Annotated in this window: 54 protein-coding genes (2 of these 54 only partly in view); 23 read left to right on the top strand and 31 right to left on the bottom strand. The window is 65.1% G+C overall.

Annotated elements, in window-relative coordinates:
- The 3 genes in view from R3P93_RS00550 to R3P93_RS00540 are tightly spaced (at most 25 nt apart) and all read right to left on the bottom strand, a layout consistent with a single transcriptional unit that may run on beyond the window.
- Positions 1 to 86: the start of a peroxiredoxin gene (locus tag R3P93_RS00550; protein ID WP_068051633.1), read on the bottom strand. The gene continues 439 nt to the left of window position 1, outside the view; 86 of the gene's 525 nt are visible here — the first part of the coding sequence; the start codon lies at positions 84 to 86; its stop codon lies beyond the left edge, outside the window.
- Positions 87 to 102: 16 nt separating this feature from the next.
- Positions 103 to 870 (bottom strand): tyrosine-protein phosphatase, encoded by a 768-nt coding sequence (locus tag R3P93_RS00545; protein ID WP_317532189.1) that lies wholly within the window; start codon positions 868 to 870, stop codon positions 103 to 105.
- Positions 871 to 895: 25 nt separating this feature from the next.
- Positions 896 to 1,468 (bottom strand): antibiotic biosynthesis monooxygenase, encoded by a 573-nt coding sequence (locus R3P93_RS00540; RefSeq protein ID WP_068051636.1) that lies wholly within the window; start codon positions 1,466 to 1,468, stop codon positions 896 to 898.
- A gap of 170 nt (positions 1,469 to 1,638) precedes the next feature.
- Between R3P93_RS00540 and R3P93_RS00535 the strand changes: the two genes are divergently transcribed.
- Together R3P93_RS00535 and R3P93_RS00530 are read left to right on the top strand one after the other, a co-directional pair.
- Positions 1,639 to 2,136 (top strand): Lrp/AsnC family transcriptional regulator, encoded by a 498-nt coding sequence (locus R3P93_RS00535; RefSeq protein WP_094639065.1) that lies wholly within the window; start codon positions 1,639 to 1,641, stop codon positions 2,134 to 2,136.
- A complete protein-coding gene (locus tag R3P93_RS00530; RefSeq protein ID WP_317532188.1) occupies positions 2,133 to 3,278 on the top strand; it encodes an NAD(P)/FAD-dependent oxidoreductase in 1,146 nt (381 codons plus the stop codon). Before R3P93_RS00535 ends, R3P93_RS00530 begins: the two co-directional genes overlap by 4 nt.
- A 39-nt stretch (positions 3,279 to 3,317) precedes the next feature.
- Here R3P93_RS00530 and R3P93_RS00525 read toward each other — a convergent pair whose 3' ends face one another.
- On the bottom strand, positions 3,318 to 3,965 hold the full coding sequence (locus tag R3P93_RS00525; protein WP_317532187.1) for a TetR/AcrR family transcriptional regulator: 648 nt from the start codon (positions 3,963 to 3,965) through the stop codon (positions 3,318 to 3,320).
- A gap of 130 nt (positions 3,966 to 4,095) precedes the next feature.
- Here R3P93_RS00525 and R3P93_RS00520 point away from each other — a divergent pair, with 130 nt between their 5' ends.
- Positions 4,096 to 5,577: an MDR family MFS transporter gene (locus R3P93_RS00520; protein ID WP_317532186.1), complete on the top strand. Its 1,482-nt coding sequence runs from the start codon at positions 4,096 to 4,098 to the stop codon at positions 5,575 to 5,577.
- A 1-nt stretch (position 5,578) separates the two neighbouring features.
- Here the strand turns inward: R3P93_RS00520 and R3P93_RS00515 are convergent, their stop codons facing one another.
- Genes R3P93_RS00515 through pdhA form a run of 4 tightly spaced genes read right to left on the bottom strand, consistent with a single transcriptional unit; the run spans position 5,579 to position 11,207 of the window.
- Entirely contained in the window at positions 5,579 to 7,726 is a 2,148-nt protein-coding gene (locus R3P93_RS00515) for a thiamine pyrophosphate-dependent enzyme (RefSeq protein ID WP_317532185.1), read from the bottom strand.
- A gap of 52 nt (positions 7,727 to 7,778) precedes the next feature.
- A complete protein-coding gene (locus R3P93_RS00510; RefSeq protein WP_317532184.1) occupies positions 7,779 to 9,068 on the bottom strand; it encodes a dihydrolipoamide acetyltransferase family protein in 1,290 nt (429 codons plus the stop codon).
- Positions 9,069 to 9,117: 49 nt separating this feature from the next.
- Positions 9,118 to 10,128, bottom strand: coding sequence for an alpha-ketoacid dehydrogenase subunit beta (locus tag R3P93_RS00505; protein WP_317532183.1), 1,011 nt, complete (start codon positions 10,126 to 10,128; stop codon positions 9,118 to 9,120).
- The gene (pdhA, locus tag R3P93_RS00500) at positions 10,125 to 11,207 is read right to left on the bottom strand and encodes a pyruvate dehydrogenase (acetyl-transferring) E1 component subunit alpha (RefSeq protein WP_068050389.1); all 1,083 of its coding nucleotides are present in this window, start codon (positions 11,205 to 11,207) and stop codon (positions 10,125 to 10,127) included. The genes R3P93_RS00505 and pdhA overlap by 4 nt, the downstream gene beginning before the upstream one ends.
- Before the next feature lie 134 nt (positions 11,208 to 11,341).
- On the opposite strand from pdhA, the gene R3P93_RS00495 reads away from it, so the two are divergent.
- Positions 11,342 to 11,821, top strand: coding sequence for an Lrp/AsnC family transcriptional regulator (locus R3P93_RS00495; protein WP_068050387.1), 480 nt, complete (start codon positions 11,342 to 11,344; stop codon positions 11,819 to 11,821).
- A gap of 249 nt (positions 11,822 to 12,070) precedes the next feature.
- Complete coding sequence (locus R3P93_RS00490) at positions 12,071 to 13,099, top strand: Glu/Leu/Phe/Val family dehydrogenase (RefSeq protein ID WP_317532464.1); 1,029 nt, start codon at positions 12,071 to 12,073, stop codon at positions 13,097 to 13,099.
- Positions 13,100 to 13,148: 49 nt separating this feature from the next.
- Here R3P93_RS00490 and R3P93_RS00485 read toward each other — a convergent pair whose 3' ends face one another.
- Positions 13,149 to 14,066, bottom strand: coding sequence for a LysR family transcriptional regulator (locus tag R3P93_RS00485; protein WP_317532182.1), 918 nt, complete (start codon positions 14,064 to 14,066; stop codon positions 13,149 to 13,151).
- Between the two features lie 173 nt (positions 14,067 to 14,239).
- On the opposite strand from R3P93_RS00485, the gene R3P93_RS00480 reads away from it, so the two are divergent.
- Genes R3P93_RS00480 through R3P93_RS00460 form a run of 5 tightly spaced genes read left to right on the top strand, consistent with a single transcriptional unit; the run spans position 14,240 to position 20,574 of the window.
- The gene (locus tag R3P93_RS00480) at positions 14,240 to 15,274 is read left to right on the top strand and encodes an Ldh family oxidoreductase (RefSeq protein WP_317532181.1); all 1,035 of its coding nucleotides are present in this window, start codon (positions 14,240 to 14,242) and stop codon (positions 15,272 to 15,274) included.
- A gap of 28 nt (positions 15,275 to 15,302) precedes the next feature.
- Positions 15,303 to 16,418: an ABC transporter ATP-binding protein gene (locus R3P93_RS00475; protein ID WP_317532180.1), complete on the top strand. Its 1,116-nt coding sequence runs from the start codon at positions 15,303 to 15,305 to the stop codon at positions 16,416 to 16,418.
- Positions 16,415 to 18,178: an ABC transporter permease gene (locus R3P93_RS00470; RefSeq protein ID WP_317532179.1), complete on the top strand. Its 1,764-nt coding sequence runs from the start codon at positions 16,415 to 16,417 to the stop codon at positions 18,176 to 18,178. The genes R3P93_RS00475 and R3P93_RS00470 overlap by 4 nt, the downstream gene beginning before the upstream one ends.
- On the top strand, positions 18,179 to 19,300 hold the full coding sequence (locus R3P93_RS00465) for an ABC transporter substrate-binding protein (RefSeq protein WP_317532178.1): 1,122 nt from the start codon (positions 18,179 to 18,181) through the stop codon (positions 19,298 to 19,300). It begins immediately after the preceding gene.
- A gap of 41 nt (positions 19,301 to 19,341) precedes the next feature.
- Positions 19,342 to 20,574, top strand: coding sequence for an NADP-dependent isocitrate dehydrogenase (locus tag R3P93_RS00460; protein WP_317532177.1), 1,233 nt, complete (start codon positions 19,342 to 19,344; stop codon positions 20,572 to 20,574).
- Between the two features lie 85 nt (positions 20,575 to 20,659).
- Here the strand turns inward: R3P93_RS00460 and R3P93_RS00455 are convergent, their stop codons facing one another.
- Complete coding sequence (locus R3P93_RS00455; RefSeq protein ID WP_317532176.1) at positions 20,660 to 22,111, bottom strand: NAD-dependent succinate-semialdehyde dehydrogenase; 1,452 nt, start codon at positions 22,109 to 22,111, stop codon at positions 20,660 to 20,662.
- Positions 22,111 to 23,475: a 4-aminobutyrate--2-oxoglutarate transaminase gene (gabT, locus tag R3P93_RS00450; RefSeq protein WP_317532175.1), complete on the bottom strand. Its 1,365-nt coding sequence runs from the start codon at positions 23,473 to 23,475 to the stop codon at positions 22,111 to 22,113. The genes R3P93_RS00455 and gabT overlap by 1 nt, the downstream gene beginning before the upstream one ends.
- Before the next feature lie 132 nt (positions 23,476 to 23,607).
- Here gabT and R3P93_RS00445 point away from each other — a divergent pair, with 132 nt between their 5' ends.
- Together R3P93_RS00445 and R3P93_RS00440 are read left to right on the top strand one after the other, a co-directional pair.
- Positions 23,608 to 25,104 carry a PucR family transcriptional regulator gene (locus R3P93_RS00445; protein WP_317532174.1) on the top strand — a complete coding sequence of 499 codons (1,497 nt, stop codon included), beginning with the start codon at positions 23,608 to 23,610 and terminating at the stop codon, positions 25,102 to 25,104.
- A gap of 28 nt (positions 25,105 to 25,132) precedes the next feature.
- A complete protein-coding gene (locus tag R3P93_RS00440) occupies positions 25,133 to 25,918 on the top strand; it encodes a YoaK family protein (RefSeq protein WP_094670449.1) in 786 nt (261 codons plus the stop codon).
- On the opposite strand, the gene R3P93_RS00435 is transcribed toward R3P93_RS00440, so the two are convergent.
- Genes R3P93_RS00435 through R3P93_RS00425 form a run of 3 tightly spaced genes read right to left on the bottom strand, consistent with a single transcriptional unit; the run spans position 25,834 to position 28,987 of the window.
- On the bottom strand, positions 25,834 to 27,519 hold the full coding sequence (locus tag R3P93_RS00435; protein ID WP_317532173.1) for a flavin monoamine oxidase family protein: 1,686 nt from the start codon (positions 27,517 to 27,519) through the stop codon (positions 25,834 to 25,836). The genes R3P93_RS00440 and R3P93_RS00435 overlap by 85 nt on opposite strands.
- Complete coding sequence (locus tag R3P93_RS00430) at positions 27,516 to 28,352, bottom strand: carbon-nitrogen hydrolase family protein (RefSeq protein ID WP_068050378.1); 837 nt, start codon at positions 28,350 to 28,352, stop codon at positions 27,516 to 27,518. Before R3P93_RS00430 ends, R3P93_RS00435 begins: the two co-directional genes overlap by 4 nt.
- Positions 28,349 to 28,987, bottom strand: a complete 639-nt coding sequence (locus R3P93_RS00425; RefSeq protein ID WP_068050376.1) for a helix-turn-helix domain-containing protein — start codon at positions 28,985 to 28,987, stop codon at positions 28,349 to 28,351. Before R3P93_RS00425 ends, R3P93_RS00430 begins: the two co-directional genes overlap by 4 nt.
- A gap of 111 nt (positions 28,988 to 29,098) precedes the next feature.
- On the opposite strand from R3P93_RS00425, the gene speB reads away from it, so the two are divergent.
- A complete protein-coding gene (gene speB, locus R3P93_RS00420) occupies positions 29,099 to 30,058 on the top strand; it encodes an agmatinase (RefSeq protein WP_068050394.1) in 960 nt (319 codons plus the stop codon).
- Positions 30,059 to 30,062: 4 nt separating this feature from the next.
- On the opposite strand, the gene R3P93_RS00415 is transcribed toward speB, so the two are convergent.
- The 7 genes from R3P93_RS00415 to R3P93_RS00385 form a co-directional block, all read right to left on the bottom strand.
- On the bottom strand, positions 30,063 to 30,962 hold the full coding sequence (locus R3P93_RS00415; protein ID WP_094639056.1) for a universal stress protein: 900 nt from the start codon (positions 30,960 to 30,962) through the stop codon (positions 30,063 to 30,065).
- Positions 30,959 to 32,401: an amino acid permease gene (locus R3P93_RS00410; RefSeq protein ID WP_149405279.1), complete on the bottom strand. Its 1,443-nt coding sequence runs from the start codon at positions 32,399 to 32,401 to the stop codon at positions 30,959 to 30,961. Before R3P93_RS00410 ends, R3P93_RS00415 begins: the two co-directional genes overlap by 4 nt.
- 123 nt (positions 32,402 to 32,524) lie before the next feature.
- Positions 32,525 to 33,160, bottom strand: a complete 636-nt coding sequence (locus R3P93_RS00405) for an ABC transporter ATP-binding protein (protein ID WP_317532172.1) — start codon at positions 33,158 to 33,160, stop codon at positions 32,525 to 32,527.
- Positions 33,157 to 34,068, bottom strand: coding sequence for an ABC transporter ATP-binding protein (locus tag R3P93_RS00400; protein ID WP_317532171.1), 912 nt, complete (start codon positions 34,066 to 34,068; stop codon positions 33,157 to 33,159). The genes R3P93_RS00405 and R3P93_RS00400 overlap by 4 nt, the downstream gene beginning before the upstream one ends.
- Positions 34,065 to 34,883, bottom strand: coding sequence for an ABC transporter permease (locus R3P93_RS00395; protein ID WP_317532170.1), 819 nt, complete (start codon positions 34,881 to 34,883; stop codon positions 34,065 to 34,067). Before R3P93_RS00395 ends, R3P93_RS00400 begins: the two co-directional genes overlap by 4 nt.
- On the bottom strand, positions 34,876 to 35,829 hold the full coding sequence (locus tag R3P93_RS00390; protein ID WP_317532463.1) for an ABC transporter permease: 954 nt from the start codon (positions 35,827 to 35,829) through the stop codon (positions 34,876 to 34,878). The genes R3P93_RS00395 and R3P93_RS00390 overlap by 8 nt, the downstream gene beginning before the upstream one ends.
- Positions 35,830 to 35,873: 44 nt before the next feature.
- Positions 35,874 to 37,481 (bottom strand): ABC transporter substrate-binding protein, encoded by a 1,608-nt coding sequence (locus R3P93_RS00385; protein ID WP_317532169.1) that lies wholly within the window; start codon positions 37,479 to 37,481, stop codon positions 35,874 to 35,876.
- 111 nt (positions 37,482 to 37,592) lie between these two features.
- Between R3P93_RS00385 and R3P93_RS00380 the strand changes: the two genes are divergently transcribed.
- The 3 genes from R3P93_RS00380 (at position 37,593) to R3P93_RS00370 (ending at position 40,855) form a co-directional block, all read left to right on the top strand.
- Entirely contained in the window at positions 37,593 to 38,807 is a 1,215-nt protein-coding gene (locus R3P93_RS00380) for a PucR family transcriptional regulator (RefSeq protein WP_317532168.1), read from the top strand.
- A gap of 353 nt (positions 38,808 to 39,160) precedes the next feature.
- Positions 39,161 to 40,228, top strand: a complete 1,068-nt coding sequence (locus tag R3P93_RS00375) for a TerC family protein (RefSeq protein ID WP_094639050.1) — start codon at positions 39,161 to 39,163, stop codon at positions 40,226 to 40,228.
- Between the two features lie 78 nt (positions 40,229 to 40,306).
- A complete protein-coding gene (locus R3P93_RS00370) occupies positions 40,307 to 40,855 on the top strand; it encodes a Dps family protein (RefSeq protein WP_068050372.1) in 549 nt (182 codons plus the stop codon).
- A 68-nt stretch (positions 40,856 to 40,923) separates the two neighbouring features.
- On the opposite strand, the gene R3P93_RS00365 is transcribed toward R3P93_RS00370, so the two are convergent.
- Positions 40,924 to 41,367 (bottom strand): hypothetical protein, encoded by a 444-nt coding sequence (locus R3P93_RS00365; protein ID WP_094639049.1) that lies wholly within the window; start codon positions 41,365 to 41,367, stop codon positions 40,924 to 40,926.
- Positions 41,368 to 41,504: 137 nt separating this feature from the next.
- On the opposite strand from R3P93_RS00365, the gene R3P93_RS00360 reads away from it, so the two are divergent.
- Positions 41,505 to 41,702, top strand: coding sequence for a CsbD family protein (locus tag R3P93_RS00360; protein ID WP_068050352.1), 198 nt, complete (start codon positions 41,505 to 41,507; stop codon positions 41,700 to 41,702).
- 82 nt (positions 41,703 to 41,784) lie between these two features.
- Here R3P93_RS00360 and R3P93_RS00355 read toward each other — a convergent pair whose 3' ends face one another.
- On the bottom strand, positions 41,785 to 42,513 hold the full coding sequence (locus tag R3P93_RS00355) for an EAL domain-containing protein (RefSeq protein WP_094686564.1): 729 nt from the start codon (positions 42,511 to 42,513) through the stop codon (positions 41,785 to 41,787).
- A complete protein-coding gene (locus tag R3P93_RS00350) occupies positions 42,510 to 43,766 on the bottom strand; it encodes a PucR family transcriptional regulator (protein WP_317532167.1) in 1,257 nt (418 codons plus the stop codon). Before R3P93_RS00350 ends, R3P93_RS00355 begins: the two co-directional genes overlap by 4 nt.
- A 271-nt stretch (positions 43,767 to 44,037) precedes the next feature.
- On the opposite strand from R3P93_RS00350, the gene R3P93_RS00345 reads away from it, so the two are divergent.
- Complete coding sequence (locus R3P93_RS00345) at positions 44,038 to 45,225, top strand: esterase/lipase family protein (protein WP_317532166.1); 1,188 nt, start codon at positions 44,038 to 44,040, stop codon at positions 45,223 to 45,225.
- 84 nt (positions 45,226 to 45,309) lie between these two features.
- Here R3P93_RS00345 and R3P93_RS00340 read toward each other — a convergent pair whose 3' ends face one another.
- From R3P93_RS00340 to R3P93_RS00325, 4 genes are read right to left on the bottom strand one after another with little or no spacing between them, the layout of a single operon-like run.
- Positions 45,310 to 46,128, bottom strand: coding sequence for a glycosyltransferase family 2 protein (locus R3P93_RS00340; protein ID WP_094639045.1), 819 nt, complete (start codon positions 46,126 to 46,128; stop codon positions 45,310 to 45,312).
- Entirely contained in the window at positions 46,125 to 47,132 is a 1,008-nt protein-coding gene (locus R3P93_RS00335; RefSeq protein ID WP_317532165.1) for a glycosyltransferase, read from the bottom strand. The genes R3P93_RS00340 and R3P93_RS00335 overlap by 4 nt, the downstream gene beginning before the upstream one ends.
- Positions 47,129 to 48,238: a glycosyltransferase gene (locus R3P93_RS00330; protein ID WP_068050332.1), complete on the bottom strand. Its 1,110-nt coding sequence runs from the start codon at positions 48,236 to 48,238 to the stop codon at positions 47,129 to 47,131. Before R3P93_RS00330 ends, R3P93_RS00335 begins: the two co-directional genes overlap by 4 nt.
- Positions 48,235 to 49,320 (bottom strand): glycosyltransferase family protein, encoded by a 1,086-nt coding sequence (locus R3P93_RS00325; RefSeq protein ID WP_317532164.1) that lies wholly within the window; start codon positions 49,318 to 49,320, stop codon positions 48,235 to 48,237. The genes R3P93_RS00330 and R3P93_RS00325 overlap by 4 nt, the downstream gene beginning before the upstream one ends.
- A gap of 168 nt (positions 49,321 to 49,488) precedes the next feature.
- Between R3P93_RS00325 and R3P93_RS00320 the strand changes: the two genes are divergently transcribed.
- From R3P93_RS00320 to R3P93_RS00305, 4 genes are all read left to right on the top strand, one after another.
- Positions 49,489 to 50,415, top strand: coding sequence for a WcbI family polysaccharide biosynthesis putative acetyltransferase (locus tag R3P93_RS00320; protein ID WP_317532163.1), 927 nt, complete (start codon positions 49,489 to 49,491; stop codon positions 50,413 to 50,415).
- The gene (locus R3P93_RS00315; RefSeq protein ID WP_317532162.1) at positions 50,412 to 52,733 is read left to right on the top strand and encodes a glycosyltransferase; all 2,322 of its coding nucleotides are present in this window, start codon (positions 50,412 to 50,414) and stop codon (positions 52,731 to 52,733) included. Before R3P93_RS00320 ends, R3P93_RS00315 begins: the two co-directional genes overlap by 4 nt.
- Before the next feature lie 85 nt (positions 52,734 to 52,818).
- Complete coding sequence (locus tag R3P93_RS00310; protein WP_231893824.1) at positions 52,819 to 53,052, top strand: hypothetical protein; 234 nt, start codon at positions 52,819 to 52,821, stop codon at positions 53,050 to 53,052.
- A 10-nt stretch (positions 53,053 to 53,062) separates the two neighbouring features.
- Complete coding sequence (locus R3P93_RS00305) at positions 53,063 to 53,887, top strand: CDP-alcohol phosphatidyltransferase family protein (RefSeq protein WP_082898784.1); 825 nt, start codon at positions 53,063 to 53,065, stop codon at positions 53,885 to 53,887.
- Here the strand turns inward: R3P93_RS00305 and R3P93_RS00300 are convergent.
- Complete coding sequence (locus R3P93_RS00300; protein ID WP_317532161.1) at positions 53,835 to 54,671, bottom strand: YihY/virulence factor BrkB family protein; 837 nt, start codon at positions 54,669 to 54,671, stop codon at positions 53,835 to 53,837. The genes R3P93_RS00305 and R3P93_RS00300 overlap by 53 nt on opposite strands.
- 39 nt (positions 54,672 to 54,710) lie before the next feature.
- Positions 54,711 to 55,103, bottom strand: coding sequence for an OsmC family protein (locus R3P93_RS00295; RefSeq protein WP_317532160.1), 393 nt, complete (start codon positions 55,101 to 55,103; stop codon positions 54,711 to 54,713).
- Positions 55,104 to 55,316: 213 nt separating this feature from the next.
- On the opposite strand from R3P93_RS00295, the gene R3P93_RS00290 reads away from it, so the two are divergent.
- Complete coding sequence (locus R3P93_RS00290) at positions 55,317 to 56,270, top strand: hypothetical protein (protein WP_068050324.1); 954 nt, start codon at positions 55,317 to 55,319, stop codon at positions 56,268 to 56,270.
- Between the two features lie 80 nt (positions 56,271 to 56,350).
- Here R3P93_RS00290 and R3P93_RS00285 read toward each other — a convergent pair whose 3' ends face one another.
- Positions 56,351 to 56,507, bottom strand: the final stretch of a protein-coding gene (locus tag R3P93_RS00285; RefSeq protein WP_068050322.1) for a zinc-dependent alcohol dehydrogenase. 1,025 nt of this gene lie beyond the right edge of the window; only the last 157 of its 1,182 coding nucleotides appear in the window; its start codon lies off the right edge, out of view — the gene reads right to left on this strand; it ends in the stop codon at positions 56,351 to 56,353.

The raw sequence follows: 56,507 nt of genomic DNA, 5'->3' as shown, positions 1-56,507 counted from the left end.
CCCGACGCCGTCAGGTCGGACAGCGCACGCAGTTCACCGGAATGGTCCGGCAACTCGAAGTCCGGGGCGGTCTTTCCGATGCGCATGGGGCGAGGTTACCGCTCAGCCCTGCACGAGGGCGGCAGTCAGGCGTTGCCGGAGATCCCGATCGATACCCAGGTGGGTCAGATATCCGCCGAACGAACCGTGGTTCGACTCCATGGTGGCCCATCCGTGCTCCAGATAGGACGCACGAACGCCCAGGATCGCCTCGGTCGGCAGAACGTCGTGGAGTCCGGACCAGGTCCGGCGGACGTGCGCGAGCAACGGCTCCATCGCATCGTTGCTTCTCAGATAGTCCGCGACGATGTCGTCCTCGTCGACGCCTGCCGCGCGCAACACCGTCGCGACCGTCCACCCCGCGCGGTCCTTACCTGCTGCGCAGTGCACCAGGACACCGCCGCGACGCCCCACGATCTCGTCCACCACCCGCTTGATCGCGTGCGACGCTCCGTCGAGAGTCGAGAAGGAGGCATACGCGCGCATCATGTAGTCCACTTGACTCTGCTCGTCGTGAATCGGGGCCGCCTCGTGTGGGGCTCGCTCGCCCTTCAGATTCTCGTACGGCACGGAGATCGACTCGACGCCGGCGGGAACCCTGTCGACACCGCTTCGTTCGGCCTCCGCATCACCGCGGAAATCGAACACGGTACGGATGCCCAGATCCGCGACAACGCGCTGCCCGACCTCGGTCAACCCGCTCAATTCGGATGCGCGATAGAACAATCCGGGCCGAACCGTCGCCCCGTCGGTGGTACGCACACCGCCGAGATCGCGAAAGTTCCAGGCCCCGTCGAGGGCGAATTGATCGTGTACCGGGGCGTCGGGCATGAGTACGACCCTATCGAAGGTGATCCTACGAGCGCGGTGCCAGCCACCGCCGTAGCCGGGCGGTGACGAACGGCATCACCACGTAGACCATCAGCGGTGTGCACATCATCACCACCAGTGCGGTGCGCAGAGCCACGTTCAGGTCGGTCAGATGTGGCGTGAGAACGATGTTGACGAGCAAACTGACGGCGTAGAAGGCCACGCCGATCGAGATCGCCTGCTTCCACCGCGGCGGCGGACCACCGATGACCCGGACGGCGTCGGTGAGGTTGGACTGCGGCTCGAACCATCCCTCCACACCGGAGAGTCGATGGGTCGCAACGTCGTCGGCGATGGGACGGCCGGTGCTGAGCCAGGTGCGCCTGGCATCCGAGCGCAGCCAGGCGTCGAGGTCGTCGTGTGTCTCGAATCGATAGACCACGTGGTAGTCGCTGGAATCACCGGAACTGCGCAGCCAGCCGCCACCGAGAAATCCGGGAAAGGTTCGGACCAGATCCATCCCGCGATCGGTCCACTCCACGAAGTCTGTTTCGTATCCCTGTCGAACGCGTCGTGCGACCGAGGTCGTGACGTGATCGAGCGTGTCGGTCGTGGTCATGACTACCCCTTCTGCGCGTGTTCGTCGCGGATCGATGTGTTCTACACAGAGTGCGGCCAGATGGACCGACCTTCAAATCGAGAGCCGAATCGGAGATCGATGGCTCACGGTCGGGAAAGATGTGACAATTCGTCTACACAGACCCTTTCCGAGCGACCTGGAGTGGACGGATGGCACAGCACCGACCCGAGTACCGTCTCGACGACGTGGACCGACGCATCGTCACCGAGCTCAGCCGTGACGGCAGAATGTCCATGCGTGCCCTGGCCGAGGCCACCCACATCTCGCGGGCGCACGCCTACGTGCGCGTCGACCGCCTCGTCGACGAAGGTGTCATCGAGGGATTCACCGCACGCATCGCCTACGAGAAGGCGGGGTTCGGCGCGTCGGCCTATGTGGCACTGTCCATTCGGCAGGATTCCTGGCGAGCCGTCGCCGACGACCTGAGCACCTTTCCGTTCGTCGAACACGTCAGCCTCATGGGCGGCGACTTCGACGCACTCGTTCTGGTGCGAGCTCCGGACACCTCGGCGCTACGCCATCTGGTCCTCGACAAGCTGCAGGGACTCGACGGGATACTGTCGACGCGAACCTGGCTGATCTTCGACGAGGCGATCGGACCGGGCGCGCAGTGGACCGCAGAGACAACGAACGGAAGCAATTCATGACCACGTCCGAGCGAGATCCGAACTCCATCGACGTCATCGTGATCGGCGGCGGAATCGGGGGTGTCTCGCTCGGATACGAACTCGCGAGCGACCGACGCGTCACGCTGCTCGAGCGCGAGAAGACCCTGGCCTTCCACACCACCGGCCGCTCTGCCGCACTGTTCTTGGAGACCTACGGCAACAGCACCATTCGCGCTCTGACGACGGCCAGTCGAGAATTCCTGACGAACCCACCGGAACACTTCCGATCCGAATTGCTCGCCCCGCGTCCGCTGCTGCAGTTCGCGGCCAGTGGCCGAGGTGACGCGCTGGAGGCAATGTATGCGGACGTCAGCCGACTGACACCGGACGCCCAACTGGTATCCCCGGCCGACGCGCAGACGCTCTTTCCGCCGCTGCGTCCCGAACTGATCGATTGTGCACTGTACGAACCACATTCGATGGAGGTCGACGTACACGCGCTGCATCAGGGGTTCGTGCGGGGGCTGCGCGATCGAGGTGGGCGAGTCCACACCGGGGCAGGTGTGACGCAACTTCGACGCATCGACGGACTGTGGCACGTGCACACCACGGACGGGTCGGTCCACACCGCGCCGCTCGTCGTCGACGCAGCAGGCGCGTGGGCGGATGTTCTCGGAGCGATGGCGGGAGCCGATCCCATCGGGCTCGTGCCGATGCGTCGGTCGGTGTTCATGGTCGCCGCACCCGACAATCTCGACACCGCGAATCTTGCGACGTTGAGCGACATGGACGAGAAGTTCTACATCAAACCCGAAGGCGCACAACTGTTGTGTTCGCCTGCGGACGAGACGCCCACCGAACCGAGCGATGCCCGTCCGGACGAACTGGAGATCGCGCGGGCGTTCGACGACATCGCCGAGGCGACCACGCTGACGGGCCGGCATCTGCGCTCGTCCTGGGCGGGTCTGCGCAGTTTCGTTCCCGATCGCACCCCGGTCGTGGGCTTCGATCGAGAAGTCGAAGGCTTCTTCTGGTGCGCCGGTCAGGGCGGATACGGAATCCAGACGTGTGCGGCGCTGGCCAGGGTGGGCGCGACGATGGTTCGCGGAGAGCCACTTCCGGTCGATGTGACCGAGCGCGGACTACGGCCGGGAGACGTGGCTCCGCAGCGCTTCGGGTGAGAGGCGCTTCGCGCCACGTGCACGAAAACTCGACCCCTGCTACGAAGTTTCACTCACGTGCGGCGCAGCCGCTCTACCGACGACGCGTCGCAGATCGCGCACCGTGGTTCGGTAGATGTCCAGTAGATCGGCGTCCTGTCCACCGTCGACCCGCTCGGCCCAGTCGTCGAAGGCGATGCGCATGACCATGCCGGCACCCTCCACCAGAAGTCGTGCATAGGAACGCGATTCGTGGTCACCGAGCCGTTCGGCCACCGCATCGGTGACGCGGCACAATGTCATCGCGTCGTGGGCGAAGGCCGCGGATCGCAGGTGCGCGTCGGCCCCGATCAGCCGTCGGGTGCGGAGGAGACGATCCCGCCCCTCGTCCGGTGCGGAGGAAAATCGTTCGACGGATCGCTCGTAGAGTGCTTCGATTCCGGTGATGGTGATGTTCTCCGGTGCCGTGGACGCCAGCCAGGCGTGCAGATCGACGTCCAGCTCGGGGTCGTTTCCGAGGACGGAATCTTCCTTCGACGCGAAGCTACGGAAGAACGTGCTGGGCGATACCCCTGCCCGACGCGCGATCTCGTCGACCGTCGTCGCGGCGCACCCCTGCTTCTCGAACAGGTCGAGCGCGGCGCAGGAGATCTCGAGCTGGGTGTCTCGGCGACGTCGTTCTCGCAGATCCATCACTCGTTCCGTCATCCTCGTCACTCCTTCGGGTTCTCACCGTCAACTTACCAGTAATATTCAAGTTGACAGTCACTGTCATGGTGAATCAAGCTATCTGGGCGGTCCGTTGTCCGCACCTTGTACCCATACTCGAAAGCTTCCGATGAACTCACCTCAGACCGACCACATATCCGAGTCCGCGCCGGACGACGAACTCGCGCCGGGCAGCAAACTTCTGATCGGCATTCTCGTCATTGCCGCGTTCGTCATGATCCTCAACGAGACGATCATGAGCGTCGCACTCCCGACCCTGATGGTCGACCTGAACATCACGGCGACCACCGCGCAGTGGCTCACCACCGGATTCCTGTTGACGATGGCAGTGGTCATCCCCATCACCGGATTCCTGTTCCAGCGCTTCACGTTGCGCCAGGTATTCGTCGCTGCGATGAGTCTGTTCACCGTCGGCACACTGCTCGCAGCCTCTGCCCCGGGCTTCGAGCTGCTCCTGCTCGGACGCGTCACTCAGGCCAGCGGCACGGCGATCATGTTGCCGCTGTTGATGACCACCGTGCTCACGGTGGTTCCGGCGCACAAGCGCGGCGCGATGATGGGCGTGATCTCCATCGTCATCGCCGTGGCCCCCGCCATCGGTCCGACCATCTCGGGAATCATCCTCGATTCGCTGAACTGGCGTTGGATGTTCTGGCTCGTCCTGCCGATCGCACTCGTCGCGTTCGCCATCGGGACCACTCTGGTGAAGAACGTGACCCAGACCGGTCGGCCTTCGTTCGATCCCCTGTCGGTCGTGTTGTCCGCGTTGGCTTTCGGCGGCATCGTCTACGGCCTGAGCAGCCTCGGACACTCGGCCGAGGAGTCGGTCGTACCGGTGTGGCTACCACTGGTGGTCGGAGCGATTGCCCTGGTGGTGTTCGTGCTGCGTCAGGTCGCCCGTCAAGATCAGGGTGGAGCTCTACTGGACATGCGTCCGTTCCGTACCCCCACCTTCAGCGTCGGCCTCGGCATGATCGCGATCTCGATGATGGCCCTGTTCGGCGCTCTGATCCTGCTACCGATGTACCTGCAGAACGTCCGCGGTCTCGACACCCTGGACACCGGCCTGATGCTGCTCCCCGGCGGACTGCTGATGGGCTTGCTCGCGCCGTTCGTCGAGCGCATCTTCGACCGAATCGGACCGCGCCCGTTGGTCATTCCCGGTGCGATGGTGGTGAGCGCCGCGCTGTGGTCGATGACCGTCCTGGACGCGCAGTCCGCCCTTCCGCTTGTGATCGGTATCCACATGCTGCTCTCGGCAGGCCTCGCGCTCATCATGACGCCGCTCATGACCTCGTCGCTGGGATCGCTTCCCGCCCAGCTGTACTCGCACGGCAGTGCCATCTTCAGCACGGTTCAGCAGTTGGCAGGCGCCGCAGGTACCGCACTGTTCGTCACCGTGATGTCGAACGCCGCGGCAGCCCGAATCGCCGACGGCGCAACCGCTGTGGGCGGCTCCGAGGCCGGTATCCACACCGCCTTCCTCTACGGCGGGGCCGTGTCACTGGTGGCGGTGGCAGCGTCGTTCTTCATCCGGGCGCCGGCGCGCAGTGATCGCGACGCCGTCGCCCCTGCCCAACCGGTTCACTGAATCACTCGACTTCGATCAGCTTCACGGCCGCAGCGACGATCTGGTCTTCCGACAGGAGGACCAGATCGGCCGCGGCACCGAGTGGTACGAACGAGTTCGCGCTCGATACTCTGCCGATGGCACCGTCGTAACCTCCCTCGACCAGAGCGGTCACGACGCCCTCGCCGACTCCCCCGTCGTGCCGGGTCTCGTCGGCGATCAATACCCGATCGAATTCCGAGAGCCGGTGCAACAGATCCTCGCTCGGGAGCGGAACGATCCATCGCACATCGACCACCGTCACGCCGATCCCGCGTTCACGCAACCTGGATGCGGCTCGTCTACTCATCACCACGCCGTTCCCGAACGTGACGATGGCCAGATCCATGCCATCGCCATGCGTTGCGACGGTGCCGAATTCGGCCGGGCCTTCGTCGACGCACCGCAGCGCTCCGTCGCCGTCGTCCAGGTCGGTGCGATGGTAGAGGGCGATCGGCTCGAGAAAAACGCAGACCCGCCCTTCCTCGACGGCCAATGCCACACAGGTTCGGAGCAGACCGGCGGCCTCCGCCGCCGAACTCGGGACAGCAACCACTACGCCCGGAATGTCGCGCAGCACCGCAACCGCGTTGTCGTTGTGAAAGTGCCCACCGAAACCACGCTGATACGCCAGGCCTGCGATACGCACGACCATCCCGTTGGCGAACTGCGAATCGGAGAAGAACTCGAGCGACGCGGCCTCGCCGCGCAACTGATCCTCCGCATTGTGCAGGTACGCCAGATACTGAATTTCGGGTATCGGAACGAACCCGGCGAGCGCAGCACCGAGGGCGGTGCCGAGCACCGTCTGCTCGTCGAGCAGAGTATCGAAAACCCGTGCTGCACCGAACTTCTTGCGTAGACCCTTCGTGACGCCGTAGACGCCGCCCTTGACGGCCACGTCCTCCCCGAACACGAGGACGTCCGGTCGCGCTGCCATGATGTCGGTGAGGGTCCTGTTGATCATGGCGGCGAGCGTCAGATGCGGCCCGCCCGGTGCAGGCCGCAGGCTCTGCTCGGTGGCGGCCACGGCAACGGGTCGCCGTTCGGTCAGCGGAGCCATCACCGCGTCCGCGGTGGCCAGGCGCGACGACGCCCCGGTCCGAAGTGACTCGACCATTGCCTCGGCCTCGGCCATGACGGTCTCGCGCATCGCCTCGTAGCGCACTTCGACGTCGACTGCCGAGAGCACTCCCGCCCCGATCAGCGTACGTGCAGTGGCGAGCAACGGATCTCGTGCATAGTCGCCGACAATATCTGCGTTGGTGCGATAGGCCAGCTCGGCATCGGAACCGGCGTGGCCCATCAGCCGCACCGTCTCGAGATGGAGGACCACCGGTCGACGGCGAGTCCGCACGGTAGCAACGGCGGCGTCGACGATGTGCATCAATGCATCAGGATCGTGTCCGTCGGCCCGCACGTACTCGATCGAAGGAAATCTGCCGAGCGACTGCGCTATCCACCCTCGCGGCGATCGGGTACTGATGCCGATCCCGTTGTCCTCGCAGACGAACAGGATGGGCATCGGAACGGATTGGTGCGCGCAGTAGGCCGCCGAGTTGAGCGCCCCCACCGTCGTCGAGTGGTTGGCCGAGGCGTCGCCGAAGCTGCACACGACGATGGCGTCCTCGGGCCATGGAGTGCTATGCCGCAGAGCCTTCGCCCGGCCCAGTGCGAACGCCAGACCGACTGCGCGCGGTACCTGCGAGCCGATGGTCGATGTCTGCGGAACGATCCCCAGATCCGGATGCCCGAACACCTTGTGCCGTCCGCCGGACATCGGATCGCCAGTCGAGGCGACCAGACTCGCCAGCACATCCCGGATCGGGGTCGCGTCCGAATACTGTTGTGCGCGTGCCGCGTAGAAACCACCGGATCGGTAGTGCAGCAGCGCCGGGTCGGTGACCGTGGTCGCGGCACCGACGGCTGCGTTGGCCTCGTGCCCGGACGAGCCGATGGTGTAGTAGCCGAAGCCAGCTGATTGCAACCAGCGCGCGGCGAAGTCGAGATGCCGGCTCGCGAGTTGCGCGTCGAAGTACCGGAGCAGTCGGTCCGGATCGGCAACGGCCGAATCTCCGTTCCGAGCCGACCGAACCTGCTTCAGGAAGTACTCGTCGATCGCCTCGGCCACACTCGCACCTTTGTTCCCGTAGAGCTGTCTCCATCGAGCCGAGCTGCGTGAATCAGCTCAGGGCGATCATATCCATCGGAGTGCTGAGCAACCGGCCGACGAGGGCGAGGAACTGCGAACCTTGCTGGCCGTCGACGAGACGGTGATCGAACGAGAGCGACAGTGTCGTCACCGACCGCAGTGCGATGGCACCCTCGTGTTCCCAGGGCATGCGGCGGATCGAACCGAAGCACAGGATGGCCGCTTCGCCTGGATTGAGGATGGGAGTGCCTGCATCGACACCGAACACTCCGACGTTGGTGATGGTGATGGTGCCGTCGGCCAGGTCGGCAGGACTGCTCTTGCCCTCCTTGGCCGTGCGCGTCAGCTCTGCCAGTGCGCGCGCGATATCCACCAACGAGAGTTCGTGGGCGTCCTTGATGTTGGGAACCATCAATCCGCGCGGGGTCGCCGCGGCGATGCCGAGGTTCACGTAGTACTTGGTGACGATCTCCTGAGCAGCCTCGTCCCACGAGGAATTGAGCGAGGGATTCGATTTCAGCGCAACGAGAACCGCCTTGGCGACCAGCGCCAGCGGGGTCAGCCGCACGTCGGCGAAGTGGGCGGAGGACCGTAGCGAGTCCAGCAGTGTCAGGGTGTCGGTGACGTCCACCGTCACGAACTCGGTGACGTGCGGAGCGGTGAATGCACTGCGCACCATCGCATCTGCAGTATGTTTGCGCACCCCCTTGATCGGGGTCCGCTCTTCGCGGCCGACCCGCAGTGGGGTCTGCTCCCCTGCAGTGTCGGCTCCGTGCAGATACGACTCGACATCGTCTCGGGTGACGTCGCCGCGAGCTCCGGTCGGGGGTACCTCGGAAAGGTCGACGGCGTTGTCCTTGGCGATCTTTCGCACCGGCGGTGCAGCCAGCGGTTTGCCGTTCTGCCCGGTCGGTGCTGTAGAGACCGGAGTGGTCCCCCGGCCGCCGCGCCGACTCGATCCTTCCTTCGCCACGCCGTAACCGACGAGAACCGGAACGCGTTCCTCGCTGTCCTCCACCGGACTCGCATCGTCCACATCGGTGCCGGCAACGACGACGTCGGGGTCCTCGGTGTCTTTATCGACTCGGATGTCGATGATCGGGACCCCGACCTCGACGGTGTCACCCTCCGACACATGAAGGGCAGCAACGACGCCCGCGAACGGTGAGGGAAGTTCGACGGCGGCCTTGGCCGTTTCGACCTCGGCGATGTTCTGGTTCAACTCGATCGTGTCGCCGACGGCGACCAGCCAGGTCAGCAGATCGGCTTCGGTGAGTCCTTCCCCGAGGTCGGGCAACGGAAAGCTCTTGATGGTGGGCATCGTCGAAATCCTGTTCGGTACGTATCGGCGGCGGTCGGTGAGCGCGAGGTCAGTGCGAGCGGCAGCGGTCGACTGCGTCGAGAATCCGGTCGACGTCGGGGAGATAGAACTTCTCCAGCTTCGATGCCGGGTACGGCGTACCGAAGCCGCCGACGCGCAGCACCGGCGCCTCGAGGTTGTAGAAGCAGCGTTCGGAGATCCGAGCGGCGATCTCGGAGCCGAGGCCCATGAACACCGGGGCCTCGTGCGTGACGACCAGACGCCCGGTCTTGCGTACCGAGGCCTCGATGGTCTCGAAGTCGATGGGTGAGAGTGAACGAAGATCGATGACCTCGATCGACACCCCCTCGTGGGCAGCGACTTCGGCAGCTTTGCGGGCAGTGGCGACGAGCGGTCCGTACGCGATCAGGGTGAGGTCGGTGCCCTCGGTGACCACCCGCGCCCGATGCAGCGGGTACGACGCGTCGGCATCGAGGTCGATCGGGCCCTTCTCCCAGTACCGACGCTTCGGCTCGAAGAACAGGACCGGATCGTCGCTGGCGATGGCCTGCTGAATCATGGAGTAGCCGTCGGCGGCGTTGCTGCACGTGACGACGCGAAGTCCTGCGGTCTGCGCGAAATAGCCTTCGGGAGACTCCGAGTGATGCTCGACGGCACCGATTCCGCCGCCGTAGGGCACCCGAATCGTCATGGGAATCTTGACGTTTCCACTGGTGCGGTAGTGCAGTTTGGCGACCTGCGAGACGATCTGGTCGAACGCCGGATAGATGAAGCCGTCGAACTGGATCTCGCACACGGGGCGGAATCCCCGCATCGCGAGTCCGACTGCGGTGCCGATGATGCCCGACTCCGCCAGCGGCATGTCGAGTACCCGTCCGGGGCCGAAGTCCTTCTGCAGGCCGTCGGTGATGCGGAAGACGCCGCCGAGCTTGCCGATGTCCTCGCCCATCAGCAGGACCTTCGGATCGTTCTCCATCGCTCGCCGCAGACCTGCGTTGATGGCCTTGCCCAACGGAAGACTGGTGGGTCGCTGCGGCGCAACATGTTCCAACGTGGTCATGACATGGCTCCTTCGAATCCGGCTCGGTACGAGGCGAATTGAACGCGCTCGTCGTCCAGGAGGGGGTGGGGATCGGCGTAGACGTTGTCGAACACCGACATCGCTTCCGGCTCGACGGTCTCGAGGCAACCGCGACGAAGCTCGGCAGCGACGTCGTCGGCCGTCCGCTTCACCGAGGCGGCGAACGCGTCGTCGAACACGCCGATTCGCCTCAGTAGCTTCTCGATTCGGTCGATCGGATCCTTGGCGCGCCATTCGTCGTCGGTGGCACCCGAGCGGTATCGCGTCGGATCGTCGGAAGTGGTGTGCGGGCCCATGCGGTAGGTGACGGCCTCGATGAGCGTCGGGCCGCTGCCCTCGCGGGCGCGAGCGAGAGCTGCCCTGGTGACGGCCAGGACGGCGAGAACGTCGTTGCCGTCGACGCGGACCGAGGGAATGCCGTAGCCCTCACCGCGAGCGGCGATCGTTGCCTTGGTCTGCACGGTCACCGGCTCGGAGATCGCCCACTGGTTGTTCTGGCAGAAGAACACCACCGGTGCGTGAAAACTGGCGGCGAAACCGAGCGCCTCGGAGATGTCGCCCTGGCTGGTTGCGCCGTCGCCGAAGTAGGTGATGGCCGCGCCCTCGGCTCCCTCGAGCTGCATGCCGATGGCGTACCCGGTGGCGTGCAATCCCTGCGAGCCGACGATGATCGCGGGCGTAGTCATGCGGTACTCGTACGGGTTCCAGCCGGACAGCGTCGAGCCGCGCCAGAAGCGCAGCATGCGGGTGGGGTCGACGCCTCGGCAGTAGGCGACGCCGTGCTCGCGGTAGCTGGCGAACACGAAGTCCTCGGTGTCGAGCGCTCGAGCCGAACCGACCTGCGCCGCTTCCTGCCCGAGCAGCGGTGCCCACAGCCCCAGTTCGCCCTGTCGCTGTAGCGCGGTCGCCTCGGTGTCGATGCGCCGGACGACCACGAGATCGCGGTACATCTCCATCATCGCGGCCGTGTCGATGTCCGCGACGAGAGGTGAGTAGGTCTCGTTGCGGACCACCGTTCCAGATTCTTTGATCAGCTGTACCAGCGAGGTGGTGTTCATGTTCGTCGCACTCTCCGTCGTGGTGTGATGTCCTTCACAAGAACACCACCAACAGCCAGGGTGCACAAGTGCCGACTTCAGAACTGCGCACGATGCACAATATTGGGTAACGACCGAGCGACAGGAAGTGCGCAATGACCGATTTGGACAAGACCGACGCCCGACTCCTCCTCGCCCTCTGCGCCAAGCCGCGAGCCACCGGCGTCGAACTCGCCACCACCTTGGGGCTGTCCCGCAACACCGTGCAGGCGCGCCTCGGTCGATGGGACGACAAGGGATCGCTCACGCCGATCGATCACCGCATTCCACCGAAATCTCTCGGCCGCCCGCTGCAGGCATTCGTCACAGCTCAGGTCAACCAGCACACCCTGGCTGCGGTCACCGAACACCTGCGCACCATTCCGGAAGTGCTCGAGGTGTTCGGACTGTCCGGCGCTGCGGACATGCACATTCGCATCGCCGCAGTCGACGCCGACGACCTGTATCGCATCGCAGGTCTCATCCTCGATATCCCCGGCGTCGAGCGCACCAACATGTCCATCGCGATGAGCGAGTTGATCCAGTACCGCACCAAGCCGTTGCTCGAGCAGCTCGCCGAGGACGGCCGACGCTGAGCAGGCAGACCATCCCCGCGAGATCGATCAGGGCCGCACCGTGCAACATGCACGTTCTCGGCAACGGCGGTTGACCAACGTGCACGTTCACGGCACTCTTCGACGGACATGTTCCCGGACACCATCCATTTCCGGGTACCGCCGCCTCATCACCGAAAGAGACCGCCTGTGTCCGTCGTTGCCGACCACCCCGCCGCCGCGCCCACCCCGACCGACCACGTGCCGACGGGCGTCTTCGATCGTCCCGACATGCCGCGCGACTCCGCACACGAACGCGTCGTGTTCTGTCAGGATCCCGACACCGGGCTGCGCGCGATCATCGCGGTCCACTCCACCGCGTTGGGACCCGCTCTCGGCGGAACTCGCTTCTACCCCTATGCATCCGAGCAGGATGCGTTGACCGATGTACTACGGCTCTCCCGGGGAATGACCTACAAGGCGGCCGTCGCGGGAGTCGATCTCGGTGGCGGTAAAGCGGTGATCATCGGCAACCCCAACGCCATCAAGACCCCGACTCTGCTGGGCGCGTACGGCCGATTCGTGGAATCGCTCGGCGGAACGTACGTGACGGCAGGCGATGTGGGCACCAACAGCGACGATCTCGACATCATCGCCGAGGAGACGACGCACGTCGTCGGCAAGAACACCACGGCAGGCGGCACCGGCGACAGCGGCCCCCAAACCGCGCTCGGAGTCTTTCTCTCTCTTCGCGCTGCAGCCGAATCGACCTGGGGATCGGACGATCTGACCGGCAAGCGCGTCGGCGTCGAGGGTGCGGGCAAGGTGGGCTACAACCTCGTCGCACTGCTTCGCGAGGCCGGTGCCGAGGTGATCGTCAGCGACTCCTACGCGCCCGCCCTCGATCGCATCGTCGCCGACTTCCCCGGTGTCACCGTCGGATCCGACATCATCGGTGCCGACATCGACGTCTATGCGCCCTGCGCCATGGGTGCCACTCTCGACGCCTCGTCGGTCGCCCGGTTGTCGGCGTCCATCGTGTGCGGCGCAGCGAACAACCAACTTCTCACACCCGATGTCGAAGCCATGCTGGCTGCGCGCGGAATCGTCTGGGTACCCGACTACGTCGCCAACGCCGGTGGCCTGATCCAGGTGGAAGGCGAACTGCGCGGCAAGGATTCGGCGGAGGTGATGGCCACGATCGCCAAGATCCGCAGCACGGTCGCCGGCATCTTCGCCATCGCGCGCGCCGAGGGAATCCTGCTGGGAGCCGCAGCCGATCGCCTGGCCGAGGATCGAATCGCCGCCGCGCAGAACTGAGAGGAGGTATCACTCCGACATCCCGCGCCGACGACGGCCTGTCGGAGGCCTACCCCTGAGAAAGGTTGTACCCCTTCACAACCTTGTGAAGAAGCCCCTCCAGGCGGAGACTCGCGACGGACGGTTTGACGTCCGACGGACGGGCCGTACAGATGCGCCGTGGCGGCACGGACGCGGCGAGCCGCTTGACGACGACCTCGCCGCGGACGTAGCTGGTGGCCAGTTGGGGGCACAGCGTAACGCCGAGACCCGCAGCGACCATGGCCTGCGTTTCCTGGTAGTCGCTTGCTTCGACCGCCACCGTCGGCCTGAAGCCGGCAGTGTGGGCACAGCGCCAGAGATGCTCCGCGGTGGGGTGACCTCCAGCTCGCACGATCCAGTCGTCGTTGCTCAGATCCGAGAGCTCGACCGTATCCGCGTGCGCCAGTTCGTGATCGCGCCGAACAATCAATACCGTTGAGTCGCTGAGAATTTCGCGAACGGTCAGACCTTCGTCGACGGTTCGATTCCACGGATAGTCCCACGTCAGCGCCAGATCGAGCTGCCGCGTCTCGAGCAACTCCTGCAAGGGTGCGATTCGGCTCGAATGTACCGATAGGCGAATTCCCGGATGCGTCTCACGTAGTCCGATGACGACGTCGGGCAACAACGACGCGGCAAACGTGGGAAATACTCCGAAGCGAACGGTCCCGGTGAACCCTCCGGCGAGCTCACGGAGATCGTCTTTCATGCCGTCGAGTTGCTCGTCGATGGCGCGTGCCCTCACGACAACCGCTCGCCCGGCCTCGGTCAAGCGCACACCGCGGGCATGTCGTTCGACGAGCTCGACGCCCAGTTCGGACTCCAGCTTGCTGATCTGCTGCGAGATAGCCGAAGAGGTGTATCTCAGCTCATCTGCTGCGGCGGCCATCGATCCGTGTCGTCCGACAGCTGACAAGATCTGCAGTCGGGTCAAATCAGCCTTCATCGGCCCAACTTTAGCACCGCTTATGTCGGGCTCAAGAAACCTTGACTACTACTTATCGGCCAGCGCTGCCATAGTGGCTTTCGAGAGTGATCCAGGCCATAGGCCTCCGTTCACCGGACCTGTTCCACGAACGTCCTCGTCACTCCCCCGACCGCACAGAAAGCCATGGCACCATGTCGACAGTTACGGTTTCCGCCACCCACCTCGAGCATCTCGCATCGCGAGCACTGATCACGTGCGGCATGTCCGAGGCCTCGGCTCGGACCATCGCCGAAGTCCTCGTGTTGGCCGACCTGTTCGGCATTCATACTCACGGAATACAACGGGTCCCGCAGTACCTCGATCGCGCCACCGTCGGGGGCATCGATCCGTACGCGGTGGTGACCACCGCTCGGCCGGCCCCGGCTCTGGCCTTGATCGACGGTGCCAACGCGGTGGGACCTCTGGTCGGTAGTGCTGCACTCGCCGCAGCCATGGACGGTGCCCGAACATGCGGCGTGGGAGCGGCGTTCGCAAGGCACAGCAACCATTTCGGCCCGGTCATGCCATATCTTTTCAAGGCTGCCTCGGAGGGATTTGCGGCGATCATCGCCAGCAATGCGACGACCACGATCGCGCCGTCCGGAGGGAAGGCCACGCGAGTGGGCAACAACCCGATGGGATGGGGCGTCCCCAATCCGGGTGGCGACCCCATTTTTCTCGACATCGCGTTGAGCGTCGCAGCGCGAGCAAAGATTCGCGCCGCCCAAACCGATGGCCGCGCCATTCCCGCCACCTGGGCCACCGATAGCGCGGGCCGCCCTACGACCGATCCGAGCGCTGCGCTCTCGGGCTTCCTGCAGCCGATCGCGGGTCACAAGGGATACGGGCTGGCGGTAATGGTCGACCTGTTCGCCGGATTGCTCTCCGGTGCAGCATATCTGGACAAGGTCAGCTCATGGAGTGTCTCACCGGAGCGGGCCCAGAACCTGGGTCATTTCTTCATCCTCGTCGACACCGAGCTGCTGCTCTCCGGGCCCGATTTGCACGAGCGCGTCCAGGACTTCGGTGATCGGTTGCATTCGGTTCCGGCAACCGATCCCGCCGATCCCGTTCGACTACCGGGCGAATACGAGATGGCGCGGTACCACGAGCAGATCCGAGACGGGATCACGCTCGACGACAGCGATATTCGAGCGTTGCATCAGCTCGTCGAGTCTCGGGTCTGAGAAGAACCGACAAGTCGAAGGAATTCCCATGAAAGTATCGATAGAGAACTTGACCCTTGCCTACGGTAAGAACACCGTCGTTCGCGACCTCGATCTCGAGATTGCCGACGGAGAATCTCTCGTTTTACTCGGCCAATCGGGCTGCGGCAAAACCAGCACCATGCGTTGCGTTGCAGGTCTCGAAAGTCCGAACGAAGGACGAATCACCATCGGCGACAACGTGATGCACGATTCGTCCAGCGGTCGAACCGTACCGCCGAACAAGCGCAACGTCGGAATGGTCTTTCAGTCGTACGCGGTATGGCCTCATCGCACCGTGTTCGAGAATGTCGCATTCTCGTTGCAGATGCAGAAAGTCGGTAAGGACGAACTCGTCTCTCGTGTGCACGAGACACTCGATCTGGTCGGGCTGCGTGAGTTGGCCGAGCGCGGAGCCAGCCTGTTGAGCGGTGGGCAGATGCAGCGGGTAGCGCTCGCGCGGAGCCTGGTCATGCGTCCCAACGTCCTGTTGCTCGACGAGCCGCTGTCCAATCTCGATGCGCGCCTGCGCGAACGCCTGCGAATGGAACTACGTGAACTGCAACTACGACTCGGCCTCACCACCATCTACGTCACGCACGATCAGGTGGAAGCGTTCGCCCTGGCCGACCGCATTGCGCTGATGCAGAACGGTCGCATCGTCCAGAGTGGGGCACCCGATCAGATCTACACCGCACCCGCTAGTGGGTCGATCGCAGAGTTCCTCGGCGTGGGCAACCTGTTCGCGTGCTCACCTACTCCTGGCCTGTCCGGAGCCGTGACGCTCACCGACCACGATTTCACGATCAGAGTCGACGCCACCGTGCCCGACCATTCGGACCGACTGCTCGTGTGTCTGCGTCCCGAGGACCTGACCGTCACGCCCATGCACGAAGAGACGACTGCGGGAGTGGGGTGGGCGGGGCGTATCGACGTCGCGAGCTACCAGGGGGCGTCCGTTCGCTACCGCATCACTCTCGACGGCGGGCCGAATATCGAGGCGCTCGCCACCGGATCCTCGAAAGGGGCGCTGCACATAGGAGAACGGGTCGCCGTCGATGTCCCACCGGGAGCTGCACAGCTGCTAGTCGACGACCGTAACCAGCTCGTCGGGGCTCTCTCGTGAGCGCGCCGACCACCGACCGTCCGCGGCAAGCACCGGCACCGACGCCGGGTGTCTCGGTTTCGCGCACCCGCAACCCTCGGCTGCGCCGGAGCCTTCCGACACTCGTCCAACTCGCGCTTCTCGCGCTCATCGTCCTGTGCCCGATGTTCTTCATCGTCATGGGTGCCTTCACCGACAATCCCGACCGCAGCAACGTCTTCGACTTCGGCAACTTCACCTTCGACAATTTCGCTCTACTGGGGCGTGCGTCGGCTCAGGAGGCGATGTGGAGCTCGGCAATCGTCGGAATCGGATCGTCGATTCTCGCCCTCCTCATCGGTGCGACACTGGCGTTCTTGGCCGCCAGAACCAATATCCCGGGTCGAAAAATGATCTACGGCATCGGCATTGCCCCGCTGTTCCTGCCATCTCTCGTCGGCGCGCTGGCGTGGGCTCTGCTCGCGGGACCCGCAACCGGCTACCTCAATCTCGCCCTGACTGCCCTCGGACTGCCCGGATTCGTCGACATCTACAGTTTCGCCGGAATGATCTTCGTTCTCGGCCTGTATTACGCTCCGTACCCGTTCCTGATGATTCACTCGGCGTTGTCGTTGATGAATCCGGATCTCGAAGATGCGGCCAGCCTGCACGGGGCAGGGCTCACCCAGATGCTCCGCAAGATCACCTTTCCGCTCGTGCTTCCTGCCACGATCGGATCCGGCATACTCGTCTTCGCCCTCACCGTCGAGAACTTCGCCGTCGCACAGGTCATCGGTGTGCCCGGCGGCGTGGACACCCTGCCCACCCTCATCTATCGACTCATGAACGCTGCGCCGGCTCGCAGCAACGATGCGGCAGCCATCGCAGTCGTCCTCACCGTTCTGCTCGTGATTGTCGTGGCCTTGCAGAACAGAGTGACCGGCAGCAAGGAATACACCACGGTGAGCGGCAAAGGAGTGCGCGCACGGCAGGTGCCGCTTCGAGGCTGGCGTTGGCCGGCCGCCGCTCTCGCATGGCTGTACTTCGTTCTCGCCGTGGCGCTCCCGATGGGAGCCCTCGTAGTGGCGTCAATCCAGACCAGCCCGTACCTGGCCCGACTCGGGGAGTTGTTCGACGCCGGCGCGTTGTCCTTGTGGAGCCTGGGGCAAACAGTTCAGGACCCGGACTTCCACAACGTTGTGCTCAACAGTGTCATCGTCGGTGTCTCGACCGCGGCCATCGGGACCACCTTCTGTTTCGCGCTGGCGTACACCCGCTATCGGACCAGGTCGCCCGGACGATCGATGCTGGAGTACGTGGCAATGCTGCCGTTGGCAGTTCCCGCGATCGTGCTCGGGCTGGGTTTGCTCTGGACCTGGCTGGCGTTGCCCGTTCCGATCTATGGAACTCTCGCCGTCCTCGTCGTCGCATTCATCGCAGTCTTCCTGCCGCAGGGATACCGCGGAGTGTCATCCTCCATCGTTCAGCTCGACCAAGACCTGGAGGACAGCGCAGTGATGCTCGGCGCGAGCCGAGCGAAGGCCATCCGATTCGTCACAGTGCCCCTGCTCCGCATCGGCCTGTCCTCGACCTTTCTGCTGCTGCTCATGTTGTCGATGCGCGAATTGACAGCCGCCCTCTTCCTTTTCACCTCCGATACGAGATTGCTGTCCATCGCGATCTTCGACGCCTACGACAACGGATCCATCCGATCGGCCGCCGAACTCGGGTTGCTCTACTGCGTCGTGATCGGCGTTCTTGCCGCACTGTCCCGCCGATTCGGCGCAAAGGAGTCCAAGTAGATGACCACATCGACGATCCGGCGATTCGGTGCCGCAGTGTGCGCAATCGCAGTCGCCGCGGTGCCCGCATGCAGTCCACCACCGCAAGCCCCCTCGCTGGCACAGTCCGCCGCGTCCATCACCGAACCAGGTGGTGCTCTGGTGATCGACGGCGAGCAGATCGCAGACCCTGATCTGTGGTCGCAAGCAACGTCGGAGGGCACGATCACGCTGTACAGCGGATACACCCAGGACACCGAATCCGAGGTGCTCGAACAGTTCGAGGCCGACACCGGTATCGATGTGAAACTCGTTCGCTTGACGTCGAATCGGCTCTACGAACGCCTCACGGCCGAATACAGCACCGGTCGCCTCGATGCAGACGTCATCCGGATCTCCGACCCGGGGTTCGTTCGGGGTTTGGCCGAGCGCGGACTGTTCCAACCTTACTTGCCAGGTACTGCGAACAATCTGCAGGATGACGTCTCGTTCGACGACAACCGATATTTCCGCACGTTCAACCCGATCTACACTTTCGGCTACAACCGCGCAGTCGTCGACGACACCGACGCCCCCACGTCGTGGAATTCTCTTCTCGAGGATCGTTGGGACGACAAACTCGGTATCGCGCAGGCCGGTTCGGGCGGAAGCGCGCTCGCTCTGACTCGATTTCAGCGCGATGTCCTCGGCGACGACTACCTCCGCCGATACTCCTCGGAGGCTCGAGTGTTCGACTCCATCGGGGCCCAGCTCGACGCCTTGGCCCGCGGCGAAATCAATGCCGGCACCGTCGTCGTGAGCAGCGTGAACATCGCGAACAACGAGAACGCCCCTGTCGATTTCGTCGTACCGGACGAGGGAGTCACCTCGTACGACTACTACACCGGAGTGGCCGACACCGCACGCAATCTTGCTGCCGCACAGGTATTCATGAACTGGAACCTCTCCACCCGCGGCCAGCGCGTGTTCACCGACCTCGGTGAGTACTCGGTACGGACCGACGTCGATCCGCCGAACATTCTCGGTGTTCAGCTCCCCGACTTCACCGATCCCAAGGTGCACCGGATCACCCAGGAGGAATCGACCACCCATTCCGCCGAGGATCAGGCCGCGTGGAATTCGATTTTCGGATACAACGAATGACTCTGCCGCAGTGCAGAGCCCGCTGAAGGGACTCAACTCTCATGCCGAAATCCAAGACCCGAGTCGAGGGCACCGTCGTCGAACTGGACGGCGACGAGATGACCCGAATCATCTGGCAGTACACCAGGGATCATCTGATCCTTCCGTATCTCGATGTGAACCTCGAGTACTACGACCTGGGCATCCGGTCTCGCGACTCCACCGATGATCAGGTCACCATCGACGCTGCACGAGCTATCGAGAAGTACGGTGTCGGCGTCAAGTGCGCCACCATCACGCCCGACGCCGACAGAGTGGAGGAGTTCGGCCTGAGACAGATGTGGCGCTCGCCCAACGGCACCATCCGGAATGTACTCGGAGGAACTATCTTTCGAGCCCCCATCATAATCTCGAATGTTCCCCGACTCGTTCCTGGGTGGACCGAACCTATCGTCATCGGGCGTCATGCTTTCGGCGATCAGTACCGCGCAACCGATTTCACGGTGCCCGGGCCGGGTACCGTCACCATCACCTACACCCCAGACGACGGAAGCGAACCGATACAGCACGAGTTGGTGAGGTTCACCGACGACAGCCTCGGCGGGGTGGTGCAGGGCCAGTACAACTTCACCCAGTCCATCATCGATTTCGCGCGCGCCTCGTTGAACTACGGTTTGCAGCAGAACTATCCGGTCTACCTGTCGACGAAGAACACCATCCTGAAGGCGTACGACGGTCGATTCAAGGACGTCTTCGAGCACATCTACCGGACCGAGTTCGAGGCCGAGTTCGAGGCAGCCGGCCTGACGTACGAACACCGCCTCATCGACGACATGGTCGCGTCGGCCATGAAGTGGAAAGGTGGGTACGTCTGGGCCTGCAAGAACTACGACGGTGACGTGCAATCGGACTCGGTTGCACAGGGATTCGGCTCACCGGGTTTGATGACGTCCATCCTGCTGACACCGGACGGCAGAACATGCCTGGCCGAAGCTGCCCATGGAACCGTACGACGGCACTTCCGTGAGCACGAGGCCGGCGAACCCACATCGACCAACCCGCTCGCGTCGATCTTCGCGTGGACTCGCGGCCTCGAACACCGCAGCACGTTGGACGGAACACCCGAAGTGGGCCGGTTCGCCCGACTACTCGAACACGTCGTCGTGAGGACCGTCGAAGACGGTCGAATGACGAAGGACCTCGCCACACTGATCGGAAAAGACCAGGACTACCTGACCACCGAGCAGTTCCTCGACGCGGTCAGGTACGAACTGGACCGACAGATGGGTCGATGATCTCAGCACCCTCTCGCTCCACTCCAGGCCGAAAGTCGCGGATTCCCGCGCTCTCGGTCGCGGAGTGGAGCGCTACGTGCAGCGGCTACTGCAGCGCGATGTACTTGGTCTCGAGGTACTCCTCGATGCCCTCCGAACCACCCTCGCGTCCGAAGCCCGATTCCTTGACGCCACCGAACGGGGCTGCGGCGTCGGAGATCGCACCGCGATTGACGCCGACCATGCCGGTGTCCAGAGCCGCCGACACCCGCAGGGCGCGGTCGAGGCTCTCGGTGTAGAAGTACGCCACCAAGCCGTACCTGGTGTCGTTGGCCGCGGCCACGGCCTCGTCCTCGGTGTCGAATCCGACGATCGCTGCGACCGGGCCGAAGATCTCGTCCTGCAACAGATTCGCATCGGCAGGAATCGAGTCGAGGACCGTGGGCGAGTAGAAGAAGCCGGGTCCCTCGGGCGTCGTGCCCCCGGTGCGCACCCGGGCACCCTTGGCCACGGCGTCGTCGACCAACGCGGTCACCGTCCTGCGCTGCTTGTCGTTGATCAGTGGGCCGATGTCGGTGCCCTCTCGATCACCAGGGCCGACCGTCAATGCCTCGATGCGTGCCGTCAACTTCGCGGTGAATTCCTCACGCACGGAGTTCGCGACGTACAGCCGATTCGCTGCCGTGCAGGCCTCGCCGCCGTTGCGCATCTTGGACAGCATCGCCCCGTCGACAGCGGCGTCGATGTCGGCGTCGTCGAACACGATGAACGGCGCATTGCCGCCGAGCTCCATCGACGTCCGTAGCAGTCGGTCGGCTGCGTTGCGCACCAACAGCTTTCCCACTCCGGTCGATCCGGTGAACGTGACCTTCCTCAGTCTCGGGTCGTCCATCAACGGCCCGGTGACGGAGGCGGCGTCGGAGGTGGGAAGTATCGACAGCACACCGCTGGGCAACCCCGCGTCGGCGAACACCTGTCCGAGCAGAAGCATCGTCAACGGGGTGTCCTCGGCCGGTTTGACGATGACGGTGCAGCCGGCCGCGAGTGCCGGGCCGATCTTGCGTGTGCCCATGGCCAACGGAAAGTTCCACGGGGTAATCGCCAGGACCGGCCCGACGGGCGACTTGCTGACCAGGATCGAGCCGTTGCCCGCAGGGGCGGGTGTGAACCGGCCGCCGATTCGGACGGCCTCCTCGCTGAACCAGCGTAGGAATTCGCTGCCGTACTTCACCTCACCGTGGCTCTCCGCCAACGACTTTCCCATTTCGAGTGTCATCAGCAGAGCGAAGTCGGCAGCACGCTCCTGCAGCAGATCGAAGGCGCGCCGCAGAATCTCGGCTCGCTCGCGGGCGGGCGTCGCCGCCCACCCCGGCTGCGCCTCGGCGGCACGGTCGAGCGCGGCGATGCCGTCGGCCGCGGTGGCGTCGGCGACTGTGGTCAGCTCGTCGCCGGTCGCCGGGTTCAGCACGGCGAATCGTGCGCCCGACGCAGAGGGCGATTGCACACCACCGAGCCAGAGATCGGTGGGCAGCGAGGAGATCAGATCGTGAGCATCCATCAGTTCCCCTGCGCCACAGTGCGAAGCGAGTCTTCGAGCACGGTCAAAGCATCATCGAGCAACTCGTCGGAGATCACCAGGGGCGGCAGCAACCGGATGACGTTGCCGTAGGTGCCGCACGTCAGCACGATCACTCCGGCCTCGAGTGCCGCCGCCGCAACGGCTTTGGTGGCCTCCGGGTTGGGCTCACGCCCACCCGGCAGCACGAGCTCGAGCGCAAGCATGGCTCCGCGGCCGCGCACCTCACCGATGATGCCGACCTCGGACGCCAACGCACTCAGTCGCTCGAACACGATGCGTTCGATGTCGCGCGCTCGGTCATTGAGCTCGAGTGTCTCCATCTGCTCGATGGACGCCAGGGCCGCGACGCAGGCGACGGGGTTACCGCCGTACGTGCCACCGAGCCCACCGGGGTGCACGGCATCGATCAGGTCGGCACGGCCGGTGACCGCGGCCAGCGGCATCCCGCCCGCGATGCCCTTCGCCATCGTGATCAGATCCGGTACGACGCCCTCGTGCTCGCTGGCGAACCAGGCCCCGGTCCGAGTGAAGCCGGACTGCACCTCGTCGGCGATGAACACGACGCCGTTCTCACGTGCCCAATCCGCCAGTGCAGGCAGAAATCCTTCTGCGGGCACGATGAAGCCGCCCTCACCCTGAATCGGCTCGATCAGGATGGCCGCGAGATTGCCTGCACCGATTTGCTTGTCGATGACGGAGATCGCTCGCACCGCAGCCTCGGCACCGGTGAGCGCAGAACCGTCGACGTTCAGACCTTCGCGGAACGGATACGACATCGGCGCTCGATAGACCTCGGGAGCGAACGGCCCGAATCCGCTCTTGTACGGCATCGACTTCGACGTCAGTGCCATCGTCAGGTTGGTGCGGCCGTGGTACGCGTGGTCGAACACGACGACAGCGGACCGCCCGGTGGCGTGACGTGCGATCTTCACGGCGTTCTCGACGGCCTCGGCACCACTGTTGAACAGGACGCTGCGCTTGTCGTGATCGCCCGGGGTCAACTCGGCCAGCTTCTCGGCGACCTCGATGTAGCCCTCGTAGGGCGCAACCATGAAGCACGTGTGGGTGAAGTGTGCGACCTGATCCTGCACGGCGGCAACAACTGCCGGGTTCGAGGCACCGACCGTCGTCACGGCGATTCCGGCCCCGAGGTCGATCAGCGAGTTTCCGTCCACGTCGACCACGACGCCACCGTCCGCGTCGGCCACGTACACCGGCAGCGTCGAGGCAACGCCTGCACCGACGACGGCCTTGCGGCGCTGCGCCAACGCCGCCGACTTCGGCCCGGGGAAGGCGGTGACGATCTTGCGCTCCTGCGGAAGTCGGTACTCGATCGAGGCCATGGGTCGCACCTTTCATGTGGGCTTTGTCGTGCAAGTATGCGACTCGACGAGCGCGACGGCCGGACGCCATTTCGTACACCTCGACGGCACATTGCACTCCATTTCGGCAGTTCTGCCGCTACAGTTTCACCGGTGAGCGTGCAGATGTCCTGGCTGTTGAGGCAGCAACACCTTCGCCTGAGTCACCGCGGCGGACCGGAGCGCAGCGCTGCTCCCATCACCTTCGCGCAGGCGACCGAACTCATCGATCCCAGTCCGTGGCTGTCGGGCGGTGAACTGATTCTCACGACCGGACTCGGCTTCGACGCCGACGGCCCGGCCCTCGGTACCTACGTCCGGACCTTGGCAGCCGCGGGTGTCTCCTGTCTCGGATTCGGAGTCGGGTTGTCCCACAGCACTATTCCCCGTCACATTCTCGACACCGCCGAGGATGTCGGGCTTCCCGTCGTGGAGGTTCCCTACGACATCCCGTTCGCCGCCGTCATCAGAGCGGTCATGAAACGCATAGCCGAGCAGGAATACGAGCAGGTTCTGCGTGCGGCGTCGGTCCAGACCCGCATCACCAGGGCAGCACTGCACGGCGGCGTCGACGCGATCGTTCGGGAACTGGCCGTCGCCACGTCCACGTCGGTGGCGCTGATCGGCAATCGCACCGAATCGTTCCATCCCGCCGCCGCGGCGGATCTCGTCGAACGCGCCCGCGACGTGGCCCGCAGCATTCGCCCGTCGTCGGCACCGGCCACGGTGTCGGTCAGCGAACCGGGGTGCACCGTCACTCTGCATTCGGTCGCCATCTCCGGCGGGGCGTCGAGCTTTCTCGCCATTCGCACCGCAGGCCCGGTGACGGGCGTCGAGCAGATCCTGCTCGGGCACGCGGTGTCGCTGGTGACCCTCGAACTCGAGAAGCCCACGCGGCTGCGCGCCGAGCAGTCGCGACTCAACACGCTCGCGCTCGGATTGTTGCTGGACGGCCATCTGCCCTCCCCGGACGGCAGCGCGATACCGAGCTATCTCGTCGACGCCGCCGACGACGACTCTCGCATCAGGGTCGCAGTTGTCCGCGGACCGTCCGAGCGCATCGTCGAGGCGATCGATGCCGAGTGCCGAGCCAGGGCGCGGCCCACGTTCACTCGGCAGACCGACACCGGTGTGGTGGTGTTGTTCCGCGGTAGCGACGACTCCGATGTGGTTGCCCGACTGACGGATTCACTGCCGAGGTCGGTGCGCGTCGGGCTCAGTTCCAGCCACCCCATCACCGAGACTCCCCTCGCTCTGAAGCAGGCTTCGCTCGCGTGCGCAGCGGCCGGCTCGGGCGATCGGATCGTCGAATTCACCGGATCGATGCTGTTGGCCTCCGAACCGGTACAGGAATCGTTGCGTGCGATGGCCGCCGTGACCATTGCAGTGCTGTCCGAGTACGACCGCACCCACACCGCCGATCTGGTGGGATCGCTTCGGGCTTTCCTCGAAGCGAACGGGCATTGGGAGACCGCTGCGGCGAACCTGTCCGTTCATCGCCACACGCTGCGAAACCGGATCACCCGATGCGAAGAATTACTGTCGGTCGATCTGACGTCGGCGCGGGTGCGGGCGGAATTGTTGCTTTCACTGCTTGCCGCGACATCGTGAACATCGTCAATCGTGTCAGTATTTCTCGATGAGCACGCCGCAGCCCCACATCGCCGTCGCCACTGCGAAATCGGTTCGACTCGGAGTACTGCTGGCGGCAGTCGGTGGATTCCTCGACGCGTACACCTACATCACCCGCGGTGGCGTGTTCGCCGGCGCGCAGACCGGCAATGTCGTGTTGCTCGGCGTCGATGTCGCCGCCGGTCGGTGGGTCGAGGCTCTGGCTTTCCTACCCCCGTTGGCGGCCTTCGTCCTGGGCGTCGCGACCGCAGAATTCATCGCGCTGCCCGCGGTTGCGAGGATCGTGCGACGACCGGTGCGGGCGGTGCTGGTGTTCGAGATCCTCGTGGTCCTCGTCGTCGGATTTCTGCCGGCCACCGTCCCCGACGCCGTGGTCTCGGTGATCCTCGCTCACGTCGCCGGAGTGCAGGTGACCACCTTTCGTGTGCTGGTGGATTCGCCGTTCAACACCACGATGACGACCGGCAATCTCCGCAGCATGGCGATGGCGGCATTCCACCGGGTGGTCGAACACGATCTCGAGGCCGGCATCCGCGCCCGACGGTTCGGCGCGGTGATCTCCGGATTCTTCGGTGGGGCGCTGCTCGGCGCAGTCGCGGTCGAGCTGTTCGGGCTACGGGCGATCTGGGTCGTAGCCGTGATGCTGACCGTCGCTCTGGCACTGTTCGTGTTCGACGAGCGCACACCCAGGTCGTTGTCTCCGAAAGGTCAGTCGCCCAACCGAAGCGGAGCAATCGACTCGAACACATCGCCCGGCCCCGGATTGCCGTCTGCCGACGAACCGCCCAAGTGATGCACGACGCCCCACACCGCGTTGAGTGCGGTGTGAATGGCTCCCTCGGCCCACCCTGCCGTCCACGAGATGTCGTCGCCGGCGAGAAAGATCCCCCGGTGCCGAGGTTCGAGGTCGTGCTGCACGAAATGGGTGAACAGTCTTTCCTGGTATCGGTAGTGCCCCGGCAGATTCGCCTTGAATGCGCCCATGAAATCGCGTTCGGTTTCCCAGGACAGAGTCACCGGGGTGGAGATGATGTGACTGCGGAAGTCGACACCGGGATAGATCTCCTCCAGCGATCGCAGCATGATGTTCATGCGCTCGGTCGGGTCCAGGGCCAGCAGCTTGAGCGAGTCGTCGGACCACGTGTAGGACAGGCAGATCAGCCCGGGCTTGCCCTCACCCTGGTCGAGTAGGTACGTGCCGCGACTCATTCGATCGGTCAGCGTCATGCTCACCAGATCGCGGCCGGTGACCGGATCCTTGTCCTTCCAGAACGGACGATCGACGAGTGCGAACACCTTGGTCGAGCCCATGTAGTGGGTACGTTCGATGGCGGTCCAGTGGTCGATGGGAAACAGATCGTCGTCGCATCTGATGTTGCTCAGCAGCATCCAGCTCTGGGCGGTCACGACGGCGGCGGCGTAGGTGCGGATGTTGCCACGATCGTCGTGGATCGTGGTGCCGCCGTCGGTGCGCCTGATCTCGGTGACGCGCGACATCGTGGTGCCGCCGTTCAGTGACGCCACCGACGTGCCTGCGGGCCAGTGCGCCATGTTCGCCGGCGAGTCGGTCCACAACCGCATCGGGAGTTGCTGTGAGCCGCCGACGATTCCGCGATGGTGATCGTCCGCTGCCGTGATGACGACGCGAAGGATCTCGAGGATCGAGTTGGGATAGTCGGTGTCCCATCCGCCCGTTCCGAAACCGACCTGGCCGAACAACTCTCGCATCCGAAACGACGAGAAGTGCTCGGACGCAGCGAGGAAACCGTAGAAGGTCTGATCGTCGAACTTCACGATCAGCTCGTTCCAGTTCCGCTTGATCCCGGCCACGTCCCGCCTGCGGATGGCGCGCTGCAGCGGAATCAACTCGGCGTGCTCCTCGAGCGTCCTGTTCCACGCGTCGGCGACCTCGGCGAAGATCGGCGGGAGATCGTCGAGCTTGCGTGCGTAGTGGCTCTCACCCTTGAGGTCGATCACCGTACTGGGGGTCACCTCGGCCAGCGGGTTCGGAAACGGCGTCGTCTCGAGCCCGACGGCGTCGAGGTAGTGGAACAGCGCGGTCGACGACGGCGGAAAACGCATCGCGCCCATCTCTGCCACCACACCGGGATGCCCGTCGAACGGTACCGAGCGCATCCGGCCGCCGATCCGATCCGATTCGTACACAACGGGTTCCATGCCGATCTTCAGCAATTCGTGGGCGACGACCATACCGGCGAGTCCGCCGCCGATCACGGCGACCCGGGTACCGAGGGCCGCGTCGGGAATGCTCCCCAGGCCGGCCGGATGCGCGAGGTAATCGTCGTACGCGAACGGGAAGTCCGGGCCGAACATCGTGAGCGGCTGGTCGTCCTCGGATGCGATTGCGCTGTCCGGGGTGACGGGTGTGGTCATCGGTCGGTCTCCTGCTCGGCCCGTGAGGGTCCTGTGGGGTAGAGGTCGGTGCGGCGGTCGGCCAGATGGGTGTTGACCGCACGCGATCGAGCGAGCTCGGCCGGATCCAGCTCGAAGGTCAGCAGTTCTTCGTGTTCACCGGCTCGCGCGAGGTCGTTGCCGGCCGGCCCGACGGCACAGGTCAGCCCGCAATATCTCAGGCTCGCCTCGGTGCCGCAGCGATTGACGTAGGTGATGAACAGTTGGCTCTCGTACGCCCGCGTGGGAACGACGTGAGTGGCGATGATCTCGAACGGGGTCATCAGACCGGTGGGAACGATCAACCATTCGGTGCCGGCATCGGCGTGCGCGCGAACGGCTTCGGGAAATTCGACGTCGTAGCAGGTGAGTACACCGCACCGCAGCCCGCCGAAGTCGAACTGCACCACCAGGTCCGGCCCCGGGGTGAAGTGGGTGCGATCGAGGGCCCCGAACAGGTGCGTCTTGCGATAACGCGCAACCGATTGTCCGGATGCGTCGACCACCTGCACCGCGTTGAACACGGCCTCGCCCCCGTGATTCGAATGACCGAGTTCGGGGTATCCGTACACGATCGCGACACCGTGTGTTCGCGCGATCGAGGCGATGCGCTCGAAGATCGAACCGTCGAACGTTTCGGCTCGTTCGCGCACGAGATCACCGATGTCGTAGCCGCTCACCGACATTTCCGGGGTCACCAGCATCGACGCGCCTGCTTCGGCTGCGCTGCGCGCCGCGGCATCGATCGCCGACAGGTTGGCCTCGACGTCGGCGGAGAACTCCGGCCCTTGGAACAGCGACACGATGACCGTCATGGGCGAAACTCCGGTTTCCTGTTGTGCAACTCTTCTGGCAGCGCAGGTGCCAGCACCCACAGGACCCGGGCACCACCACTGCTGTCGCTGCGAAAACTGTGCGGGCGTCGCGGCGAGAACGTGAACGCATCGCCCGGTCCGAGCAGCACGTCGTCACCGCCGAAGGCACCGCCTGGATCTTCCTCGAAGGTCACTCGAACCTCGCCGGACAGCACGTGTACGAACGTGACGTCCAACGGCAGGGTGTACGCCTCCGCGCCACTGCCGCCACCTTCCTCGATCTCCCCCAGCAGTACCTGGACCCGCCGCTCCCCGACCGGGGTCAACAGATACTCCGCCATCGCCGTTCCCCCGAACATGATGCGCGGCAACGATTGCGCGCGCACCACTTCACCGGCGGGGGCGTCGTCGAACAAAGAGCCGACCGGAACGTCGAGCGCAGCACAGACCCGAACCAACGACGCGACCGATGCGTTCACCTGATCGCGCTCGAGCTTGGACAGGTACCCCTTGGTCACCCCGCAGGTATCGGCGAGTGCGTCGAGAGTCAGCCGCTTCTTCTTGCGTGCTTCCTTCAGTCGCGCGCCGATACGTGGCGCGTCGTTCTCGACCGAAGCAGCAATCGACACCGTCATCGCCTCTCAGGAAACTCGTGTTGACAAGATCGTGCATCAGAGTAACGCTTGCCGGGCGAACTGGTCGACTCCACTGTCGCCGGACTCCTTAGAATTCGGAAGGAATTCTCGATGAACCCGAGCAGTCCCGAGCACCCACCGATAGGTCCGGTCGACGCGACCAAGGTCCCCCGCTACGCCGAGCCCACCACGTTCGCTCGGCTCCCGCGCCTCGACGAGGTGTCCCGAGCCGACGTGACCATCCTCGGCGTTCCGTTCGATTCCGGCGTGAGTTACCGTCCGGGCGCACGTTTCGGTCCCGGGCACATCCGTGCTGCCTCGAAACTGTTGCGGCCCTACAACCCTGCCCTCGAGGTCTCGCCGTTCGCCCGCCAGCAAGTTGCGGACTTCGGCGATATCGGAGTCAATCCGTTCGACATCACCGAGGCGCTCACCACGGTGCACGACGCGGTGACCGACCTGCGCGCCGACGGCTCCTCGGTTCTGACCCTCGGCGGCGATCACACCATCGCACTGCCGATCCTGCGCTCGCTCGCACGCGACCACGGACCGATTGCAGTGCTGCACTTCGACGCTCACCTCGACACGTGGGACACGTACTTCGGTGCGCCCTACACCCATGGAACCCCGTTTCGACGAGCCAGTGAGGAAGGCCTGATCGACCTCGAACGCTCGCAGCACATCGGTATTCGCGGCCCGCTCTACAGCGAGCAGGACCTCGAGGACGATCGCGTTCTCGGCTTCCAGGTGATTCGTTCCGACGATTACGAGGTCGACGGTGTCGCCAGCATCGTCGAACGGATGCGCAGACGTCTGGACGGCGGCCCGGTCTACGTCTCGGTCGACATCGACGTTCTCGACCCCGCACATGCGCCCGGCACCGGCACTCCCGAAGCCGGCGGCATGACCTCCCGAGAGTTGCTCAACACTCTGCGCGGACTCGTCGGCCTGAACGTGGTCGGTGCCGACATCGTCGAGGTCGCGCCGGCCTACGACCACGCCGAGATCACCGGAATCGCTGCGGCTCATGTTGCCTACGAGCTGTTGTCGGTTCTCGCTCTCAACCGATAGGACGTCACCGCCGCGGCAACACCAGGATCGGCACCGGCGAATGACGGATGATCTTCGTCGCCCGGGAACCGAGAAACACCCGAGCGATGGGTCCCAGTGGCCCGGACGATCCGATGGTCAGTACTTCGCCGTCCTGCCAGTGCAATTCGTCGAGGGCTTCGCGCCAACTGCCGGCCGAGGCCAACTCGGTCGTCACCCGATCGACCGGGAGTCCCACCGCAACCGCGTCGTCCACTGCTGCGGTGAGCGCCTCGCTGAGCCCCCGGGACAGCTCGGCGGCGACGTCGTCCTCGGCTCGCAGCCCGATTTCGGGCGGGTACATCGTCGCACCGCGGACCACGAACGACGCCAGACGAAGCGGAACGCCTGCTTCGCTGGCCAGTTCGGCGGTGGGTCCCACCACGCGCGAGGCCTCGCTGTCACCGGAGAACGCGCACGTGATCCGCGTCAGAGTCGCGCGCTCGCGCACGCGATAACCGCGCGGGGCCAGCGCCACCGTCACCGGCGACGAGTGCAGCAGTTTGTCGGCGGTCGACCCGACGACGACCTGCCCGAGTGCGCCGTCGCCCGAGGAGCCGAGAACCAGAACCGCGGCCCCGAGACTGTCCGCCGCATCGGTCAACGCCGTCGACACCGAGCGGTGCGCGAGGCGGTGGAACGACGCGGCGATATCGGGCGCTTTCTCCTGCAGATAGTGCCGCGCCTTCGCCTCGGATTCGGCTGCCGTTGCCGCCGCCCAATCCGCGAACTCGGCATCGACGCGGGCCATCGACGGCGTCGACCACGGCTTGGGAACCACCGTCGCCACGTCGATGTCGGAACCGGTCGACCGAGCGAGTTGGGCACCGAGATCGAGGGCACCGACGCTTCCCTTCCCCGGCGCGAACGCGATCAGCACGCTCATCGCGCGTCCTGCCCTGCACCACGCAATGCCGAATGGTGCCGACCCCAGAAGTAGTAGAACGCCAACACGACCGCGAGCCAGAGCCCGAACCAGAACCACGTGGTCCAGTGCAGCCCGGACAGGATGTACAGGCACGCGAGGACCGACAGCACCGGAGTCACCGGGTATCCCGGAACCTTGAACGGCCGCTCGAGATCGGGCATCGAGCGGCGCAGCACGATCACTCCGATGGACACGACGATGAATGCGACGAGGGTGCCGATCGACACCAGGTCCGCCAGCTTGTCGAGCGGAATGAACGCGGCGAGGATCGAGATCACGACGGCGACGACGATCGTGTTGTTGACCGGGGTGTGCGTACGGGGACTGACCTTGGCGAAAGCTTTGGGCAACATGCCGTCTCGGCCCATGGCGAACAGGATGCGAGTCTGCCCGTACATCGTCACCAGGGTCACCGAGAAGATGGAGATCACCGCACCTGCAGCCAGAATCGTTGCCGGCCAGGCCTGCCCGGTCACGTTACGCAGGATCTCCGCCAGCCCGGCTTCCTCCTGGCCGGCGAAGTCGGTCCAGGGCTGAGTGCCAAGGGCGGCCACGGCGACGACGAGATAGAAGACGATGACGACGATCAGCGCCGCAATGATGGCCCGCGGCATGGTCTTCTGCGGATCCTTCACCTCGTCGCCCGCGGTGGACACCGCGTCGAGTCCGATGAACGAGAAGAAGATCGTGCCTGCGGCCGCGGTCACACCAGCTGCGCCCAGGGGCATGAAGTCGGAGAAGTTTCCGGAGTCGAAGGCGGTGAATCCTACGATCGCGAACAGAGCCAGCACGCCGAGTTTGATGACGACCATGACTGCGTTGACGGCCGCCGACTCGCTCGCACCGCGAATGAGCAGAACGGCGCACAGCACGATCAGCACGACCGCAGGCAGATTCATGATGCCGGGATCGGCGTCACCCGGGGCAGCGGACAGCGCGTGCGGGATGGTGAAGCCGAAGAGATTGTTCAACAACTCGTTGAGGTACCCGCTCCACCCGACGGCGACGGCAGCGCTGGACACTCCGTACTCGAGCAACAGGCAGGCGGCGACGCCCATCGCGACCACCTCGCCCATCGTCACGTACGCGTAGGAGTAGGTCGAGCCCGAAACCGGTACCGCCGATGCCATTTCGGCGTAACAGATAGCTGCGAGACCGGCCGCGATACCCGCGGCCAGGAACGAGAGCACCACTGCAGGACCTGCTTCGGGAACCGCGAGCGACAGGACGAAGAAGATGCCGGTACCGATGGTGGCACCGACGCCGAACATCGTCAGCTGAAACGTGCCGATGGTGCGTTCCAGCCCGCCACTGTTCTGCTGGTCCGGATCCACGATCGGCTTCTTGCGAAGCAGTTGTGATCGCAGACTCGATGCAGGTCTGTTCGACGAGGTCATGTGGGCGACTCCCAACGTGGAGAGAAACTCTCGAATCAACCGGTTCGGCTGATTCTGCTCCCCGATCGAATGATTCGCACACCGAACCGGCTCGCTCGTCTCCGCGAGTTCTCGATGTGGTTCTCAGCTCAGATGGTGCACGGAAGAGCACAGAGCGTCCAACAGATCCTCGTCGTGGCTGATCACGAGCACACCGAGTCCGCCGTCGACGGCCTGGCGTTCGACCGATCTGGCGATCGACGCCGTCGTCGCCGCGTCGAGCATCGACGTCACCTCGTCGCAGATCAGATAGCGCGGCCGTTGCGCCAACGCCCGTGCGACACAGGCGCGCTGCAATTGCCCGTCGCTGACCTGGTGTGGGCGACGGGACAGCAGGTCGGCGGTCAGACCCACCTGCTCTGCCAGATCCGCGACATCGACCGAGCGCCCGGCGATGACCCCGGGTTGCTCGATGATCGAGCGCAGTGTCATCCGTGGATCGGTCGCCTGCCGTGGAGACTGGAACAGCAGCGCGATCTGTGCGCGTGACGTCGCAGGTACCGAATACCCGACGCCTCGCACGGTGGTCCCGTCGAGCAGCACCGATCCGGTTCGGGGTTTCTGCAGCAACGCAAGCACTCTCGCGAGGGTTGTCTTTCCGCTACCGGACGGGCCGGTCAGCCCCGTGATCGTTCCCGGTTCGACCGAAACGCTGACCTGCGTCAACACATCGGGGCCACCCGGGTAGCCGGCGCTCACGGCCACCGCGTCCAAGCTCATCGGTGCACTCTCGTTCGGTACGACCGCGCGCCCACCGTCACCATGTCCGTGGGTCCACCGGAGTGTGGAGACAATGGCCGGCGGAGGTGATAGACGCAGTCGTCGGGAAGGTCCGTCAACTCGGGCGGCGATCCCGGGAGCGGAGTCATTCCGCGAGAGGGCAGCGCGTCCAGTAGGTCCCGGGTGTAGTCGTGCAGGGGATTCTCGAGCACCGACGCGGCAGGTCCCGTTTCCATGAGACGCGAGGCGTACATGACGGCGATGCGATCGGCGATTTCCGTCCTGATCAACGACGACAGGTCGTGGGTGATCAGCAGTACCGCTGCGCCGTCGTCCGCGCATGCCCGCAGAAGCCCGAGCACGTGGTCGACGGCCGCGCGATCGAGGTTGGAGGTGGGCTCGTCGGCGACGATCACCGTGGGGTCCGCGGCCAGCGCTCCGGCCAGAGCGACCCGCTGAGCCATTCCACCCGAGAGCTGATGTGGATGGAGATCGAGGTGTGCCGGGGCAAGCCCCACCCGCTCGGCGAGCAGATCGGACGTCGACGGCCCTCCGTGCGCGGCTATCGTCTCGTCCAGTTGCGATCGGACGGTTCGGGTCGGCGTGAGATGTGTTGCCGCAGACTGCGGAACGAGCGCGACGTCCCTGCCCCGAAACCCTGCTGCACTCGTCACGTCGAATTCTCGCTCTGCGGTGGTGACCACGACCGATCCGCTCACGGTCGCCCCGACCGGCAACATCGCCATCACCGTCGCCGCGAGAATCGACTTGCCGCAGCCCGACTCGCCGACCAGAGCGGTCACGGTTCCGGCCGGAACCTCGAGGTCGACATCGGAGGCGGCATGCACCCACCGTCGACCGATCGGAATGCGAACGGTCAGGTTTCGGACGGACAGACCCCGGGTCACAGGCGAAGCTCCGACGGACGCGCAAGCGTCACCCGCGCCCGCAGTGCCGAACCCAGTACGGCCACGGACAGCGTGGCGACCAGCAGTATCGCGGCGGGGAACACCAAGGTCCACCAACTCCCCAGCAGCAGAGAACTGCGGGCTTCCTCGAGCAAGGTACCCAGGCTCGGCTCGTGCGGAGGCAGCCCGAACCCCAGGAAGGACAGCGTCGATTCGTGCCACACCGCGTGTGGGAGCAACAGCACGACGGCGATCATGGCCTGGGGTAGAACGGCAGGAACGAAGTGTCGAGTTGCCACGTGAAAACGACTGGCCCCGGCCAGAATTGCCGCATCGACGAACTCTCGCTCGCGCAACCGAAGGATCTCCGAGCGCACGATGCGAGCCACCTGGGTCCAGTGTGTCAATGCGATCGACGCCACGATGGCGACGACGCTACCGCGGAACATCGCCACGATCACGATGCCGAGCAACAGGTGGGGCAGCGCGTTGACGGCGTCGGTGCTGCGCATGACGATGCGATCGACCCGCCCACCCCACACCCCAGCGGCCAGGCCGACGACGCAGCCGAGGACCGTCGCCAGTGCCGCGCAGGCCACCGCGATGAGCAACGAAGTGCCGACGGCCGATGCACTGCGCACGAACAGATCTCGGCCCGCCGAGTCGGTGCCGAACGGATGCTGCGCCGAGGGCCCCAGCCTCGCCGACGAGAAGTCGACGACGCGATCGTCCACCCCCGCGAGCATGGGGACCGCTACCGCGTACACGGTCAGAGCGGCGAGGGCCACGCCCGCGATCGCCGTTCGCCTATCCATCCGCAGGCACCCTCGGATCGAGTCGCACGACCAGTACGTCGGCGAGCAGAGAGCCGAGCATGACCGCGACAGTGGTTCCGAGAGTCAGCACGGCCAGCAACGGCATGTCGAGATCGCGTGCCGACTGCACGACAGCTCCTGCGACGCCAGGCCACCCGAATATCTCTTCCACCAGTACTGCCCCGACGACCAACTCGGGCAGTCGAACTCCGACGACGTTGACGAAGGGCGCCAATGCGGCGGGCACGATGTGGCGGCGAGTGATCTGGGCGGTGGGAATGCCGCGAGCCACCGCACCTGCCACGAAGTCCTCGCCACGCGCGGACGCGATGGACTCGCGAACCGACAACAGCAGCCACGGAACCTGAGACAGAGCCAGAACCGACGCGGGCAGCAGCAGATGGCGGAGTACTCCACCGAGGGTGGGATCGCTGCCGCCGTCGGAAAGTCCGGCCACGGGCAACCATCCGAGACCGAGCGCGAACACCGCGATCGCGGCGAGCGAGAGCACGAACGGCGGCACCCCCTGAACGGTGACGCACGCGGTGGCGACGAAGCGGTCCAACCGGCCGCCGGCACGAATGCCGGAAGCGATGCCGACCGTGAACGCAATCGCAATCGCGGCCGACAGCGCGACTCCCGCCAACAACATCGTCCACGGAATACGCTCGGCCAGAACCTGACTCACCGGCTGTCCGTAGGAACGCGACTGACCCAGATCTCCTGTCACGACGCCCTGCAACCACTGCCAGTAGGCGACGAACCACGGCCGATCGAGGCCGAGGGCGACCGTCATCGACGCCTTGTCCGCCTCCGTCGTCGTCGTGTATCGGCTTCCGAGGTACCCGACGAGCGGGTCGAACGGGGACGCCGCCGCGGCGGCGAAGAGCCCCAGCGAGACGACACCGCACACCGGAACCAGCAGCATCAGTCGACGGCGCACCATCGCTCCGATGCCGCGCGAAGTCGTGGCGTGCCGTCGATCGACGGTCACGACGTGCGAGTCCACGTCTGCAACGACCACCACGGACCCCACGTGACGCCGTGAGAGTGCGGCTCGAGTACCGGGCCGGACATCGTCCAGTCCGAATCCTTCGATACGTACGTGTGATCGAGAAAGACCAGGAAGACGTATCCCGGATCGGCCACGTAGGCGCGCTGCATCTCCCGGTACGCCTCCGCGCGTACCGCAGGGTCGAGGCTGCGCCTGCCGGTGTCGAGGGCAGCGTCGACCGTCGGGTTCGAGTAGTCGGCCGCGTTGTCGTAGACACTTCCGACGCCCGGCGCGACGAACGACGAGTCGAGTGTGCGGTATACCTGCGTATCGGCATCGAACGGCTCTTCTCCGCCACCGAGCATCGTGGAGTCCACGCCGATCCTGGGGTCTATCCGGTCCCACGACAGTGCTTCGAGGGTGACCTCGACCCCCACCGCGACCGCGTCGGACGCGAAGGCCTGCGCCAGATCTCGACGCACGGTATCGGTCGAGTTGTACATCACGGTGATCTCTGCGCGCTGTCCGTCACGCGTGCGAATGCCATCGGGACCGGGAATCCAGCCGCCGTCGGACAGGATCTGGCGGGCCGCGGCCGGGTCGTACTCGAACACCGCAGTCGGTTCGTAGGAGTCGCCGAACACCGGCGGAACGGGTGTGGCCGCCGGTCGGCCGTATCCGCCGAGCACCCCGTCCGTCATCGCCTGTCGATTCACGGCGAGATTGAGGGCGAGCCGCATGTCCCGGTTTCCGGTGACCGGTGAATTCGTCGGCAACGACACACCCCGCCAGTCCGCGGAGACATTGGCCGACAACGACATTCCCTCGCGTCCGTCCAGGCTCTGCGCGAGAAGCGGCGGTAGGTTCGTCCCGTCGATTTCGCCCGACGCCATCCGCTGGGCTCTGGTGTTGTCGTCCGGGACGTACAGCAGGGTGAGCTTCTTCACCTCGGGCGCACCGCCCCAGTAGTTGTCGTTGGCCTCGAATTCGGCTCGATCCGGCGACAGATCCACCAGAACGTAGGGGCCGGTTCCCACAGGTGCGCGGTTGAGTGGGGATTCGGCAGCGAGCCCGGGTTCCGCAACGGCTTCCGACGGGACGATTCCGATGAGCAGCTTCGTCGGAAACGGCGCGTACGAATAGGCGAGTCGAAATTCGACGGTCGAATCGTCGATCGCGACGACCTCGTCGATCATGTCGAAGGACGATCTCGCCTCGGACGCCGATGCCGGATCCAGAATCGCCTCGTAGGTGGCGACGACGTCGGCTGCATCGAACGCGGACCCGTCGGAGAAGACCACTCCCTCGCGAAGCGTCGCCGTCCACACCGTCGCGTCGTCGTTCGCCGTGGGAATTTCGACTGCGAGTCCGGGTTCGAGCGGTGGCAGACCGTCGCCGCCGCCGATGCGCACCAGCCCGTCGTACATCTTCGCTTCGCCCGCGGCACCGTACCCGGCGACCGGGTTGAAACCACCGAGTTCGTAACCGTCGGCCAACACCAGCGCGTCGGCCGATGCCGCTCCCGATTGCGACGGTGCAGTGCACGCGCTGACCGACAGCACGCACGCGATCGCGACGACGGTCACCGAGCCGAATCGTGTCATCTACCTACCTTCGTCGAACGCCGAGTCGCGCGCGACGATGCTTCCACACCCGTGTAACCGATCGGTTTCGGCGACTTACGATGATGGGAGTCGACGAGGAGCAAGACACACATGGCCACACAGCGCGATGCGCTACCGCTCGATTCCGTCGCTGCGCAGTCGGCCTCGGACGCAGGCGGACTCGACGTCGCTCTGCTGGGCAGCTTCCTCGAAGTCCTCGCCGACGCCGTCGATGCCGGCGTCCCACTGAGCCGCCCGCAGCTGCACGAGTTCCGAGCGCAGGGTGATGCTGCTGCCCGCGCGGGCGTCGCACTGCGGGCATTGCTCGATCTATACCTGAGCTCGGCGTGGCGACTGTGGCGCGAACTACCCGCTGTCGTCGCCGCCGCGGAGGACCCGGCCGGGGTCGTCACGGCAGGCGAGGTGATGCTGCGCGCGGTCGACGACGCGGTGGCCGAACTGGCCGAGGGATTCCAGCTCGCCCGGCGCACTCTCGTGCGAGCCGAGGTGCTCGCCCGACGCGAATTCGTCGACGATCTGCTCTCGGGCACCTCCGATGTCGCCGGGGTGCTCGGGCGGGCGCAGACGTTCGGGCTCGATCTGTCGAGTCCTCATGTGGTGGCCGTGGTGACGTCGACCAAGCCCTTCACCGACGCCAGCTCTGCCATCACCCTCGTCGAGCGCAGTGTGCAGGGCAGCAAGGGCGACGCCGAGTTGCTCGTGGCCACCAAGCAGGACAGGTTGATCCTGGTGTTCCCGGCACCCGACCTCGTCGCCGTCGACCACGTCCTCGACCGGGTGGGACGGGCCCTCGGTACGTCCACCTCGACGTCGAGCGAATCGGGCGATCTCCGTCGCAAAGGGGAATACGGCCGGACGCAGATCGGGGTCGGCCGCCCACGCAGCGGGGCGGTCGGTGTCGCGGCGTCGTACCGGGAAGCCCTCGACGCACTCGATCTCGCCGCCTCGCTCGGATTCGATGCATCGGTGGTCGATGCTCGTGATCTGCTCGTCTACCGCGTCCTGATCAGCGATCGTGCGGCGATCGCCGATCTGGTCGACACGTTGCTGACACCGCTGCTGAGCGCGCGAGGCGGCGCGGGTCCACTGCTGGAGACGTTGCAGGTGTACTTCGACACCGGTGCGAACACTGCATCCACCGCACGCCGCATGCATCTGTCGGTGCGGGCGGTGACCTACAGGTTGTCGCGAATAAAGGATTTGACCGGGCAGAATGTGGGCAACCCCGTCGAGGCATTCGCGCTGCACACGGCGGTGCTCGGAGCGAAGTTGCTCGACTGGCCCGAAGTCGGCTCGTCGTCGTGACTCAGCGGGGCCGCTGAACTTGCCGTAACCCGGCAACGAAATCGGTTGAAACGTGTCCGCAAAACGACCATGCCTGCAGGAAAGCGAACAGTCACACTGGAGTAGTCGCGGAAAGAGGCAGTAATTTCCGCCCAGGCCCGAACGTACGGCCGGAAATACGGCAAGACGAAGACAGACGAGAACGAAAAGGAGCGTGTGAAGATGGCGTCGTTGACACAGAAGTTGACATCGTTCGCTCGCAGCCCACAGGGCAAGAAAATGATCGACCAAGCACGTCGGTACGCAACCAAGCCCGAGAATCAGGCGAAGTTGAAGCAACTCGGCAGCAAATTCACGAATAGAGGTGGCCGTTCATGAACGTCGTCCCCTGGTGGGCATGGGCGGCATTCGGTGCCGTCGTCCTGATCCTGTTGGCCATCGACCTGTTGGCACACCGCGGTGCCCACATCATCGGTTTCAAGGAAGCCGCATGGTGGAGCGCACTGTGGGTCGGCGTGGCCATCATCTTCGGCATCGTGGTGTTCTTCACCTTGGGCACCACGGCCGGCGTCGAATACACGACGGCCTGGTTGTTGGAGAAGAGTCTGTCCGTCGACAACCTCTTCGTTTTCGCGCTGATCTTCGGCTACTTCAAGGTTCCCCGTGAGTACCAGCACCGCGTGCTGTTCTTCGGTGTGATCGGTGCCCTCGTCTTCCGCGCGATCTTCCTGGCCGCCGGTGTGGCCATCGTCAGCAAGTTCGCTGCCGTTCTGTTCGTTTTCGCGGCCATCCTGCTCTACAGCGCATACAAGCTGATGAAGGACGAGGACGACTCGTACGACCCGAGTACCTCGATCGCAGTTCGTTTGCTTCGCAAGATCATTCCTGTCCGCGACGAATACGAAGGCACCAAGTTCTTCGTCAAGGAAGCAGGCAAGCGAGTGGCCACGCCACTTCTCGCCGTCGTGGTGGCCATCGAGGCCGCCGACCTGGTGTTCGCAGTGGACAGTGTTCCCGCCGTCCTGGCGGTGACCGACGACCCGTTCATCGTGTACTCCTCGAACGCGTTCGCCATCCTCGGCCTACGCGCCCTGTACTTCCTGCTCGCAGGGTTGCTCGAGAAGTTCCACTACCTGTCCAAGGGACTGGCGATCATCCTCGCCTTCATCGGCGTCAAGCTGATCCTGCAGGCCGGACACAAGGTGATCAGCACCTCGATCCCCGAGATTCCCTCGCTGGTCAGCCTGGTGGTCATCGTCGTGGTACTGGCAGGCTCGATCATTCTGAGCCTGAAGAATCCCCCGAAGGAGGACGACGCAGACGCCATCGACAAGGTCGCTGCCGACAGCCCGATCGTCGATCCGACGGACGGAACCTCCTCGGCCGGCACCTCGCCGACCGGCACGTCGAGCACGGATTCACCGCGACTCGACAAGCCCTGACTCTTCACCACACATGCCCCGCCGATTCGATTCGGCGGGGCATGTTTGTGTTCCAGGGGGATGGGGCAATCACTGCACATGGCTGAAAAGAACTCGTACACCGTTCCCGGACTCACCTCGGAAGTGGGCGCGCGCGTCGCCGCGATCCTTCAGGATCGACTGAACGCCTACAACGATCTCCACCTGACCCTCAAGCACATTCACTGGAATGTCGTCGGTCCCAACTTCATCTCGGTACACGAGATGCTCGACCCGCAGGTCGAAGCAGTTCGCGGATTCGCGGACGACGTCGCCGAGCGCATCGCGACCCTCGGTTCCTCGGCCAAGGGCACCCCGGGCACCATCGTCTCCGAGCGCAGCTGGGACGACTACTCGATCGGTCGCGCAACGGCCATCGAGCACCTCGGTGCACTCGACCTGGTCTACACCGGAGTCATCGAGACCACTCGCAAGAACATCGAAGAGGTCGGCGAGATCGACCCGGTGACCGAGGACATGCTCATCGGCCAGAGCGCGCAGCTCGAACTTTTCCACTGGTTCGTGCGGGCACACCTGGAGAACTCCGGTGGTCAGCTCTCCACCGCCAACGCGACCAGCGAGGTCGACGCGGCGAATCAAGCAGGTTAAACACTCACGCCTCACGCACCGACCCCGCCGTCAACCGGCGGGGTCGGTGCTTTTTTCGTGGACCGGCGTCAGTTGGACGGTCTCGCCTCGTGCCCGCTGCGGCCGTGGGTTCGACGCTTCTCCTTCATCTCGGCCTCGAACACGTGGCGACGTCCGTCGAGCAATTCGTCTCGGACGGCCCGCTCGTGTTCGCGCAACGGGCCCCAATATCCGTCGTCGAACTCTTCGACGAGCTGGAACGTCCAACGACCCGGTGCGATGTTTCTGCCGATCATGTCCGTGTCGATTCGCTGCGCGATCGCATCGTGATCTGCCTCGGCGAGTGCCTCGACGGCCTCCCCCAACAGCAGGTCCGAATGCCCCATCAGTTGGTGGAACGAGTACAGGTGTCCCCTGGCCCGCTCCACACACTCGAGCGCCTCGGACATCTTCCCCACTGCGGCCACGGTCGCATCGTCCACTCCGCTCGGGCGCCGGTGTTCGGGTGAGGGCATATCGGGGGCGGAATGCATATCGGTATCTGGGTCCATGGGCCTCGATTACCCGAATCGGGCCGGCAGAACCCGCAGGTGCAGTGCATGGTTACCGACGTCGATCACGGGTATAGCTACTCGTGAACGGATAGACAATCGATTTCGAGGAGTTCACCATGGCTGATTTCATCGACAAGGCAAAGCACAAGGCAGAAGAGCTCGTGGGCGAAGCCAAGGAAAAGATCGGCCACAAGACCGACAACGACGATCTTGCTGCCGAAGGCGCAAAGGATCAGGCGTCGGGCAAGACCAAGCAGGTCGGCGACGACGTCTCGGACGCCGCAGGCAACATCAAGGACAAGTTCAAGAACTGATCGTCTCGATCGGTCGCAACGAAACCCCGCACCCAGGCCTCGGCCGTCGAGGGTGCGGGGTTTCGTGGTTCCCGGTCCCTCGTCAGATCGGCGGATTCGGCAGCGGCATGGGACGTCCGAACATCCAGCCCTGACCGAGGGTTGCTCCCAGAGACCTGGCGCGACGCAGATGCCTGCGGGTTTCGATTCCTTCGGCCAGCAGAACGGCGTCGCTCGAACCGACGTAGGCCCGCACCTGCCGTATCGCGGCGCGTGCGCGGTACGGGGACCGGACGATCGACGCGTCGAGTTTGACGATGTCCGGCGCGACCGAGGCCAACAGTGCCAACGTTGCAGGCGTGGCACCGACGTCGTCCATGGCCACCGAGATGCCGCGAGCGCGGGCTCCTCGGACCAGAGCCATCAGCAACGGCACGTTGTGATCGAGGTCTCGCTCGGTGATCTCGAGGACGACGTCGAGGTCGTCACCGATCGCGTCGAGGTGGATCTCGACGTCGCGTACGTCGGCGAAACAGCCCGGCTCGATGTTGAGAAAGAATCGCACCCGACGCGAGTAGGCGCATTCACGCGCCGCCCGCAGCGCGGCGGCGCGGCACGCTACGTCTACGCGACCCACCAGTCCGCGCTCTCGCGCCAGCGCGAACACGTCCTCGGGCACGGCCAGGCTCGGAGACGGCCACCTGGCCAGAGCCTCGTATCCGACAACTGTCCCGGTGGCCAGTTCGACGACGGGCTGAAACAGAGCGGCCACGGACTCCACCGAATCGAGCGCCGCCGACGCTGCGAGCACTGCGCCGTCCGGCGCGGTCACAGTGTTCGCTCGTCCACCGGAACGCGACGGGCCTCGAGGCGGTCGGCGATCAGAGCAGCGTGCAGTCTTCGCAGTCCGGACGGCTTCATCGGATCGAGTCCGGTGAGCTGCTCCACCCTTTTGAGACGGTAGTCGACGGTGTTGGGATGCACCGTCAGCCAGGTGGCCGTCTTCTTTCGGTTGGAGTCCGAATCGACGAATGCTTGCAGTGTCGGCAACAGGTCGACCGAATCGCGCAGCGGATCGATCAGTGTCACAAGGTGTTTGCGCCCCAGGCCCGGCCTGCTCACCTGGTACTCGAACACGAGATCCGAAATCCGGTACGTCCCCGGTGCGTATCGGAGCCGACGCACGAGACTCAGCAGTTCGTACAGGTGGGGCGCGGTAGCGGCGATGTCATCGATCGCGGCCGACCCGGTTGTCGCGGTCACCGCCACCTGACCCGCGTCGGCCAGGCGATCGACCAATTCGCCGACGTCCACGCCTGGAACATCGGGCAGCAGGACGGTTCCGCCGGTGGGACTGATCGACGCGATGGGCACGCAGTACGCGTCGAATGTGGCCAGCGCGGTGTGGATTCTTCGCAGTTTTCGAGCCGCCATCATCGCCGCGTCGATCCGACGGCCACCCTCGTCGGCATGGGCCGGAAAGTGCAGGGCGACAACGTGATAATCCTCGGCGAGCAGCGTTCCCATCCGATCGGCGATCTTGCGAGCCGTGCCGTCACCGGTCAACAGCGCGTCCAGCAGTTCCACGTCGTGACGGGGACCGTTCTGAGCCAGCGTGCGAAATTCCGTCAGGTAGGCATCGGACACGGCCGCGGTGACGACGTCCAACAGTTCCATGACCAGGACGGTTCCGTCGGCGAGTCGATCGTCGGCACCCCCGTCGCCCGGGCGCGGTGCCTGTCGCACAGCCAGTGCGCAGCCCTCGTTGACGGCATGTTGGATACGGCCGAGCGGTACGCCGTCTCGGGCCCACCGGGTCGCTGCGTCGCGAAAGACGTCCATCGCACCGGCTACCGGTAGCCGCCCGGATTCGAGTACTCCGGTCGCCAGTTCGCAGCAGGTCGTCGTCATGTCGTCGAGTTCGCCGCGGGCGCACTCGCGCGGCGGTGGTGTTTCCTCGGGCTCGCCGAAGTACTGATCCAGCATGCGTGCGGCAGTCTCCCTCGGCGTCCGCAGACGGTCGGATGCCCGTCGCCCACTGACGTATTCACCCTGCGACACGTGCACGCTTTCCGTTGCCGTCACCGAAGACCCCACCCCTCGCACTCGAAACCTACTTCAGGTCCGTTTCCCCGCTACGAACAGTAGAACAAGAATCAAACCTGAGGATTGTTTTTCCGAATATATCCGGCAGTCGGTTCGAATTCGGGTCGTCGGAGCTCAGTTGTGACGATCTCTCACATCCGACTCGGCGGTTGCGGGCAGATTCCAAACGCCTGAGAGGAGAACGCGAATCACCGAAATCCGCGCTTACTGTTCCGCCTTGTCCAACAATCCTCGTCGAAAGTCAGGCTCCATGACCACTTCTCGGTCCACCTCCCGCACGACGCGGAAGGCAACGACGGTGCGCGCCGCGATGATCGCCGCAATGGCGTGCTCACTCACCCTCGGTACCGGTGTCGCAGCACAGGCACAGCCCGCCACCGCACCTGCTCCGCCCGCCACCGTGCAGGGCGACACGGTCGTTCCGCCCGGTCCGACCGAGGCCTCACCCAAGGCCGCCGACCAGGGCATCGCCCAGCCGAACATCGAATCCGCAGCTCCCGCGACCATCACCTACGACCCACGGACCGAGACCACGGGTTACGGACCGGAGCAGAAGAACTTCCTGGCCGGATTCCTGTACAGCATCGTCAACCCCAATGTCGCACCTCAGGGTGCCAACGACTGGAACTGCAAGCCGTCGGCAGCGCATCCACGTCCGGTCGTGCTGCTGCACGGCACGTGGGAGAACGCCTACAACAACTTCGCGCGGATGTCGCCTGCGCTGAAGAAGGAGGGCTACTGCATCTTCGCGCTCAACTACGGCGACAAGGACTCGAGCATCGTCGGTAATCTCGAGTCGCTGCGGGGCACGGCATCCGTCGCGTCGAGCGCGAAGGAGATCGCGACCTACATCGACGCCGTGCGCGCCGCCACCGGGTCCGCTCAGGTCGACATCGTCGGCCATTCCCAGGGTGGACTCGTGACCCGCCAGTACCTGCGCTTCGAGGGTGGCGCCAATCCGGCCGACCCGACGAAGAACAAGGTCAACACCGTCGTCAGCGTCGCCGGGTCGAACCACGGCACCACACTCGTCGGTATCGGCACTCTGGGTCGCACGATCAACAACCTGGGCCTGAACGTACTCGGCGTCGTCGGGGCCATCGCCGGACCCGCCGCCTCGGACCAGGTCATCGACTCGGATCTGGTCAAGGGATTGGCAGTGGGCGGTGACACCGACCCCGGCATCAAGTACACCGTGATCGGCACCAAGTACGACGAGGTCGTCACCCCGTACAAGACGACGTTCCTCACCGCCGGTCCCGGTGCCACCGTCAACAACGTCACCCTGCAGAACGGTTGCGAGATCGATCTGTCGGACCACCTGTCGATCTCGGTCTCGCCTCGCGCGATCGGCATCGTGAAGAACGCACTGGATCCGAAGGGCTTCCCCACGAGGTCCATCCCGTGCGCATTCAACTCACCCATCACCGGCGGCTAGTCACCGGCGAGCAAACCTCGGTGAGGGCGATCGGCTGCGGAGGCCGATCGCCCTCACTGTTGCGCGGGCACCCATCCGAGCGAATCAGCCGGCCGTGCGGCGGATCCCGGAGCCGTCGAACTCCACGAGTCCGCGAGCCGCGAAGGCGTCGAGCCATCCGATCATCGGCCACCGCCCCCATCGGTCGAAGAACGTGCGCGCGTTGGCGACGATGTCGTCGAGATGTTCCACCGGAGGATCGGAGACCGGATGGAACTGGTGATAGGCGTGCGCCCCACCGACCCACCGCAACCCCATGCCCAACGCCTCCGCGGTGGCTGCGAAATCGGTGTCCTCACCGCCGTAGCCGGTGTAGTCCTCGCAGAAGCCGCCGAGTTCGGTCCAGGTGGTTGCCTCGACCGCGAAGGACAGCGACCAGAAGACATCGAAGTTGCCTCCGTGCTCGACGGTGTCGACCGGCGGGTTCGGCCGCGCCGGGTGCGGTGCGGTCAGTAACGTCAGAGCCTCGCCCTCCGCACCCATGTCTTTCTCTTTCAGGTAGGTCACCGGACCGCAGAGCAGGGATCGGTCGTTGCCGGGCAGCGTTGCCGCACGGCGATACAGCTCGATCATGTTCGGGCCCGGAATGCAGTCAACGTCCAGGAACACCAGCAGTTCCGCGCCACGTTCGATTGCTGCGGCCGCGCCTCGATTGCGGGCGCGGGCCAGCGGCAGCGGGGTCTGCGGGGGCATGTCGATGCACGTCGCCGCCGAACCCGATCGAGCGAGCACGTCGACGATCGCATCGTCGCCCATCGAGACCACGACGTGTTCGACCTGCTCTTCCGATGCACTCAGACCGCGCACCTGAGCGGCCAGGTGCTCGTGTCGACCGGACACCACGGTGACGACGACGGCCTTCACTGTCGCGCCGTCCGAGGTGCGGCCTGCTCGATGGCCCTGGCAGCACGGACAGGTGCCCCCTCGGTACGCAACGCGGACCACCGCCGGCCACCGATCTCGAGAGCGCGATCGGCCGCAGCATGCCATCGCGCGACGGACGGCCACGAGTCGAGAACCTCCGCGAACGGGCCGCCCGCCAGCGCCGCGGCGGTGGCATGCTGCTCGTCGAAGGGTCGGGCCTGCGGCACGACGATGGCCGGCGCGCCCGAAGCGGCGACGTCGGCGACGGCGTTCTGGCCGGCGTGCGTGACGACGAGTGCCGCCGAACACAGCACCGGCCACACGTCGTCCACCCAGTCGCCGCCTGCGACGCCGAGCGCGCGGAACTCGAAGCGGGCGTCCACCGCCGACCACGAGTCCACCAGGTCTCGGGTCAGCGCAGTGCCACCGGCGGCACCCAGAACCACCACTGTCGGATCGGCGTGGGCAGTGTCTCTCTCACGTTCGGCGAACCGGCTGATCGAGCCTGCATAGGTGGTCTTCTCGGCGAAGGGGCGCAGCCAGGTCGGGTCGTAGACCTCGCGCGACCACGGTGCGACGATGTGGGTCGCAGCCCGGTAGGCGAGGTTGTGGATCGGATCATCCCGCTCCCCCGGTATCGCCATCACGATCACGCGAACACCCATGAGCCGCAGGAACATCGCTACTTCCACCGATACGTCGACCACCACTGCCCGAGGTCGCTCGCGCGTCACCCACTCCGCGATGATCGCCATCCGTTCGGTCAGACCGTCCACGTCGTGGGGAGCCCAGTGCAGCACCCCTCCAGCCGAACTGTCCACCGCAGCATTGCCTTCCACGGAGTCGTCCACGTCGAGAGCAAGCGAGATCCACTCGGCCGCCGCATGCGCTGTCGGTCGAGCACGCGAGGACAACACCGTCATCGGCTCGGCCATCGACCGTGCGATGGCGTCGGAACGGGTGATGTGACCGACCCCGTGGTGGTGCGCGTAGTAGCCGATCATGCGATCGCGAGTCGGTCGTCCACCGAGTCGACCGCCGCGGCCAGAGTCGAGTGGTACAGCGCCTCGTACTCGTCCACCATCCGGCCCATCGAGCACACCTTCTCCGCCCGGGCCCGGACGTCGGACCTCCTCAGCGCTGCCGCCGCGGGGATCGCTGCGGCGAGGCCGTGTACGTCGTCGGCAGCCACCAGCACTCCCGACGAGCCGTCGACGATCTCCGGTATGCCGCCCCTGGCGAACGCGGCGACGGGAGTGCCGCAGGCCAGCGCTTCTGCGACCACCAGGCCGTACGGTTCGGACCAGACCGGCGAGACCAGCGCGACCTCGGCACCTGCCACCAACGCCGCCAGGGCGGGCTGGTCGAGGTGTCCGACGTACCGGATGTTCTCGTCGAGCATGGGTTCGACGAACTCGTGAAAGTACTCGAGATTGCTCAGCGGACCGGCGATACGCAGCGAGCGCCCCGCTTCTTTCGCAGCCGCGATGGCCAGGTGCAGCCCCTTCTCCGGGACCACTCGACCGGACCACACCACATAGTCGCCACCGGTGCCGAACGGCCAGTCCTCCAACGAGATTCCGTTGCGAATGACGACGGTTCCTGCGGTGACATCGGCCCACTGCGAGGCGGCGAACTCGCTGACAGCGGCGAACGTGTTGGCACCGGGAGGAGCCAGCGCAACCGCGGACTCCAGCCACGCGAACGGAGGCGTGTGCAGCGTCGTCACCATCGGTACCGAGAGCGTCGCCGACATCGCCAGCGGCAGGTAGTGCAGGCTGTGGTTGTGCACGATGTCGAACGACCGAGACAGCGTCCCGGCCAGTTCCAACATCACCGCCAGATAGGCGTGATGCTCACGGATCGCGGTGGGGGTGATCGCCACGTCGGCGATCGAGATCGGCGTCAGATCCAACGTTCGGACCGGCAGCATCGTTGCGTCCAGGTCGACGCTCGATCCGTCTGCAGCGAACAGACTCACCTGATGTCCACGCTCGGTGAGCGCGCGCACCAGGTTGTAGACGTGCGCCTCCAGACCGCCTGCGAAGGGTTGCGCCACCGGAAAACTCGACGACGCCAACACCGCGATGCGAAGTGGCTTCTCGTTCAACGCATCTCCTTTGTCACTGCTGAATAGATCGCGGCATGAGTTGCTGCGATTCGCTGTCGTTGCTCCGCGCGAACGCCCGAATCGAGCGCAGGCGTCCGATCGGCGTGCGCTGCTCGCACGGCAGCAACGAGGGTGTCGGGATCGAACGAGTCGATTCCCATCCGGAAACTGTGCACCCGGGCCTGATCTGCGTAGAAGCCGCAGTCCGACGCGACCACGGTGGTGCCGAGATCGCGGCAGGCCTCGAGCCAGCCCGAGTGTGTTCCGAATCGATAGGGCAACACCGAGACATCGATCGACGACAGATAGTCCCACAGCGCGTCGTCGTCGAAACGTTCGTGCACACGCACGTCGACATCGGGAAAGCTTGTGTAGTCCAGCAACTTTGCGCCGACCGTCGGGCTGTACCAATGGCTGGAGGACTCGAACACGTCCTCGTCGATGTCCAACCGGACAGTGGCGTCGGGTAGCGATCGTGCGGCCTCGACCACGGCATCCATCACAGCCAACGGGTCCATGTTGGACCGCAGGTTCTTGGCATGGACGCCGATGACGAACGAGTCCGACTCCGGGCGCGGCAGTGTCATCCGCTCCAGCGGCACGACGTGTGGATGGTCCACCACTGTTGCCTCGACACCCCACCGATCGTGAATCCAGGCAGCGGCTCCCGCGGTGAGGGTGATGACGGCAGCGGCAGCGGGAACCAGTACGTCCAACTGTCGCACGTGATCGGCGCTGTCCGCGAAATGTGGATTGTGCAGGTCGTGAACCGTCAGAACCAACGGCTGCCGGTGGGCGCGCAGATGCTCGACGGTGCGGGTGAGTTCGTCGGCCGTGAAGGACTCGAACCCGAAATGCACGTGCAGCATATCGAAGTGCACGTCGGTCTGCTCGGCGAGCCACCGAGCATCGAGCAGTCGTGGGGGCCACCACTGGCCGGGTACGTCGACTCTCACCGGGGCAGGATCGGGCAGCACGATCACCGCCGGGTCGACGGACATCTCGTTCGGGGCAGCGCCGACGACGGGCTGCAGGTGTCGGACATAGGCGTGCGAGGACGGAACCGATGCAACGCGAATCATGAATTCCTTCGGGTACAGGCAGGTGGATCGTGCCTGGTCCCGACACGCGATACGTAGCCTGTACCCAGTTGGTGCCGGGTTCAATCGGGGTTGGCGAAGCCCGTCCGCCGGGTCTACGTTGACGAGAGAATGGTCCAACAAGAACGATCACACGACGTCGGGGCAAGCATGGACGGTCGCACCCGCCATTACGGCGAATTCTACGGACTGGCGGACGACGCCGAGAAGGACGGACCGCTTCTGCTCGTCTGGGGAAACTGCCAGGCCGAGGCACTGCGTATCCTCCTCGGTTCCGACCCGGCCATGCCGCTGCGGACGGTACGCATCCCTCCCGTACACGAGCTGGAAGCCTCGGACCTGCCCCACGTCGACCGCCTCGTGCGCCAGGCGTCGGTGCTGCTCACCCAGCCGGTTCGAGCCGGCTATCGGTCGCTGCCACTGGGGGTACCCGATCTCGCCGACGCGCTCGCACCGGGTGCCACCGTGGTCCGGTGGCCGGTACTGAGATACGCGGGGCTGCACCCCTTCCAGGTCATCGTTCGACACCCGAGCGACCCCGCTGCCGTCCCGAACATGGTGCCGTACCACGACTTAAGGACGATTCTGGCCGCCCGTCGCGGCCTGGGCGGCGACGAGGACTGGGATCGATCGGTCTCGGACGACGGTCTGCGACAGGCAGCCGAGGCGAGCCTCGACGAGTTGCGCCGACGCGAACGCCGGGACACCGACATCGTTGCCTCCGACCTGTTCGCAGATGCCGGGATCGACGCCACCCACACGATCAACCATGCGACCAACGTGGTGCTCGGCGCTCTCGCCCAGCGCATACTCGATCAGTTGGGGATCGGGAGCACGGTGCGGGATCCGGGACGCGAGTTGCTCGGCGGCGTTCGCGCGCCCGTCGAGGGACGGGTGCTGAATGCTCTTGGTCTGCAGGGTGATTCGCGGCCGAACTGGTCGGTGGACGGCGCTGCCGTGTCGCCGGATTCCGTTCATCGCGCTCATCTGCAGTGGTACGCGGATCGTCCCGAGTTCGTCGATGCCGCGCTCGAACGCCACGCCGAACTGATCCGAACCCTGGAGCTGGCACCGTGACCGGGACGGTACTTCATCTCGTCATGGGGCCCGACGAGCACGGTGTCGTCCGCTGTGCGCGCGAATTGGCCTCCGCCACAGCCAGTCCGGTGATATCGGATCTCGAACAGCTGCCCCTCGACAGTGCGATCCACGTGCACTTCACCGACCGGTTGTTCGGCCGAACTGCAGAGGCGGCAGCGGATGCTTTCGTCGCCTTCGCGCAGCGGCACCGCGCACCGATCACCGTCACGATGCACGATGTCCCGCAGGCATCCGACGGCCACGCGTTCGAGGCGCGGAAGAAGTGCTATCGGCGGGTGGCCGATTGCGCCGCTGCCGTAATCGTCTCCAGCATGCACGAGCGGCTATTGCTCGACGAAGTCCTGGACGGTGGAGACGACGTTCGGGTGATCCCGCTTCCGATCGGACGCGCGGAGCCACGGACCGAAGACCGCGTCGCCCCGCGACAAGTCGTCGGCGTACTCGGATTCGTCTACCCGGGCAAAGGGCACGAGGAGGTGCTCGATGCCATGACGTCGCTGGACACCGACGTCGACTTTCTCTCGATCGGGTCCGCATCACCGGGCCACGAATCCATGATCGACGAACTCGGCCGTGCTGCAGAGCAACTCGGCCGATCGTTCACCTCGACCGGTTTCGTTCCCGATGCAGAGCTGAACGAGATCCTGCGGTCGATCGCGATTCCCGTCGCGTTCCACCGACACGTGTCGGCATCGGGTTCGATCAATTCCTGGATCGCGGCCGGCCGTCGACCACTCGTCCCGCGCGGTCGGTACGTGGAGGAAATGGAGACCAACTCCCCCGGGGCGCTGTGGATTCACGAGAATTCGGTCGAAGGCCTCGCGTCTGCGATGGCGGAGGCTCTGCGCCATCCCGACAGGACCTGGCAGAACCGCGACGTGGTCACCTACCCCACCCTCGAGCAAGCAGCCGTGCTGTACCGCGCACTGTTCGACGAACAGTGTTCACCAACGGCAGACCAGCTACCCGACGGCCGATGGGTGGTTCCGGGCAATCGGTGGGATCTCGCCGAGCCGGTCGATCGGGATCCGCGAGTGTCCGTGGTGATCCCGTACTTTCGCCAGCAGCGTCAGCTGGAGTTCGTACTGACCGCGCTGACACTGCAGAGCTACCCGGCCTCGCTGCTCCAGGTGATCGTGGCCGACGACGGGTCCCCCGAAGCACCGGACGTCGACGGCTTCCGGACGGCCCTGGACATCACCGTCGTTCGACAGGACGATCTCGGCTTTCGCGCGGCGGCAGTACGCAATCTCGGCGCATCGGTGGCCGACGGGGAGATTCTGTGTTTTCTGGACGCCGATACCGTCCCCGAACCCGGCTACATCGCGGAATCGGTACGGCTGACAGGGGCGGTTCCCGATGCTCTAGCCGTGGGTCGGCGACGCCATGCCGATCTGACGGGCTGGTCCGCCGAGGACGTGGCCGGGTGGTTCGGCGGCGAATTTTCCGGACCGCCGGAGTTGTCGGAGCCGGGGTGGCTTCGGGACGGGTATTTCCGCTCGCGAAACCTGCTCGATGCCGATCGACGTTCGTACCGGTACATCATCAGCGCCGTCATGTCGTGCAGCCGTCGGCTGTTCTCGGAGATCGGTGGATTCGACGAGACCTTCGTCGGTTACGGCGGAGAGGACTGGGAGTTCGCGCATCGCGCCTACGACGCCGGTGCCGTCCTGGCGCACCTGCCCCGAGCGGTCGCCTGGCACGACGGACCCGAATGGGCCGAGCGGACGGGTGGGGATCGCGAACGCAAGAATCTCGAAGCGCTGATGCTGTCCTCGCGCATCACCGACCCTGCGGCTCGCACTCACGGCCTCGTCTACGCCGTGCCCGAGATCGTCGTGGTCGTCGAGTGCGCCGGACACAGCTCTGCCTCGCTGCTCGCCACGGTCGGTTCCGTTCTGCGCGAGCGAGATTGCGCGGTGTGGCTGGACGGTTCGGACGCGGCGTCGTTGCGAGAGCAGTGGGGCGACGTGGACCCACGGGTCCATCTGGGTCGGCCCGGCGACACCGGCCGCAGCCACATGGTCGTACACGTCCGCGGACTCGTACTGTTCGGTGAGCACGCTCTGCGCCGAATGCTGGCAACCGGTGCCGATCACATGACCGTGGACGTGGGCGGCTCCGGTGTTGTCGAGTGTCGCAGTTCGCGGTCGAATGCGCGCGCGGCGCGGTGGGCCGATGAGCTCGGTCGTGATCGGCTCGATGCGGCCGAAGGCCTCTTCGGGCACATGCACCGCACGGCCGTCGAATTCGGGATCTCGACCGGTGAACATCAACCGAATCTGTCCTGGTGAAGGGAAATACGGTGCGGCGGCCACTGATGGAAGAATGGATGTCCGCGCTCGTCGGGGACGACGTAACAGCAAGGTCGGGTGAACAATGAACAGAACGCTGTATTCGATGCTCTGGATGATGGCGATCATCGCCCTCATCGCATTGATCTGGGGCACAGTCGGTTACGTGTACGCCGACGAACATCCTCTGCGCCGTGCGGCGTTCGTCGGTGGCGGAGTGTTGATCTCGGGCTGGCTGATCGTGCTCGCTGCCGTGGGCATCAAGATCTCGCGACTGAAAGCGCGGCGGAGAGCGAGCAACTCCGACGACGACCGATAGTCCGGCTGCGGTGCGGATTGAGAACGCCGCGGGCGGGTACTCCGCATCGAAGTCTCGACGCGCAATCGCCGGTCAACTGCTCGTCGAGTTCCTCTCAGTCAGTGCCGAGCAAGGGTTCTCGATGGTCAATCAGCGCAGTACGTCGAAGCAGCAGGGTGTGCCGGTACGTCCGGCGACTCGCGAGGAGTATCTGTCGACGTGGTCGACGCTGCACAACGGCATCGATCCTTCTGCTTCCGGGTTGGTCTCGGGTTGGCTTCGCGTCGTCTATGCGCTGAGCGCACCGTTGGTTCGCGCGTCCGTATCCGCCCACGCGGTCACCCTGACCGCCGTCGTGGTGGCAGGAGCGGCAGTGGCCCTGTCGCGCCCCGGCACCTCGGCACCACTGATCGCGGCTGTGCTGATCGTGATCTCCGGCCTGCTCGACGGTATCGACGGTGGGGTCGCGATGATCGGTCGCTCCCAAACTCAGTGGGGGTACCTGCTCGATACCGTCGCCGATCGCTGCAGCGACCTGCTGCTCCTGGCGAGCGGTCTTGCGCTCGGAGCACCGATGCCGCTCGTTCTCGCGGTCGGTGTGACGACGATGCTGCACGAGATGGCCCGTGCCCGCGCGGTCGGTTCCGGCATCGAGGATGTCGGCTTTCTGACGGTGTGGGAGCGCCCCTCGCGGGTGATCGCGGCTGCGGTCACGGCGACGGTCGCCGGTGCCGCTCCGGCCGCCGCCGGATCATCGGCGACGATCGGAATGTCGGTGACGTGTGCGCTCGCAGTCGTCGGGTTCATGCAGTTGATGTTCGGGCTGCATCGACGGGCCGATCGAACTCGGCGGTGACCAGCCAGCCGGCCAGAGCCAGTACATGGAACACGAACATCCACAACATCATTGCCACTCCACCGCCGATCGCGGTGAGGCCTCCGAACGGCGCACCCAGGTCCACCGGTATCGCCAGGAACAAGATGAATCCGTGGACGAACCCGGTGACGATGGACGAGGTGACGAGTGATCCGACGATCAACGCCCGCCAGCCCACCGCACGTGGCGCAATCACGCGATAGGTCCATGCCAAGGGGACGGACAGGATCACCCACAGGCAGTTGAAGCCGAGGAACACGCGCGCCGCCATGGCACCGATTCCGCCGCCGCCGGTCGTTGCTTCGAGCAACCGCGCTACGCAGAGGACGCCTGCCAGCAAGACAGGCGCTGCGGCGAAGAACGGCACCATCGCCAGCCGACCCCGCCAACCGGTGAACGATTCTCGGATCGGAGCGAACCGCACGATCGCCCGGCGCAGGCCCTCCCCGTAGAACGTGGCGGGAAAGATGGCGATCAGGACGCCGATCGGGCCGAGTTCGATTCCGGCAGTGCCCAGTCCGTCCACGGCCGCACGAGCACCCAGGGCGTCGGGCAACAACGCCGACATGGCGTCGAAGCCCCCGCGCACCCAGTCGGCCGACACCAGCAGAGCGCAGGCGCGGATGGTGAGGAGCAACAGCGGCACCACGGCGATGACGGCGTAGAAGGTCAGGCCGCCCGCGATCAAGGTGGTGTCCTCGCGGGCGAACCCGGCTTTGATCGCCCCGACCCCCCGCGCTGCCCTGGTGCGTATCGAGGTCATCTCGTGCGGGCACCGAAGTACAGGGCGACCGTCGACGGGTCATTCAAGGGTGACCTCCACTCCGTCGATGACCTTGAGGAACGGGCAGATCGAGGTCGCCTGCGCCAACACTGCTTCGGCGTCGTCGGTACCGGGAAGAGATACCGCGAGTGCGAACGTCGCGTCGTAGCCGGATGCGTCGGAGTCGGTGAGCACCACGGTGCCCTTCACTGCAAGCTCGTCGACGCTGCCCCCGACGGTTCCGAGCGCGATACGCAGAGATTCGACCAGGCAGCTCGACAATGCGGCGGCCATCAGCTGTTCCGGGTTGGTGTGCTCCCCCGGCCCCCCGAGTTGCTTCGGTTCGCGCACACCGAGGGACAGCACCCCGTCGTCGGAGGTGACTCCCGTCGCGGTGGCAGAGACAGTTGCTGTGTACAGCTCGGTGCTCATCGATGTCGGATGTCCAGTCGGCAGCCGATCGAAACCGTCAGGTTCCGCACCTGCGGGACGAGGCCGACGGGTACGTGTCGCTGTTCACATATCGGACACATCAGTTTGGTCGAACCTACCGACGGGTAATGCTGCGGTCAGGGCCGAGCATCACGCTGTGACCCACAGGCATCGGCCAGAGCAAATCGACCACCCGACCGAAAGGGGAGCACCATGAGCACATCGACGTTGATCGCCCAGTTGCGTGTCGCACTGCAGCTGACGAACACCGAAATCCAGATCGCCGAAACTCGCGTCGTTCAGGCGCGCACCGAGGCGGTACGCCGGGAGTTGACCCAGAACGCCGCGAACGGTCGCGACCGCGCCGCAGCCATCGAGGAAGCCCTTCGCGGACTGGGCGGACTGCCCGATCTCGTGTCGCCGTTCCTGGGACGCACGCTCGCCGCAGTCAAGGCAGTCGCCGAGCAAGCACAGCCGTTCGACGAGGCCCTGCTGGGCGATCTCGCCCTCGAGCAGCAGCTGCTGGGCCGCGCCAAGTACATCAAGGCTCTGGCCACAGCAGCGAACGAGCCCACCGTCGTCGCTCTGGCGACTCGGCTGGCCACGGCGCACAGCGCCACGGTGGAATGGCTCGAGACCGTCCTCGCGGAAGATGCACTGGGCGGACCCGCAGCATTGCGTCGCACCCCGTTCCAGGCCGCCGCAGGCACCGCGGTCAAGATCGTCAACGCGCCCGCAACCTGGTCGGCGCGCGGTCTCGACCGTGCACTGGACGCAGCTCGCGCCACCCCGGACCGCCTCGCCGGACTTCTGGGCCGCGGCGCTCACGCCGGTGACGTGGCAGTCAAGACGCTGACGGCAAGTCGCGATGCAGCACTCGAAGCAGCCGAGGACGTCACCCGCAGCGAGGGCGTCGATACCGTCGCCGACGCGATCCACACCGCGCGGTCGGCCAGCGGGACCCTGGACGCCGACGAGCTGCCGATCGCAGATTACGACGACCTGAACGTCTCGGACGCCGTCGCCGCTATCAAGGACCTCACCAACCCGACCGACGTTCGCACCGTCGTGACGTACGAAGAGGCACACAAGAACCGCCACGGAGTCGTGTCCGCAGGACAGACGCGCGTGGCAGCAATCGCCAAGGACGTCATCTCCATCGACTGACGAGGATGGATCGATCCTTCTGCGAATACCGATGCGGCCCGTGAACTTCCGGGCCGCATCGCTGTATTCGAAGGACGTCTCTAGGGCTTCAACAGCACCTTGATGGCACCGTCCTGCTTCTTCTGGAAGATGTCGTACGCATGCGGAGCCTCCTCGAGCGAAAGCTCGTGTGTGGCAAACGAGTCGACGCCGAGGGGATCGTCGTCACCGAGCAACGGCATGATGTCGTCGACCCAT

It is taken from the genome of Rhodococcus cerastii, from assembly GCF_033042195.1.
In the GTDB taxonomy this organism is placed as follows: Bacteria; Actinomycetota; Actinomycetes; order Mycobacteriales; family Mycobacteriaceae; genus Rhodococcoides.
The sequence above is the reverse complement of the archived record's forward strand: the minus strand, read 5'-3'. Positions and strand labels throughout refer to the sequence as shown.

What these genes read in the sequence shown, in the direction of transcription:
- R3P93_RS00545 (WP_317532189.1), bottom strand. Translation starts at nt 870, where the DNA reads ATGCCCGACGCCCCGGTACACGATCAATTCGCCCTCGACGGGGCCTGG.
- R3P93_RS00365 (WP_094639049.1), bottom strand. Translation starts at nt 41,367, where the DNA reads ATGCATTCCGCCCCCGATATGCCCTCACCCGAACACCGGCGCCCGAGC.
- R3P93_RS00435 (WP_317532173.1), bottom strand. Translation starts at nt 27,519, where the DNA reads ATGACCACACCCGTCACCCCGGACAGCGCAATCGCATCCGAGGACGAC.
- R3P93_RS00320 (WP_317532163.1), top strand. Translation starts at nt 49,489, where the DNA reads ATGGACGGTCGCACCCGCCATTACGGCGAATTCTACGGACTGGCGGAC.
- R3P93_RS00405 (WP_317532172.1), bottom strand. Translation starts at nt 33,160, where the DNA reads ATGAGCTTGGACGCGGTGGCCGTGAGCGCCGGCTACCCGGGTGGCCCC.
- R3P93_RS00310 (WP_231893824.1), top strand. Translation starts at nt 52,819, where the DNA reads ATGAACAGAACGCTGTATTCGATGCTCTGGATGATGGCGATCATCGCC.
- R3P93_RS00510 (WP_317532184.1), bottom strand. Translation starts at nt 9,068, where the DNA reads ATGCCCACCATCAAGAGCTTTCCGTTGCCCGACCTCGGGGAAGGACTC.
- R3P93_RS00385 (WP_317532169.1), bottom strand. Translation starts at nt 37,481, where the DNA reads ATGACACGATTCGGCTCGGTGACCGTCGTCGCGATCGCGTGCGTGCTG.
- R3P93_RS00440 (WP_094670449.1), top strand. Translation starts at nt 25,133, where the DNA reads ATGAGCACGCCGCAGCCCCACATCGCCGTCGCCACTGCGAAATCGGTT.
- R3P93_RS00360 (WP_068050352.1), top strand. Translation starts at nt 41,505, where the DNA reads ATGGCTGATTTCATCGACAAGGCAAAGCACAAGGCAGAAGAGCTCGTG.
- R3P93_RS00485 (WP_317532182.1), bottom strand. Translation starts at nt 14,066, where the DNA reads ATGAAGGCTGATTTGACCCGACTGCAGATCTTGTCAGCTGTCGGACGA.
- R3P93_RS00395 (WP_317532170.1), bottom strand. Translation starts at nt 34,883, where the DNA reads ATGGATAGGCGAACGGCGATCGCGGGCGTGGCCCTCGCCGCTCTGACC.
- R3P93_RS00430 (WP_068050378.1), bottom strand. Translation starts at nt 28,352, where the DNA reads ATGACGGTCATCGTGTCGCTGTTCCAAGGGCCGGAGTTCTCCGCCGAC.
- R3P93_RS00335 (WP_317532165.1), bottom strand. Translation starts at nt 47,132, where the DNA reads ATGATCGGCTACTACGCGCACCACCACGGGGTCGGTCACATCACCCGT.
- R3P93_RS00460 (WP_317532177.1), top strand. Translation starts at nt 19,342, where the DNA reads ATGCCGAAATCCAAGACCCGAGTCGAGGGCACCGTCGTCGAACTGGAC.
- pdhA (WP_068050389.1), bottom strand. Translation starts at nt 11,207, where the DNA reads ATGAACACCACCTCGCTGGTACAGCTGATCAAAGAATCTGGAACGGTG.
- R3P93_RS00455 (WP_317532176.1), bottom strand. Translation starts at nt 22,111, where the DNA reads ATGGATGCTCACGATCTGATCTCCTCGCTGCCCACCGATCTCTGGCTC.
- R3P93_RS00465 (WP_317532178.1), top strand. Translation starts at nt 18,179, where the DNA reads ATGACCACATCGACGATCCGGCGATTCGGTGCCGCAGTGTGCGCAATC.
- R3P93_RS00370 (WP_068050372.1), top strand. Translation starts at nt 40,307, where the DNA reads ATGGCTGAAAAGAACTCGTACACCGTTCCCGGACTCACCTCGGAAGTG.
- R3P93_RS00540 (WP_068051636.1), bottom strand. Translation starts at nt 1,468, where the DNA reads ATGACCACGACCGACACGCTCGATCACGTCACGACCTCGGTCGCACGA.
- R3P93_RS00300 (WP_317532161.1), bottom strand. Translation starts at nt 54,671, where the DNA reads ATGACCTCGATACGCACCAGGGCAGCGCGGGGGGTCGGGGCGATCAAA.
- R3P93_RS00475 (WP_317532180.1), top strand. Translation starts at nt 15,303, where the DNA reads ATGAAAGTATCGATAGAGAACTTGACCCTTGCCTACGGTAAGAACACC.
- R3P93_RS00520 (WP_317532186.1), top strand. Translation starts at nt 4,096, where the DNA reads ATGAACTCACCTCAGACCGACCACATATCCGAGTCCGCGCCGGACGAC.
- R3P93_RS00530 (WP_317532188.1), top strand. Translation starts at nt 2,133, where the DNA reads ATGACCACGTCCGAGCGAGATCCGAACTCCATCGACGTCATCGTGATC.
- R3P93_RS00375 (WP_094639050.1), top strand. Translation starts at nt 39,161, where the DNA reads ATGAACGTCGTCCCCTGGTGGGCATGGGCGGCATTCGGTGCCGTCGTC.
- R3P93_RS00525 (WP_317532187.1), bottom strand. Translation starts at nt 3,965, where the DNA reads ATGACGGAACGAGTGATGGATCTGCGAGAACGACGTCGCCGAGACACC.
- R3P93_RS00390 (WP_317532463.1), bottom strand. Translation starts at nt 35,829, where the DNA reads ATGGTGCGCCGTCGACTGATGCTGCTGGTTCCGGTGTGCGGTGTCGTC.
- R3P93_RS00295 (WP_317532160.1), bottom strand. Translation starts at nt 55,103, where the DNA reads ATGAGCACCGAGCTGTACACAGCAACTGTCTCTGCCACCGCGACGGGA.
- R3P93_RS00505 (WP_317532183.1), bottom strand. Translation starts at nt 10,128, where the DNA reads ATGACCACGTTGGAACATGTTGCGCCGCAGCGACCCACCAGTCTTCCG.
- R3P93_RS00290 (WP_068050324.1), top strand. Translation starts at nt 55,317, where the DNA reads ATGAGCACATCGACGTTGATCGCCCAGTTGCGTGTCGCACTGCAGCTG.
- speB (WP_068050394.1), top strand. Translation starts at nt 29,099, where the DNA reads ATGAACCCGAGCAGTCCCGAGCACCCACCGATAGGTCCGGTCGACGCG.
- R3P93_RS00325 (WP_317532164.1), bottom strand. Translation starts at nt 49,320, where the DNA reads ATGATTCGCGTTGCATCGGTTCCGTCCTCGCACGCCTATGTCCGACAC.
- R3P93_RS00410 (WP_149405279.1), bottom strand. Translation starts at nt 32,401, where the DNA reads ATGACCTCGTCGAACAGACCTGCATCGAGTCTGCGATCACAACTGCTT.
- R3P93_RS00380 (WP_317532168.1), top strand. Translation starts at nt 37,593, where the DNA reads ATGGCCACACAGCGCGATGCGCTACCGCTCGATTCCGTCGCTGCGCAG.
- R3P93_RS00490 (WP_317532464.1), top strand. Translation starts at nt 12,071, where the DNA reads ATGCCGCGCGACTCCGCACACGAACGCGTCGTGTTCTGTCAGGATCCC.
- gabT (WP_317532175.1), bottom strand. Translation starts at nt 23,475, where the DNA reads ATGGCCTCGATCGAGTACCGACTTCCGCAGGAGCGCAAGATCGTCACC.
- R3P93_RS00415 (WP_094639056.1), bottom strand. Translation starts at nt 30,962, where the DNA reads ATGAGCGTGCTGATCGCGTTCGCGCCGGGGAAGGGAAGCGTCGGTGCC.
- R3P93_RS00425 (WP_068050376.1), bottom strand. Translation starts at nt 28,987, where the DNA reads ATGACGGTGTCGATTGCTGCTTCGGTCGAGAACGACGCGCCACGTATC.
- R3P93_RS00480 (WP_317532181.1), top strand. Translation starts at nt 14,240, where the DNA reads ATGTCGACAGTTACGGTTTCCGCCACCCACCTCGAGCATCTCGCATCG.
- R3P93_RS00495 (WP_068050387.1), top strand. Translation starts at nt 11,342, where the DNA reads ATGACCGATTTGGACAAGACCGACGCCCGACTCCTCCTCGCCCTCTGC.
- R3P93_RS00535 (WP_094639065.1), top strand. Translation starts at nt 1,639, where the DNA reads ATGGCACAGCACCGACCCGAGTACCGTCTCGACGACGTGGACCGACGC.
- R3P93_RS00345 (WP_317532166.1), top strand. Translation starts at nt 44,038, where the DNA reads ATGACCACTTCTCGGTCCACCTCCCGCACGACGCGGAAGGCAACGACG.